The organism is Bradyrhizobium sp. S3.12.5, assembly GCF_040548225.1.
Taxonomy (GTDB): Bacteria; Pseudomonadota; Alphaproteobacteria; order Rhizobiales; family Xanthobacteraceae; genus Bradyrhizobium; species Bradyrhizobium cytisi.
On the sequence record NZ_JBEPRF010000001.1, the window covers coordinates 336,080 to 392,665 of the forward strand.

Here is a 56,586-nt window from a genome sequence, read left to right on the forward strand (position 1 = left end):
GAGCATCTCACTGAGCTGCGCCACCAGGGTTTCCGTATCACAGAGAAGGTGGCGGGCATTCCGACTGCTGTGATGGGCGAATGGGGCGAGGGCGGTCCGGTCATCGCCTTCATGGGCGAATATGACGCGCTGCCGGGCCTCAGCCAGGAGGCCGGCGTTGCCGAGCACCGTCCGGTCGAGACCGGCGGTCACGGCCATGGCTGCGGTCACAATCTGCTCGGTTCCGCGGCGCTGCTCGCCGCCACGGCCGTCAAGGACTGGCTCGCCGAGAACAAGGTGCCCGGCCGCGTGCGCTATTACGGCTGCCCGGCGGAAGAGGGCGGCGCGGCCAAGGCCTTCATGGTGCGCTCCGGCGCGTTCGAGGATGCCGACATCGCCATCACCTGGCATCCGCATAGTTTCTGGGAAGTCGCGGTGACGCCGTCGCTTGCCAACACCCGCGCCGACTTCATCTTCACCGGCCGCACATCGCATGCCGCGGCTTCGCCCCATCTCGGCCGCTCCGCGCTCGACGCGGTGGAGCTGATGAATGTCGGCGTGAACTACATGCGCGAGCACATGCCCAGCGATGCACGCGTGCATTACGCGCTGCTCGACACTGGCGGCATTGCGCCCAACGTGGTGCAGGCGCATGCCCGCGTGCGCTATTCCATTCGCGCCCGTGATCTCCCCGGCATGAACGAGCTGGTCGGGCGCGTGAACAAGATTGCCCAGGGTGCGGCTCTTATGACCGAGACCAAGATGGAGATGAAGATCATCTCCGCGGTCTCCAACATCCTGCCGAATACGCCGCTGGAGCACGCGCTGCACCGTGTCATGGAAGAGCTCGGACCGCCGCATTTCGACGATGCGGACAAGAGTTTCGCGAGCCAGATCCGCGCGACGCTGACCGACAAGGACATTGCGTCCATCTATTACGCGATCGGCATGGAGCCGACCGATCGGCCGCTGGCGGACTTCCTGGTGCCGCTCGACGCCAAGCGCAACCCGCTGGTCGGCTCGACGGATGTCGGCGATGTGAGCTGGGTAGTGCCGACCGTGCAGGTTCACGCACCAACGGTTGCAATCGGCACGCCGTTCCACACCTGGCAGGTGGTCGCGCAGGGCAAGAGCCCGCATGCCCACAAGGCCATGGTGCAGGCGGCCAAGGCCATGGCTGGCCTCGGCATCAAGGCGTTGACAGAACCGGAACTGATCAAGGCTGCGAAGGCCGATCTCACGAAGCGGACGACCAAGACGCCTTATGTCTGCCCGCTACCGGACCACGTCGCGCCGCCGCTCGATATGTCCGTGGCGTAGAATTCCGTCTCGATACTTCGTCTGATCTCGCGAACAAACTTTTCGCAGTGCAACTTGGTTTCCGGCGGATTTTGACGCGGGAATGCCGAACCCTTGGGCTGCGGAAGGAAGTTTTGCTCAACAGACAGCCAGAAGACCGTTTGCACACACACGGTCGCAGTTGACGCGCGGCCTATTCAGTGTGCCATCTACCGCCAGCCAAAACCCGGCGGCCGCCCCGCGGCCGCCTGCATCCATACGGGAACCAGACGGGGGACAACCATGCTGGATAAAGAACTGCGTTCGATGATCGGTGACGTGAAGGACGGGCGGATGGATCGCCGTGCCTTCATCCAGCGCCTCGCTGCCGTCGGCCTCACCGCGCCCCTGGCAAACCAGATCCTCGCCATCGGCGGCGTCGCCATGGCCCAGAGCCCGTCTCCCTATCCTCCAACCAAGCGCGGCGGCGGTGGCCCGCTCAAGCTGCTGTGGTGGCAGGGACCGACGCTGCTCAATCCGCATTTCGCCACCGGCACCAAGGATCAGGACGGTTCGCGTCTCTTCTATGAGCCGCTCGCAAGCTGGGACGTCGACGGCCACCTCAATCCGATCCTTGCCGCCGAAATCCCGTCGATCAAGAATGGCGGCCTGTCCGCCGATGCGAAGACCGTGATCTGGAAGCTCAAGCCCGGCGTGAAATGGCACGACGGCAAGCCCGTCACGGCCGACGACCTCGTGTTCAATTGGGAATATGCCAGCGACCCCGCCACTGCGGCGGTTTCGAGCGGTCCCTATAGCGACCTCACTGTCGAGAAGATCGACGACCTCACCATCCGCATCACGTTCAAGAATCCGACGCCGTTCTGGGCCAACGCCTTCGTCGGTGCCTATGGCTGCATCATCCCGAAACATCTGTTCGCCGAATACAAGGGCGGCAAGTCGCGCGAGGCCCCGAACAATCTGAAGCCGGTCGGCACCGGTCCCTACAAGTTCGTCGAGTTCAAGCCGGGCGATCTGGTGCGCGGCGAGATCAATCCGGACTACCACATGGCCAACCGGCCGTTCTTCGACAGCATCGAAATGAAGGGCGGCGGTGATGCGGTCTCTGCGGCGCGTGCCGTGATTCAGACCGGCGAATATGATTTCGCCTGGAACATGCAGGTGGAGGACGAGGTCCTGCTGCGCCTGGAGAAGGGCGGCAAGGGCAAGACGCTCTACGCCGTCGGCGGCGACATCGAGTTCATCGCCATCAACTTCACCGATCCCAACACCGAGGTCGACGGCGAGCGTTCGTCGTTGAAGACCAAGCATCCGACCCTGTCGGACCCCGCGGTGCGCCAGGCGCTCGCGCTGCTGGTCGATCGCGACTCGATCAAGAAGGCGATCTACGGCCGCGCAGGCCGCGCCACCGCGAACTATCTCAACGGTCCCGACGACTTCGTGTCCAAGAACACCAAATGGGAGTTCAGCGTCGAGAAGGCAATCTCGCTGCTCGAGAAGGCCGGATGGAAGGCCGGCGCCGACGGCATCCGCGAGAAGGACGGCAAGAAGCTGAAGTTCGTCTACCAGACCTCGATCAACGGCCCGCGCCAGAAGACCCAGGCGATCGTCAAGCAAGCCTGCCAGAAGGCCGGCATCGACGTCGAGCTGAAATCGGTCGTGGCCTCGGTGTTCTTCTCCTCCGACGTCGCCAACCCCGACACCTATTCCAAGTTCTACGCCGATATCGAGATGTTCCAGATCCCGATGACGCAGCCCGATCCGGGCCTCCATATGCGCCGCTACCATTCGCGCAACCTGGCCACAAAGGAGAACAAGTGGCAGGGGCAGAACTTCCCGCGCTGGGTCAACAAGGATTTCGATGCCGCGGTCGACGCCGCCGACACCGAGACCGATCCGGTCAAGCGAGCTGCGCTCTACATCAAGTGCAATGATCTGATGTGGCAGGACACCGTCGTCATTCCCGTGATGCACCGTCTCGCGGTGGAGGCTGCGAGCAACACGCTTCGTCCGGCGCTGTCAGGCTGGGCCAACCAAACCGACAATCTCCAGGACTGGTACCGAGAGGGCTGAGGACGGACGTTGAGGCGGATTATTCGCGCATGAGTCAATACGTCCTGCGTCGTCTGATGATCGCGATTCCGAGCCTGCTCGGAATCTCGCTCGTGCTGTTCGTCGTCCTGGCGCTCGCGCCAGGCGACCCCTTCAGCGAGCTTGCGACCAATCCGAACGTGCCGCCCGAAGTGCAACAGGCGCTTCGGGCCAGGTTCGGCCTCGACGATCCGATCTATCTCCGCTATTTGCACTGGCTCAACGCCATGCTGCACGGCGACTGGGGCTTCTCCTTTGTCAGCCGGATGAACGTGGACACGCTCATCCTCCAGCGCCTGCCGGCCACGCTCTATGTGATCGGCTCGGCGCAGATCCTGGCGCTGCTGATTGCGATTCCCGTCGGCGTTTATGCGGCGACGAAGCCCTATTCGCTGTTCGACCAGATCGCGAACACGCTCGCTTTCGTCGGCTTCTCGCTGCCGACCTTCTTCACCGGCATCCTGTTCATCCTGATCTTCTCGGTCACGCTGGATTGGCTGCCCTTCGTCTACACCACCGACATCAAGGCCACGGGCATCCATTATGTGCTCGAAATGATCCGGCAGGCGATCATGCCGGTGGCGGTGCTGGGGCTGTTTCAGGCAGCGTCGATGACGCGCTTCGTGCGCTCGGCGATGCTCGACGTGATCCGGCTCGACTACGTCACCACGGCGCGCGCCAAGGGCCTCGGGCAGGCCAATGTCATCGTCAAGCATGTGATGCGCAACGCCATGATTCCGGTGGTCACGCTGATCGCGCTGCAGATGCCTGCGGTGTTTGGCGGCGCCATCGTCACCGAGCAGATATTCCGCATTCCCGGCATCGGCTCGCTGCTGATCTCCTCCATTCTCTCCAATGACACCCCGGTCGTGATGGCCGTGACCTTCGTGTTCGCCTGTCTGGTGGTGCTCTTCAATCTCATCGCGGATGTGCTGTATGGCTGGCTTGACCCTCGCATCTCCCTCCGCTGAGCGGGGCGTCTACTCGCCCTGGCGCGAGACGTGGCGGCGCTTCAGCCGGCACAAGCTCGCCGTCGTCAGCGCGTTTCTGCTTCTCATCCTGATTCTTGCGGTGGTGATCGGTCCCTTCATCTGGCGTGTTTCGATCAACGACATCGATATCGTGGCGGGCATGCAAGGCCCGTCGCTGGCTCATCCGTTCGGCACCGACGATCTCGGTCAGGATATTCTGGCGCGCATGATTTATGGCGGCCGCATCTCGCTCGCGGTTGGGCTCGCCGCGATGCTGGTGTCGGTGTTCATCGGCACGCTGGTCGGCGCGCTCGCCGGCATGTCGCGCGGCGCGCTCGGGCACGGATTGATGTGGCTCACCGACCTCTTTCTGTCGCTGCCGCAGCTGCCGCTGCTCCTGCTGCTGATTTATCTGTTCCGCGACGGGTTGAAGCAGGTGTTCGGCCCCGAGGGCGGCATCTTCATCCTGATCGTCCTCGTGATCGGCGGTTTGCGCTGGATGCCGGTGGCGCGCCTGGTGCGTGCGCAGTTCCTGTCGATCCGCGAGAAGGAGTTCGTCGAGGCCGCGCGTGCACTCGGTGCGAGCCCGGTGCGGCAGGTGGTGAAGCACATCCTGCCCAATGCGCTTGGTCCGGTGATCATCGCCGGCACCATCGACGTTGCCGCCGCGATCATCGCGGAATCGACGCTGTCCTTCCTCGGCCTCGGCTTTCCGCCGGATACCCCGACCTGGGGCCGGCTGCTGTACGATGCCAAGGACTTCCTCGACATCGGCCCGCACTGGGCCTTGTTTCCGGGCGGCGCGATCTTCATCGCGGTGGTCGCCATCAACTTCATCGGCGACGGTCTGCGTGACGCGCTCGATGCGCGACGGGTGATCTGATGGCGCCGCTGCTCGAGATCAAAGGTCTCAAGACCCACTTCTCCACCGACGACGGCATCCTGCAGGCCGTCGATGGCGTCGACATCACCATCAACAGGGGCGAGACGCTCTGCGTCGTCGGCGAGTCCGGTTGCGGCAAGACCGTCACCGCGATGTCGATCCTGAAGCTGATCGCGATGCCGCCGGGCCGCATCGCGGCCGGCGAGATCATCTTCGAGGGCCGCGATCTGGTGCCGCTGACGAGCAACCAGCTCGACGAGATCCGGGCCAAGGAGATCGGCTTCATCTTCCAGGAGCCGATGACCTCGCTCAATCCGGTGTTGACGGTCGGCGAGCAGATCGCCGAGAGCCTGCGCCGCCACGAGAACGTCACCAGGAAACAGGCACTCGAGCGCACCATCGAGATGCTGAAGCTGGTCCAGATCCCCAACGCCGAAGGCCGCGTGCACAACTATCCGCACCAGTTCTCAGGCGGCATGCGCCAGCGCGTGATGATCGCGATGGCGCTGGCCTGCAAGCCCAAGCTGATCATCGCCGACGAGCCGACCACCGCGCTCGACGTCACCATCCAAGCGCAGATCCTCGACCTGCTCCAGGACATGAAGGAGCGCTTCGGCATGGCGGTGATGCTGATCACCCACGCCATGGGTGTCGTCGCCGAGACGGCGCAGCGTGTCGTCGTGATGTATGCCGGCAAGGTGGTGGAGGAGGCGGATGTCGACGCTCTCTTCGCCGATCCGCGCCATCCCTACACGCAGGGCCTGATCCGCTCGATCCCGCGCATCGATCTCGACAGCGAGCACAAGACGCGGCTCGAGGCGATCGGCGGCTCGGTGCCGATCCTGATCAATCCGCCGGTCGGCTGCCGCTTCGCGCCGCGCTGCAAGTTTGCCATGGACGTCTGCACCGAGAAGGAGCCGCTGCTGCGCCAGATCGCGCCCGGCCATCGCATGGCTTGCCATCTGGGAGATGTGCAGTTGGAAGACGCGGCAGGAGCACTGGCATGAGCGAACCCCTGCTCCGCGTCAGCGGCCTGAAGAAATATTTCCCCGTGCTTGGCGGGCTGTTGTCGCGCCAGGTCGGCACCGTCTATGCGGTCGACGGCGTGTCGTTCTCGGTCAATCGCGGCGAGACGCTCGGTCTCGTCGGCGAATCCGGTTGCGGCAAGTCGACGACCGGGCGTTGCGTGCTGCGCCTGATCGAGCCGACCGATGGTGAGGTCGTGTTCGACGGCCAGGACGTCGGCAAGCTAGGCGGCAACGACCTGCGCGCGATGCGGCGGAACATGCAGCTCGTGTTCCAGGATCCGTTCGCCTCGCTCAATCCGCGCATGACGGTCGGCGCCATTCTCGGCGAAGCCCTCGTTATTCATAAGCTCGGGTCGTCGGCCAAGGAGCGTGAGGATCGCGTCGCAAGCCTGCTCGTGAAGGTCGGCCTCAAGGCCGAGCACATGCGCCGCTACCCGCACGAATTCTCCGGCGGACAGCGCCAGCGCATCGTGATCGCGCGTGCGCTCGCGGTCGAACCGAAGCTGATCGTCTGCGACGAGCCGGTGTCCGCGCTCGACGTCTCGATCCAGGCGCAGGTCATCAACCTCCTGGAAGATCTCCAGGCCGAGCTGAACCTCACCTATCTCTTCGTCGCGCACGACCTTTCGGTGGTCGAGCACATTTCGGACCGCGTCGCGGTGATGTATCTCGGCCGCATCGTCGAGCTGGCGAAGGCGAGCGACCTCTATCGCAATCCGCAGCATCCCTACACCAAGGCGCTGCTCTCCGCCGTTCCGGTGCCCGATCCCAAGCTCAAGCGCAACCGCATCCGTCTCAAGGGCGACGTGCCGAGCCCGATGAAGCCGCCGGCAGGCTGTCACTTCCACACCCGTTGCCCGATTGCCCAGCCACGCTGCGCGGAAAGCGCGCCGGAACTGAAGGAAGGCGCAGGCGGGCACTTCGTGGCGTGCCATCTGGCCTGAGGTGCGCGGTGCATAGGTCGTCGGAGGCCTTGATCCCAAGGGATCGGCCGGCGTAGGGGAGCGCATGAGCCAGGTACAGGATGTAACTCTCGGCGCGGTTGATACGGACCGTGCGACGGATGCGGAAGCGCGCAGGGCGCTGTGGGGATCGGCGCTCGGCTATGCCATGGATGGGTTCGACCTCCTCATCCTCGGCTTCATGCTGACGGCGATTTCGAAAGACCTTCATTTCACCCAGCCGCAGGCGGCCTCGCTGGTGACGGGAACGCTGGTCGGCGCGGTCGTTGGCGGCTTGGTCTTTGGCATGTTGTCGGACCGGGTCGGCCGCGTGCGGGTTCTGACCTGGAGCATCGTCCTGTTCGCGGTTTTCACCGGCCTGTGTGCGCTGGCCCAGGGCTATTGGGACCTGCTGACCTACCGGGCCATCGCCGGCATCGGCCTCGGCGGCGAATTCGGCATTGGCATGGCCCTGGTGGCCGAGGCCTGGCCCGCGAGCAAGCGGGCGCGGGCAACGTCCTATGTCGGGCTTGGCTGGCAGTTTGGCGTGCTGACGGCGGCGCTGGTGACGCCGGTGCTGTTGCCGATCATTGGCTGGCGCGGGATGTTTGCACTCGGCGTGTTTCCGGCGGTGGTCGCTTACGTCATCCGGCGCAAGCTGCACGAACCGGACGTCTTCATCGCGCACAAGGCGAATGCGGCGAATACCGGCTCGTCACTTCGCGCGCTCGTCGCCGATGCGGAGACGATCCGGATCGGCATCGGCATGATCATTCTCTGCTCGGTGCAGAATTTCGGCTATTACGGCATCATGATCTGGCTGCCGAACTATCTCTCGACGCGATTCGGCTACGGCCTGACACAATCGGCGCTCTGGACATCAGTCACCATCGCCGGCATGGCGCTCGGCATCTTCCTGTTCGGTCATGCGGCTGATCGCTTCGGCCGCCGTGCGGCGTTTCTGACCTACATGCTGGGCGCGGCCGTCATGGTGGTGGTCTATTCGCAGCTGACGAGTGCTGGCGCGCTGCTGATCGGCGGAGCCGTGATGGGCTTCTTCGTCAACGGCATGCTCGGCGGCTACGGCGCGCTGATGAGCGAGCTTTATCCGACCGCGGCGCGCGCCACTGCGCAGAACGTTTTCTTCAACATCGGTCGGGCCGTTGCCGGCTTCGGTCCGCTGGTCGTCGGCATCGTCAGTGTCGCTTACGGCTTCCCGACCGCAATCGCAGGCCCTGCACTGCTCTACCTCATCGACATCGTGGCGTTGCTCGCGCTCATCCCGGAGCGGCGCGGCGTCGATCTCGCCTGACGGCGCAGCCCGTTCGCCCGCGTTGGCCATGCCCGGAGCGCGGTGGATCCCGTCATGCGCTCTTGGCGCGCCAGGGGACGACCTGCCCCGCCATCACGAGCCGGTCACGACCGCTGTCCTTGGCGGCGTAGAGCGCGCGGTCGGCAGCTGCGATCAGCGTGCTGCAGTCCGTCGCGATCTGGGACGGGAAACTCGTCGCGGCGCCGACGCTGGCCGTCACCAGCCGGGAAGCCGGATTTTGCGCATGCGGCATGGCGAGATCGTGCAGCGCCTGGCGGACTCCTTCGCCGACCTCGGCGCAGCCGTCCGGGCCGGTGTTCGGTAGCAGAACGACGAATTCCTCGCCGCCATAGCGCGCTGCGAGGTCGGCCGGGCGCCTGGCCTGTGTGGATAGGATCCGGCCCAGCGCGCGCAGACACCCGTCGCCGGCCAAATGTCCGTAATGGTCGTTGAACTTCTTGAAATGATCGAGGTCGATCAGCAGAAGTGATAGCTGCGTGCCATCGCGCCGGGCGCGCGCCCATTCGTCGGCCAGGCGTTCATCGAATGCGCGCCGGTTGGCAAGCCCGGTGAGGCCGTCGGTCGTCGCAAGCGCGGCGAGCTTGTCCTGAAGGTCTTTCTGCTCGGTCATATCGCGCACGACAGCGACGACGCCGTCGATCTCGCCAGTGTCCGACGCCAGCGTCACGTGCAGTGCCGCCTCGGCCCAGATCTCGCCCTTGTCGCGATGGCGCTGGCGATAGACGAACCGCGCTTCCTCGGCTTCGCCGTTCTTCAGCGCGGCGATGGCCTGCTCGACCCGTTCCATGTCATCCGGGTGGATGCCGGCCAGAGCCGACGTGCCCAGCAGTTCCTCGGCGGGCCAGCCGGTGATGCGCACGCATGCGGGAGAGACGTAGAGCAGCCGGTTATCCAGCCCGATCCGGGTCACCATGTCGCTGGATTGCTCGGCCAGCAAGCGGAAATTTGCTTCCTTGGCGACGAGGACCTGTGCCATGCGCTGCCGCTGCGACAACTGACGGACCAGATAGAAGCCGATCGCCGCGATCAGCAGGACGAGGCAGAGGACAACGGTCATGCGTACGCCCGCCGCGCGGCGCCAGGGGGCCAGCACGTCATCCTGCGACTTGCTCGCCAGCACCATCAGGGGATAGCGGCTGCTGCGCTGGTAGTAGCTCAGCCGCTGCACGTTATCCAGCGGCGACTTGAAATAGTAGACCGCCGCAGCCGGACGGCTTTTCCATTGCTTGAACAACGGAGCATTGGACAGGTCGCGTCCGACGAAGGCGCTGCTCTCGTCGCGGCTGCGCGCCAACATGATGCCGTCGTTGTTCAGCAGCGACGCCGAGCTGTGCGGACCGAGGTCGAAGCGTTCGTAGAACTTGACGAAATAGCTGACGTCAATCGTCAGCAGGGCGACGCCGCCGAAGCTTCCGTCGGGATGGTTGATCCGGCGCGACGCAGTGATGATCCACTGGCCGCCGGCGCGGCTCCTGACGGGGCGCCCGATCAGCGTGTCGCGATCCCGCGAATCGCGATGACGCTGAAAATATTCGCGGTCGCTGTTGTTGAGTCCGGAGAAATCGACATGCTCAGTGGTGGCAAGCCAGCGGCCGGTCTCGTCATAGACGAAGATGCCGCGAATGCGCTCCGACGATTTGCGGGTCGGCAAATACGCCTGGAGCCTTGTGATCGTATCGGGGCCGGTCCCGTCGAGCTCGAGCCGGTGGACTAGTCCGACCAGGATCGTATCGGTGAGCTCGAACGTGTCGTCCGCGTGCTGGATCAGCGAATGCGCCAGATTGGTAACGTCGATCTCGGCGCTTCTGAGCTCCGCATCGCGCGTTTCCCATTCGCGCCAGACGCTCAAGCCCAAAATCGTCACGCAGATCAGTGCAACGAATCCCGCCGCCCAGAGCGGAAGGTGGGTCTTGCCGAGTTCGCGGCTCGTGACCATCGGGTTTGCTCCAATTCGGTGCAAACCTCTCACTTTGGCCTTAACGGCCCATTGCAACAACTGTGATGATTGCGCGGGGCCGTACTCAACCGGAGGGAGTTGTCGGCATTTCGATCCAGTTTCGTCGGCGGATGTTAACCACGGTTCCGCGGCGTGATGTTTTCACCTCGCGCTTGCCGCTTCACCCATCCAGCGTAAATCCGACGCGCAGCGTTACCTGGTAGTGGCGCACCGCGCCGTTCTCGATGTGGCCGCGTGTCTGCACCACCTCGAACCATTTCATCTCGCGCACGGTCTTGGACGCGCGGCCGATCGCGTTCTTGACCGCGTCCTCGATCGAAGTCTCGGACGATCCGACCAGTTCCAGGATCTTGTAGACATGATCCTTCTCGGCTGCCGGCATGGTGGGCCTCCATCGGTTGCGCTGCGGCGTCAGCCGTCGCGGGGTCTTTGGTCTGAACGGGCGCGGGCCTTTCCGGTTCCGTCGCCCGCGATGGCCCGCATGCGCCAATCGCGGTGGAGCAGGCCGGGCTCGCCTGCCAAGCGCCAACGGATGTAATCGCTTCAGTGCGCGGAGCTATGCGGGCTCGCCATGCAGGCGGATGGCGGCAGGCTTGACGTCGCGCAGCAGGCACCGCAGCAATATCGCGAGCACCGCCATGAGGGCGAAGCCGCCAACGGCCGGAGCCACGTGATTTTGCAGGTCGCTCGCGGTGACGTTCTCTGCGGACAGCCGGGCCGATTGCAGCAGCCCATAGGCGTTAGCCAGCAGGAGCAGGGCGTAGACCGCGCTGCGTTCGCGCGAGCTCGCCATGCCGGCAAAGTCCGGAAGCAGCAGGGCAAGCCCGATCCCCACGATCGGCAGGTCATAGTCGTAGGCGTAGGGGCTGATCATCACGGAGACGACCGCGACGATGCCGAGCGCGAAGCGGGGAGACGGTCCGCGAGCAACCGCAAGTGCGACGGTGGCCAGCGCAAGACCTGCCATTGCCATCTGCCCCCAGAACGCTCCAGTGGCGGGGAGGCCGGCGTTGTACAGGGCCGCATAGGCCGAGATCATCCGAAACAGCTGGTAGCGGCCTTCCTCCAGAAAGCCTGCGGCTTCCCGGATGCTGCCGAGCCACGCGAGCCAGATTTGCGGACCGAAGGCGAGCGTGCAGAGGAGCGAGCTCGCGACCACCACGATCGCGGCGGTCAGCACCGCCGGCCAGCGGCGCGTCAACAGCATGTAGATGCCGGCCGCAACGGCCAGATGAGGCTTGATGACCATCAGGCCGAGCGTGATGCCGGCGAGCACCGGGCGCCGTTCCGCGTTAATGCAGATCAGCCCGATGAGCGCGCCGGTCAACAGGCCGTTCTGGCCGATAGCGATCGTGATCGCGATAGCCGGGAAAAACACGACGAGCACGAGCGCGAAGTTGTTTCCGGCGATGGCGCGGAGCGTCATCAGATAGGCCGCCAGCGTGACCGCCGTGAAGAGAAAATAGGCGACCCAGCCCGGAAGAAACGCGAGGGGCGCAAGCACCAGGTCGAATTGCGGCGGGTAGGTCCAGGGCATGACGTCGGCCGGGCCGCCGGCAGCCGCGAGCTGCATCTTCGTGAATGACGCGAATTGGTAGGTCAGGTCGAGATCCTCGAGCCAGATTCGTTGCGCCACGATGTGGAAGGCGGTGAAGTCGGGTGTCTGGTTGCCGTACCAGAGGCCGCCTTCGAAGAACCGGAAGGCCTTGAAGATCAGTATGGCTGCGAGGAGCGAGAGAATGACGCAGACATAGATCGTCCGCTTCCGTGGCGAGGCTTGAATCTGCTCCAGGGTTGCGGTGAGCATATATGACGACCTTACGGCGAGACTGCGCTTTGCAGCTCAGATTGCCGAGCGGGCCTTAAGGGACGGTAACGAACCTGAAAGGATTCCGGCTTTGGATCGCAATTTGCGGTCCGAAGCCGCCACCGGCCATCGTTAACGACAGGCTGAACGGACGGTTGGATCCGATAGCCCTGGAAATTACCGATTAAAGTCTTTTGCGTATCAGGTGAGGCGAGCGGAGGACCGGTCCTCGCTCGGACTGCAACCCCTATCGCGAGGTCGTTTTGTGACGCGTCAACGGTTTCGACCGTTCGAACGGATCGAGTCCTAGCATAGCGCGACGAGCGAGCGCTACGGATCCAGCTCCGTATCCCAGTAGAGATAGTCCAGCCAGCTGTCGTGCAGGTAGTTCGGCGGAAACAGGCGGCCGTTGCGGTGGAGCTGGTGCACGGTCGGCGCGAAGGCGTGCTGGCGCGGAAACATCTTGGCCTGCGCCGGCGTGAGATTGCCCTTGCGCAGGTTACAGGGCGAGCACGCCGCGACCACGTTTTCCCAGGTGGTCTGGCCGCCTTTGCTGCGCGGGACGATGTGATCGAAGGTGAGGTCTTCGGGCGAGCCACAATACTGGCAGGCGAAACGATCGCGCAGGAAGACGTTGAACCGGGTGAAGGCGGGATGCGTGGTCGGCTTGACGAAGGATTTGAGCGAAACCACGCTCGGCAGCTGCATTTGCAGCGTGGGGCTGTGAACCGCCTGATCGTAATGCGCTACGATATTGACGCGATCGAGGAACACCGCCTTGATCGCGTCCTGCCACGACCACAGAGACAGTGGATAGTAACTCAGCGGCCGGAAGTCCGCGTTGAGGACCAGCACCGGCCAACTGCCTTGCGAGACATGTGCGTTCAAGTAACGCTCCCGGCCTCCAATATACGCTGCGAAGCAGCATGTATTGACATACTACATGCAGCGTGACGGGATTGTGAAGCCCGTTGAGCGACTTATTCAGGCGCAAGCAATACGGCGGCGGGGTGGCAGACGCTCAAAAACGCCGCGATTTGGGGAGGCCGTGCCCCGGAATGATGGGCTGGGCTACTCCTGCACCCGCTCCAGCTTCTGCAAGCACCGCGTCGCGCGGACCGCGGCCGGCATCTCCTCGTCCGGAAAGCTCGTCTTCCAGTCGGTGACGCCGACTTCGCCGACATAGATATCGCCCTTCGAATCCAGCGCGATGCCATGTGGTGCCAGAAACTTTCCGCTGGCGACACCCGGGCCTTGCTCGCCGCCGAGCCGCGCGATGCGCTTTCCCGTGGCGTCCACGATCGACAGCCGCGGGCCGAGATTGGGCACCTTGCGATTGACGGCCATGCCGGGGCCGAGCTCGCCGATGACGAAGGTCGGGCTCTTGCCCCCGCCGCAGCAGCACAGCGCGCAGGGGCGGTGCAGATTGTTCCACTGCGTCTCGTACTTGCCCTCGCCGTTGAACACCTGCACGCGATGGTTCTCGCGATCGGCGACATAGACCCAGCCATCGGCATCGGTGGCGATGTTGTGCACGATGTTGAACTGGCCGGGATCCGTGCCCGGCTCGCCCCAGCTTTTGATAAGCTTGCCGTCGGGCGTGTATTTGTGCACGCGGGCATTGCCATAGCCGTCGGAGACGTAGATCTCGCCCTTCGGCGACAGCGCGGTGTGGGTGCATCGATGGAACGGCTCGCCGCTCATGAATGGCGCAGGCTTTGCGGGAAAGCCGATCGTCAGCAGCACCTTGCCGTCGGTGGTGCATTTGCGCACGGTGTGGTCGCCGTCATCGGTGCAGTAGAGATTGTCGTCGGCATCGATGTGCAGCCCGTGCGCGCGCGAGAACAGGCCTTCGCCAAAGCTGCACAGGAAATTGCCCTCGCGGTCGAGCACCACCATCGGATGGGCGCCGCGGTTGAAGACATAGACGCGGTCCTTGCTGTCGACCGCCACCGAGGCGACGTCGGTGAGCTGCCAGCCGTCGGGAAGCTTCGCGAAATTTTCGACGACGCGGTAGCGGTGTTCGCCGGTGCCGAGAATCGCTGGCATGTGTTGTCCCCTCTTCAGTTGCCTCTGTCGTGCTCGTTTGCAGCCGCGGCCCGTCCCAAAATCCCCTCCTCGATCGCCTTGATCTGCAGCGCGAGAAATTTCGAGTTGATCCGGCACTGCGCGAGGCTGCCGGCGATGAACCACAGGCCGGGCTGCCCGGTGCGCGCATACATGTTGCGCAGCTCGAAACCATCGCCAAAGCCCCAGACCGGGCCGATACGGTCGGCGACGCCGTCGCCGAACAGCTTTCGCACGAGGTATTCCTGCGGCTTGTAGCCGGTCGAGAGCACGATGAGATCGGCTGCGATGGTCGTGCCATCCTTCAGCTGCGCGCCATCGGCCGTGAAGCCGTCGATGTCCTCGAATTGCTTCAGCTCGATCGCGCCTTCGACGATCAGGTTGGAGCAGCCGACGTTGAAGTAATAGCCGCCGCCGCGGGTGAGGTATTTGAACTGCCAGCCGGTGCCGGCCTCGCCGAAGTCGAGCTTGAAGCCGACGCGGCGCAGTCCGTCGAGCAGCTCCTTGTCGAGTTCCTTCGACTGTTCCGTCAGCATCACATGGGTCTTCTTCGCCAGCGGCGTCGGCATCGAGGTCGCGATCAGATCGTTGTCCTCGAGCGTGCCCTCATTGTAGATCGCATAGGCCAGCTGTGCCGACGGCTCGATATTGGTGACCAGCGTCGGCGAACGCTGCACCAGCGTCACCTTGGCGCCACTGGAATGAAGATCCTGCGCGATGTCGTGACCGCTGTTGCCGGTGCCGATGACGATGGCGCGCTTGCCGTGCCAGTTCTCGCCGTCCTCGTAGCGGCTGGAATGCAGCAGCGTGCCCTTGAAACGATCGAGAGTCGGAATATCAGGCACGTTAGCGATGCCGCTGACTCCGGTTGCCATGATCACATGACGCGGATGCATGGTGCGCTTGCTGCCGTCGGTGCGGCGCAGCGTCACCGTCCAGCGTCCCTTGGCCTCGTCATAGGCGCCGCCTTCGAATTCGGTGCCGGTCCAGAAGTTCAGCTCCATCGCGTCGACGTAAGCTTCGAACCAGTTCGCGAGCTTGTCCTTGGGGATGTAGGTCGGCCAGCTCGGCGGGAACGGCATGTAGGGCAGGTGATTGACCTGCACCTGGTTGTGCAGGGTGAGCGCGTGATAGCGCTTGCGCCAATTATCGCCGACCCGCGTCTCGCGATCGACGATCAGCGTGTCGATCTGCAACTGCTCCAGCCGCGCCGCGATCGCGAGCCCGGCCTGGCCGCCGCCAACCACCAGCACGGCCGGATCACGATCGGAATAGTCGCGCGAGGCCTTGCGCAAGTCGAGCCAGTTCGGCCCGCGGAAATTGCGCGAATAGGCCTGGCCGCGCGGTCGCGACGTGCCGAGCTGTTCCTCAAAACCTTTGAGCTCGTCCAGCGCGGTGAGTAGCGTCCACGCCGTCAAACGATCGCCGTCGGCGGCATCGGGCACGAGCCGCAAGATGCCGCTGCCGCGGCCCTGCGCGGTTTCGAAATTGAAGATCGCCTCGATATTGTTTGTGCCGGCACGTGTCACCCAGCGCGGCGCTGCGCGGTTCGTGGCGATCCTGAGATTGCTCGGTGCCGCATTGGGTGCGAGGCCGGTCAATGCTCGAGCGACGTTATCGCGTCCGGCGATGGTTTGTAGATTCCAGCTTAGTGCCAGCACATCGCGCCAGAAACATTCGGCGACGAACAGGCGGTCGAGAGCAGCGCGATCGGATCGAGCAAGCGTGCGCTCGAATTCGTCCAGCCAGGCTTGCGCGGAGACGGAAATATCCTTCGTCTTGTCCAGCATACGCGACCTCGTGCCGTCTTCGCGGCGTTTCCTCTGAGGTCGGACGCTATACTGGTTCAGTCGATGTCGAAAGCGCGTTACCCGAGCAGCGAGGGCATGTGGCTCTGCTCGGGCGGAATGCGCCTCATGTTGTTGGCGGCGAAATCCCGGCTTGTGACTGTGCCGGCATCTCGTTGACCACGCACGCGTCGTTGCAACAGCAACATAGCTTTAAACGCTGTTCGGCGGCCTCACGCCGAAAGCACGCCCTCGCGCTTTTTCACCGCGCGGTAATAGCTCCACCACAGATGCGCGGCAGCACCACGGAACGGACGCCAGGGCTCGGCGAGCGGCGCCATCTGCTTTTCCGTCGGCCGTGCCTGAAGGCCGAGGCCAATCTTGATGCCCTCCTGCACGGCGAGGTCGCCGGCCGGCCAGGCATCGCCATGGCCGAGGCAAAACAGGAGATAGACGTCCGCCGTCCAGGGCCCGATGCCGGGCAGCGAGATCAGCGTGTGATGCGCGGCATCCGCATCTTCTTCGGCGAGCACGTCGAGATTCACCCGCTCCGCGATGATCTCGCGCGCGAGATGTTTCAGTGTCTTGATCTTGGCGGCCGACAGGCCGAGCCGCCCCAGCCGGTCGGTGCGGGCACGGCGCACGGCCTCGTGGTCGAACGGATCGAAGGCGGCGGACAGGCGTCCCCAGATCGCCGCGGCGCTCGCGGTCGAGAGCTGCTGTCCACAGACGATATGGGCAAGTCCCGCAAAACCCGGCTCGCGCCGCCGTAACGCCGGCATGCCCGCGATCTCGAGCACCGGCTTCAGACGCGGATCGCGCTTGACCAGCGTATGGACGGCCTCTTCGAGATCGGACTGGGCTTCGAGGTGGATGGTCATGGTTGCCTAACTCGTGATGCGCGGGCTTGACCCGTGCATCCATCTCATATCGTAACAGGGTCTTGGAAGATCGATGGCCGGGTTATGGGCGAGCGGAAGCGACGCCGTCCTTGACGGCTATGCACGGCCATGACGAGATCTTTGCCTATGCCGCCACCCGTTTTCCGATTTGCCCCCAGCCCGAACGGCCTCTTGCATCTCGGCCACGCCTATTCGGCGCTGCTCAATTTCGATCGCGCGCAGCAAACCGGCGGGCGGCCGCTGCTGCGGATCGAGGACATCGACGCGACGCGCTGCCGGCCGGAGTTCGAGACGGCGATTGATGAGGACCTCGCCTGGCTGGGGATCACCTGGGAGACGCCGGTGCGGCGGCAGTCGGAGCATCTCGCCGATTATCGCGCTGCGTTGGAAAAACTCGCCGCGCTCGGCCTCGTCTATCCCGCCTTCGAAAGCCGCACCGAGATCGCCAGGCTCGTGGCTGCGCGCGAGGCCCATGGACCATGGCCGCGCGATCCCGACGGTGCACCGCTCTATCCCGGTGACGCGAAATCGCTGGCGGCCGGCGAGAGGTCGCGTTTGATCGATACAGGCGCGGCTTACGCGTTGCGGCTCGACATGGCGGCCGCCTGCCGGCGCGTTGCCGGCCTGACCTGGAATGAGTTGGGTGAGGGCCCCGATGGCGAGCGCGGCACGGTCGCCGCACTGCCCGAGGCGTGGGGCGACGTGATCCTGGCCCGCAAGGAGACGCCGACCAGCTACCATCTGTCCGTCGTGGTCGACGACGCGCTCCAGGGTGTGAGCGAGATCGTGCGCGGCCAGGACCTGTTCCACGCCACCTCGGTCCACCGCCTGCTCCAGGCTCTGCTCGGCCTGCCTGAGCCCGCCTACCGCCACCACCCCCTGATTCGCGACGCCCACGGGCGGAAGCTGTCGAAATCGGACCGCTCGACCGGTCTGCGGGAGTTACGCGCTGCGGGCATCTCGCCCGCCGGTATCCGCACGTTCGTGGGATTAGGCTAAGTTTCTCTGGGGGTTAGCAAAACGCCGCCGTGACTCCAGGGGTTCCGCCGTGCCATGCTTAGCCGATAGCCAGGGGTTCGAAGGGGATATACTTCGAAGGGGATTTATGGCGGCGAAAACGCGCACTACGCGGGCGTCCAGGCGACCGCCGCGGAAGCGACCCGCGGCGGCCGGTAAGGTACGCAAGCGCGGCGCCAAGCCGGCCGCACCGGACATGGTTCAGGTGGCGCTGGCCGCCTTTGCCCACGAGGTCCGCACCCCCCTGACCGGGATTCTGGCGATCAGCGACCTGCTCTCGACCTCCGATCTCGGCGAGCGGGAACGGCGCTGGGCCGATACCATCAAGGCCGGTGCCGAGCATCTGGCGAACCTTGCCACGCTATTCGTCGATGCCGCCAAGACCGGCAAGGGCGCGGGCGGCAGCACGCTGCGGCAGGATTTGTTCGATCTGCGGGCGCTCGCCCGCAGCACCGGCGATTCGCTCGCCGGCCGCGCCGCCGCCAAGGGTCTTCAGGCCGAGGTCGATATCTCCGACAAGCTTGCGGGCCTCGTGGTCGGCGATCCCGTCCGCCTCCGCGCCGCGCTCGAGAATCTGATCGACAATGCCGTGAAGTTCACTGACCAGGGCGGCGTGGCGATATCGGCGACGCCCTGGCGCCCCGCCAAGGACAGCGGAAGAGGCAAGACCAAGGACAAGGTGAAAGGCAAGCGCAAAGTCGGCGTCGCCTTTGCGGTGTCGGACAGCGGCATCGGCCTGACCATGGCCGAGATCAAGCGGCTGTTCCGCCCGTTCACCCAGGCCAATGTCACCATCGCGTCGCGCTTCGGCGGCGCCGGGCTCGGTCTGTCCTCGGTGAAGCAGCTGGCGCGCGCGATGGGCGGCGACATCACGGTCGCGCCACGGCGCGGCGGTGGTGCCACCTTCACGCTGACGGTGTCGCTGGATGCGGCGGGTCCCGCGAAGTCCCGCAAATCGGGCGGTGAGGAGCCGAATGCGCTGGCGGCGTTGCGCGTGCTCAGCGTGGAGGACAATCCGTTCGGCCGCGTCGTGCTCAACACAATTTTGACCGAGCTCGGTCATCATGCCGAGTTCATCGGCCGCGGCGAGGACGCGGTGAACCGGCTCGCGCAGGGCGGTTTCGATGCGGTGCTGATGGATATGGTGTTGCCGGGCATCGACGGCGTTGAGGCGATCCGCCGGATCCGCACGATGCAGGCGCCGCTGGCTCAGATCCCGATCATAGGCGTGTCCGGTCGCGGCGAGGACGAGGCGGCGTCGCGCGAGGCCGGCGCCAACGCCTTCCTGGTCAAGCCTGTGTCCCCGCGGGCTTTAGCGACTGCGCTGCTTGAAGCGAGACGCCGTGAGGAAGCCGCGACTTGATGATCGCGGCGTTGAGCTCGCCGCCGAAGACGAAGATCGCGGCGATGAAATACAGAAACACCAGCGCGATGATCACCGAGGCGAGCCCCGCATACATCGTGACGTAATTGTTGGCGAAGCGCGCCAGGTACTGGCCGAACACGACGCCCGAGATCAGCGACGCCACGATGGTGAAGACGATGCCGGGCAGGATCTGGAGGAAGCCGCGCCGTCCGGCCGGCAGCCAAGTATGCAGGATGATCAGCGCCACCACCAGCGCGCTGATGGTGATGCCGTAGCGCAGCCAAGTCAGGATGCTCTCGTTGGATTCGACGAACAGCGGAATGTGGCGCCGCGCTGCCTCGATGAAGAGCGGGCCGAGCACGATCAGGAATGCCATGGCAAGCGCGGTGATGGCCGCGACCAGCGTGTAGCCGATCGATTCCAGCCGCAGCCAGTACCAGCGCCGCATCTCCACCACCGCATAGGCGCGGTTCAGCGCAACGCGAAGCGCCTCGACGCCGTTCGAGGCGAAATAGACCGACAGCACCGCGCCGATCGTCAGCACGCCGGTGCGGGTGGTGGTCAGCACGTCGTGGATCTCGCCGGAGAGCGCATCCGCCACTTGCGTGGGCCACACCTGAAGCATCAGACCAGCCGCCTGGTCGGCGAGCTCCTTGGAGCCGAAGAAGCCGGCCAGCGACGTCAGCACGATCAGGAACGGGAACAGCGCCATCAGCGTCGACAGCGCGATGTGGCTCGCGATCGCCCAGCCGTCGTCGGCCAGGAAGGTATAAAACGCGTCCATCGCGACGACGTAGATGTAGCGGATCGCTCTCAAGATCATTGGGCTAACATCTGATATAATTGGCCTAAAAGCCAGATCGCGAAAACGCTACCCGTTTCCCCCGTTGTCATTCCGGGGCGATGCGTAGGACCGCGCGGAGCGCAAGCCCGAGCATCGAGCCCGGAATGACGGCGTGCGCCATAGCGGACCGGCGCACACGGTGTTATCTAGCCCTGATGGCATCTCTCCTGAGTACTTTCATCCTGCCGGTGGCAGCCGGCGCCGTGGCGATTGTGCTGCTGCTCGGTCTCGTCAACATGATGCGCGGCGGCTCGCCCAACACCTCGCAGAAGCTGATGCGCTTGCGCGTGCTGCTTCAGTTCGTGGCGATCGTGGTTGCCATGCTCGCCGTCTGGGCCATGGGGCGCTAACATGGTCGTGCTCAACCGCATCTACACCAAGACTGGTGACGACGGCACGACAGCGCTCGGAACCGGCGAGCGCCGTCCGAAATATGATTTGCGCATCGCGGCCTATGGCACGGTCGACGAGACCAATGCCGCGATCGGCGTTGTTCGCCTGTACACAAAGGATGCGCCCGAGCTCGATGCGATGCTCGGCCGGATCCAGAACGATCTATTCGACCTTGGCGCTGACCTCGCGGTGCCCGAGCGGGAAGGCAAAGCGGAACGGTTGCGAGTGGTGGCGAGCCAGGTCGAGCGGCTCGAGCACGATATCGACGCGCTCAACGACAAGCTCGCACCGCTCACGTCTTTCGTGCTGCCGGGCGGCACGCCGGCCGCCGCCTACCTTCATGTCGCCCGCACGATTTGCCGCAGGGCGGAACGTATGATGGTGGAACTGGCGGCCCGGCCCGGAGAGCCGGTCGGTGCAGCTGGCATCCAATATATGAACCGCCTGTCGGACTTCCTGTTCGTGGCCAGCCGTGCGGCCAACCATAATGGCGCCGGCGACGTGCTCTGGATTCCGGGCCAGAACCGCTGACCCATTGAGCAGCGCATTTCCAGGGTCTAAAATTTGGCCCTGTCGCGCGTTGACCGGGCCGGATCAGGCCTTTAGGTTCCGCGCCAGTTGAATAGCCCCCCTCCCAAATTGAGTGAAAGAGGATCGATGAAGGTCTTAGTGCCGGTAAAGCGGGTGGTCGATTACAACGTCAAGGTCCGCGTCAAGAGCGATGGATCGGGCGTTGAACTCGCCAACGTCAAGATGTCGATGAATCCCTTCGATGAAATCGCGGTCGAGGAAGCGCTGCGCCTGAAGGAAGCCGGCAAGGCTACCGAGGTCGTGGTGGTCTCCATCGGACCGGCGCAGGCATCGGAGACGATCCGCACTGGGCTCGCCATGGGTGCCGACCGCGGCATCCTGGTGAAGGCCGACGGCACCGTCGAACCGCTCGCCGTCGCCAAGATCCTGAAGAAGGTCGCGGAAGAAGAGCAGCCCGGCCTGATCATTCTCGGCAAGCAGGCGATCGACGACGACAGCAATCAGACCGGCCAGATGCTGGCCGCGCTGCTCGGCTGGTCGCAGGCGACCTTCGCCTCGAAGCTCGAAGTTGAAGGAAGCGACTTCAAGGTCACGCGTGAAGTCGACGGCGGTCTGCAGACCGTGAAGCTGAAGGGGCCGGCGATCGTCACCACCGATCTTCGTCTTAACGAGCCGCGCTATGCCTCACTGCCCAACATCATGAAGGCCAAGAAGAAGCCGATCGCGGACAAGACCGTCGCCGATTACGGCGTCGACATCACCGCGCGCCTCGAAGTTCTGAAAACGGCTGAGCCCGCGGGCCGCAAGGCCGGAGTCAAGGTGAAGGACGTCGCCGAGCTGGTGTCGAAGCTCAAGAACGAAGCCGGGGTGCTCTGATGACGACGTTGCTGATTGCCGAACACGAACAGGAAGTCCTCAAGGACTCCACCAACAAGGCGCTGACCGCGGCGTCCCAGCTCGGCGGCGACGTCCATGTGCTGGTCGCCGGTGGCGGGCAGGGCACCAAGGCTGCGGCCGAGGCTGCCTCGAAGCTCACGGGCGTTGCCAAGGTGCTGGTCGCCGAAGGCGAGCCCTACGCGCACGATCTGGCCGAGCCGCTGGCCGCCCTGATCGTCTCGCTGGCGCCCTCCTATGACGCGATCGTCGCGCCCGCGACCTCGCGCTTCAAGAACGTGATGCCGCGCGTCGCAGCTCTGCTCGATGTCATGCAGGTCTCGGAGATCACCAAGGTGGTCGCGCCCGATACCTATGAGCGTCCGATCTATGCCGGCAACGCCATCCAGACGGTGAAGTCGAAGGACGCAAAGAAGGTGATCACGGTCCGTACCTCGACCTTCGCGGCGGCAGCTGCCGGCGGCAGCGCGCCGGTCGAGAGCGTTCAGGCTGCGTCCGATCCGGGCCTGTCGTCCTTTGTCGGCGAGGAAGTCGCCAAGAGCGACCGTCCCGAGCTGACCTCGGCCAAGATCATCGTCTCCGGTGGCCGCGCCATGCAGAGCCGCGAGAACTTCGCCAAGTACATCGAGCCGCTCGCCGACAAGCTCGGTGCCGGTGTCGGTGCCTCGCGCGCGGCGGTCGACGCCGGCTATGCGCCGAACGACTGGCAGGTCGGCCAGACCGGCAAGGTCGTGGCCCCCGAGCTCTATGTCGCGGTGGGTATTTCCGGCGCGATCCAGCATCTGGCCGGCATGAAGGACTCCAAGGTGATCGTCGCGATCAACAAGGACGAGGACGCGCCGATCTTCCAGGTCGCCGACTACGGCCTGGTTGCCGACCTCTACCAGGCGGTTCCGGAGCTGACGGCCGAACTCGGCAAACTCGGCAAGTAAAACGCGTTAAAAACACCGGCCGGAGGCATAAACTCCGGCCGGTGTTGCTTTTTCGAGGCGTTTTCTTTGGCGTGGGGCACGCCTTCGAAGCGATCCAATCTAGGTTTCGAGCCAGGATTCTGATCTAATCGAGCTTCTGATAAATCAGACTTCCCGGCTCAGGGGATAGGCAGGGCGCGATCTGCGCGCCGTTCCGGTGGATGATATTATGGCGGCAGTAATCAAGAAGGTCGGCGTGATCGGCGCGGGTCAGATGGGCAATGGCATCGCGCATGTCGCGGCCTTGGCCGGCTTCGACGTGGTGCTCAACGACATCTCGGCCGACCGCCTCAAGTCAGGCATGGCGACCATCAACGGCAATCTGGCCCGCCAGGTCTCCAAGAAGGGCGTGACCGAGGACGACAAGGCCAAGGCGATGGCGCGCATCAAGCTCGCCGAGAAGCTCGACGACCTCGCCGACTGCGATCTCGTGATCGAGACCGCGGTCGAGAAGGAAGAGGTCAAGCGCAAGATCTTCCACGAGCTCTGCGCGGTGTTGAAGCCGGAGGCGATCGTCGCCTCCGATACGTCCTCGATCTCGATTACGCGGCTCGCCGCCGCCACCGACCGGCCCGAGCGCTTCATCGGCATTCACTTCATGAATCCGGTGCCGCTGATGGAGCTGGTGGAGCTGATCCGCGGCATCGCCACCGACGATTCGACCTTTGAGGCGTCCAAGGAATTCGTCGCCAAGCTTGGCAAGCAGGTCGCGGTCTCCGAGGATTTTCCGGCCTTCATCGTCAACCGCATCCTGCTGCCGATGATCAACGAGGCGATCTACACGCTGTACGAAGGTGTCGGCAACGTCGAGGCGATCGACGCGGCGATGAAGCTCGGCGCCCACCATCCGATGGGCCCGCTCGAGCTCGCCGATTTCATCGGTCTCGATACCTGCCTCTCGATCATGCAGGTGCTGCATGAGGGCCTGGCCGACTCCAAGTACCGCCCGTGCCCGCTGCTGGTGAAGTACGTCGAGGCCGGCTGGCTCGGCCGCAAGACCCAGCGCGGCTTCTACGACTACCGCGGCGCCAAGCCGGTTCCGACGCGCTGATCCATCTTGTGACAATTCATGTCGCGTTAACCGCTCGCCCCTAGGCTGCCGCCGGTACGAGGATTTGCGTAATGGACACGATGGCGATGGTCAGCACCATGCTGGCCTCTCAGCAAGGCGCGCTGCAGTCGAACATCTCGGCGACGCTGATGAAGCAGAACGCGGATGCGGAGAAATCCGCCGTCCTGACGCTGCTGGGCGCTGGTCAGCCCTCGCTCGCCAATGTCGGCGCAGGCGTTGGCGGCAACCTCAATATCACAGCTTAAAGCGACGCAGCGGTCGGCCCCAGCGCGGCCCGGATCAGCCTGAGCGCGTCGTCGCTCGCCCATTCGGCCGGTCCCGCAATCGTCGCGATTTCGCAGCCCTGCGGGTCGACGAGCACCGAGGTCGGCATGCCCAGGGCTCGGCCTATCGACTTAAGATCCTGAAAAACCTTAGCTTTCTGATCGGTAAAGTAGCCAAGCCGAGTCAGGCTGGCGTCTTTCAGGAAATTCTTCGGCTTCTCGGGATCGCGGGTGTCGATATTGATCGCGATCACCTCGAAATTCGGGCCGGAAAGCTTGGCCTGGAGCTGGTCCAGCGCCGGCATCTCTTTCCGACACGGCACGCACCAGGTCGCCCAGAGGTTGACCAGCAGCGTCTTGCCTCGGAAATCGGACAGCTTCTTCGGCCTGCCATCGGCATCCTCGAAGGCCAGGTCCGGCAGCTTCAGGGGGGCGCTCGCCATGGTCAGTGCCGCCACCTCGCCATGGGCGAGCGGAGCGATCTTTTGGGCGGTGGCCACCGCAGCCCGGCAGGCCGGATCGCCTGATGGCGTCCGGCTCAGGCCCAGCCCGTACAGCGCGGCGAAGCCGGCCAGCCCGCCGACCACCACGGTGGCGATGACGATGGGGATCCGGCGCGTGGCGGAGGGCTTCTGGTCGAGCATATCGTTTGTCATCCGGTCGCAGATATGGCTATCAGGGGCCTCTTAATACGGCTGGCCTCCGCCAGCAAACGTGCGGCAAAGCAAGGCGTGAGCAGGGGATCATGAGCAACAAGATGTGGGGCGGCCGGTTCTCGGAACGTCCCGATGAGATCATGGAAGAGATCAACGTCTCCATCGACGTCGATCGTCACCTCTTCGCCCAGGACATTGCCGCGTCCAAGGCCCACGCCGCGATGCTTGCCAGCCAAGGCATCATCACGGCCTCTGATGCGAAAAATATCGGCAAGGGTCTAGACACGATTTTGTCAGAGATCGGGAAGGGCGGCTTCGAGTTCAAGCGCGCGCTCGAGGATATTCATATGAATGTCGAGAGCCGCCTGTCGGAGCTGATCGGGCCGGCCGCCGGCCGCCTGCACACAGCGCGCTCGCGCAACGACCAGGTCGCGACCGACTTCCGTCTCTATGTCCGCGAGATCGTCGACGAGACCGATGCCGCGCTCGCCGCGTTCCAGCAGGCGCTGGTGGAGCGCGCGCTGGAGCATGCGGGAACGGTGATGCCCGGCTTCACGCATCTGCAGACCGCGCAGCCCGTGACGTTCGGTCACCATCTGCTCGCCTATGTCGAGATGGCTGCGCGCGATCGCGGCCGTTTCCAGGATGCGCGCAAGCGGCTCAATGAATCCCCGCTCGGCGCGGCCGCGCTCGCCGGCACCTCGTTCCCGATCGACCGTCATGCCACCGCCAAGGCGCTGGCCTTCGACCGTCCGATGGCGAACTCGCTTGATGCGGTCTCCGACCGCGACTTCGTGCTGGAGACGCTGTCGGCGGCCTCGATCTGCGCCGTGCACATGTCGCGCTTCGCCGAGGAGATCGTGATCTGGACCTCGCCGCTGGTTGGCCTCATCCGCCTCAGCGACAAGTTCACCACCGGATCCTCGATCATGCCGCAGAAGCGCAATCCTGATGCGGCCGAGCTGGTGCGCGCCAAGACCGGCCGCGTCATCGGTGCGCTCAACGGTCTCCTGATCGTGATGAAGGGCCTGCCGCTCGCCTATCAAAAGGACATGCAGGAGGACAAGCAGGGCGCGATGGAAGGCTTTGCCGCGCTGTCGCTCGCGATCCGCGCCATGACCGGCATGGTCCGCGATCTCGTGCCGGACGAGGCCAAGATGAAGGCGGCTGCCGGCGAGGGCTATGCCACCGCGACCGATCTCGCCGACTGGCTGGTGCGGACGCTGAAGATGCCGTTCCGCGAGGCCCATCACGTCACCGGCCGCATAGTCGCCAAGGCCGCCGAGGGCGGCGTGGCGCTGCACGAGCTGCCGCTGAAGGAGATGCAGGCGATCGAGCCCAGGATCACCAAGGACGTGCTTGGCGTGCTCTCGGTCGAATCGTCGGTGAAGAGCCGCACCAGCTTCGGCGGCACCGCGCCGAAGAACGTGACATCGCAGGCCAAGGCCTGGGCGAAGCGGCTGGAAAAAGAGCGAAAATTGGGCTGAAGGCAAAATTTCGCTTATGTTTCATGGTCATCCGGCTCTCGCCAGAGCGCGCCAATCTCTGTATGGTGCGCCCCGCGTAGTGGGGATTTCGTCGTGACGTCAAAGTTTCGCCCGGCCGGCTCGGGGTGGGCCATCATTGTCTTGAGCCTGAGCGCGCTTGCGCTCGCCGGCTGTGGCCGGAAGGGCCCGCTCGATCTGCCGCCGACCGCCTCCAACGCGTCCACGGCCAATATCGCCGCGCCGACCGACACCGAGACCGAAGCCCAGAAAACGCCGAGCGTGTTCAATCCGACCTATGGCGCGGATGCCCCACCGGCGGCAACCAAGGGCAAGAAGAAACCGTTTATCCTCGACCCGCTCCTGGACGAAAAACCCAGCCGATAGGCTGGGGCAACTGAGCCATCGCCATGAACCATTTCGACTACCGCAACGGCGTGCTGCACGCCGAGGCGGTGAACCTGTCCGAGCTAGCCGCAACCGTCGGCACACCGTTCTATTGCTATTCGACCGCCACGCTTGAGCGGCACTATCGCGTCTTCGCCGATGCCTTTGCCGGCGAGAAGGTGCTGGTCTGCTATGCCATGAAGGCGAACTCCAACCAGTCGGTGCTGCGCACGCTGGCGAAGCTTGGTGCCGGCGCTGACGTCGTCTCCGGCGGCGAGCTGAAGCGCGCGCTGGCCGCCGGTATCCCTGCCAGCAAGATCCTGTTCTCCGGCGTCGGCAAGACCGAAGATGAGCTGCGCGCCGCGCTCGCCGCCGACATCCTCTGTCTCAACGTCGAATCCGAGCCCGAGCTCGAATTGCTCTCGCGGCTTGCGACCGAGACGGGCAAGACCGCGCGGATCTCCATCCGCGTCAATCCGGACGTCGATGCCGGCACGCATGCCAAGATCTCCACCGGCAAGTCCGAGAACAAGTTCGGCATCCCGATCGCGCATGCTCGCGAGGTCTACGCGCGGGCCGCGAAGCTGCCGGGCATCCAAGTGACCGGCACCGACGTGCATATCGGCAGCCAGATCACCGACCTGTCCAAGATGGAGACCGCGTTCCGCATCCTGTCCGAATTCGTGCAGACGCTGCGTTCCGACGGCCACAACATCAGCCACGTCGATTTCGGCGGCGGGCTCGGCATTCCCTATTACATGGACCGCGAGGCGCCGCCGGCGCCGGATGCCTATGCCGCGATGGTCAGGCGCGTCAGCCACAATCTCGGCTGCACCCTGATGTTCGAGCCGGGCCGCATGATCGTCGGCAATGCCGGCATCCTCGTCGCCAAGGTGATCTATGTGAAGCACGGCGACGGCAAGAACTTCGTCATCATCGACGCCGCGATGAACGACCTCATCCGCCCGACGCTGTACGAGGCGCATCACGACATCCTTCCGGTGACGCAGCCGGCAAAGGGCGCGGCGACCGTCGTGGCCGACGTCGTCGGCCCCGTCTGCGAGACCGGCGACTACCTCGCTCTCGACCGCACGCTGCCGACGCCGAAGGTGGGCGATCTCATCGCCATCATGACCGCGGGCGCCTACGGCGCCGTGCAGGCCGGCACCTACAACACGCGGCCGCTGGTGCCGGAGGTGCTGGTGAAGGGCGATCAATACGCGGTCGTGCGTCCGCGCATCGAGGTCGAGCAGCTGATCGCGATGGATACGCCGGCGCCGTGGCTGTGAGGACGCCGGCGACCATGCGCTCGCCGGCGCCGCGTGTTTGTCACGGCCCGTATTTCGGAGCCGGCTTCTGGTTGAAATCGTTCTCGTCGGTGACGCAGGTGAAGCTCGCTGCGTTGTTGGTGTCGCCACTGCCGTTGTATTTCGCGACCTTGGGGAAGACGCAGAGCGGCCGGGTCATCTGAACCGCGGGCGGCGTATCGGCCACGAACTTCGTGGCGAGGATCGTCTCCGGCGCGACGCCGGCCTCGACCCATTTGACCAGCGATGTGAGCGCATCGAACGTGTTGGGACCGGGGCCGCCGGAGCAGTGGTACAGTCCGGGCACCATGAACAGACGCGCGTAGCTCTGGGTCCGTCGCAGCGCCGGATTGCCGTTGCCGTGATCGAAGAAGCCGACCGGCTGGAGGCCTTGCTGGAATCCCGGGCCTTCATTCCCCACCAGGGCCAGGAAATAGTTGATGCTGCTCTGGGACGGAATCAGCGGGTCGGCCCAGCCGTGGTACATCAGCAGCTTGCCGCCATGTCCCCTGAATTCGCCGAGATCGGTGCTGGTCGCGTTCAGCACCGCGGCGAGCTGGTCGTCGACCTTGTCGATGTCGCGGTGGAAATCGAAATTGGCAAAATTGGTCGGGCTTGCCGGATAGCCGAAGCTCGGGCCGAACACCCAGTAGAACAGGCCGTCGAAGGCCGGCTCGGGCAGTCGCTCCTGAAACGCCAGGCCGAGGGCGAGGATGTCGTCGGTCTCGTTGCCGCGCTCGGACCCCGGATTGACGAGCTGTCCGTTCACCGGGTCGATCGTGCCGGCGTAATAGCGCTGCATGGTCGTGACCTGGTCGGAGGTCAGGCAGGCCGGCGGTGCGTTGCCGCCGGTGCAGAGCAGGACCTTCGGATCGAAATGGCAGTCGCGCGGATCGGTCAGGAACTGATCGGTTTTGGCGCCGCCGTCCTGGCCGACGCATTGCTTCAGCACGGCCTGGTTGATCAGCGTCATCTGGCCGGCCTGGATGAACCGGCCGGGGCTCGCATGCGTGTTCTGCCAGCCATAGAGTCCCGCCATGTGCAAATGGGTGCGGTTGAATGCGGCGGCGCCGGCGAGGATGCCGTCATAATCGTTGGGGAAGCGCTGTGCCTCCATCAGGGCGTTCTGGCCGCCGGTGGAGCAACCGGCGAAATAGGCCCGTTGCGATCGATGGCCGTAAAACGCGCTGACGATCTCCTTGCCCCGCTCGGTCATCAGATGGATGGCGCGGTAGCCGAAATCCTTGATCCGCTCGGGATGCCCGAACAGGCCGGTCGACGGCGCCGTCGGATCGCCGAACTCGATCGCGAGCGGATTGCCCATGTTGCCGGCCGAGCCGCAGAACAGCGGATTGCATCCCGATGATCCGGTGCCGAGGTCGCTGTTGGTCGCGGCAAAGCCGCCCTGGATGCCGATGGCGAGCTCGTTGTAGGTGATCGTGCCCTGGAAGCCGCCGCCGCCGGTGCCGAGGAACCTGCCGTTCCACGTGGTCTCGGGCAGCCAGACCTCGATCTTGATGCTGGAATCCGAGCTCGGGATCACGGTTGCGGTGACGCGGCAGAAGGCGGGAAGGCCGGTGATCGGGCTCGCGCCAGGCGGCACGAAGGTGCCGGTCGTGTTGTCGTCCGCCGAATTGATCACTGTGTGCTGCAGTTGCAAGGATCGAAGATTGGTGCACGCCGTCGCCATGGCGGGCGACGTACCGAGTGCGACACAGCCAAACAGGGCCGTGGTCGCACCGACAAGTAATTGTCGATGACGCTTCATTCCGTCCTCCCTGATTTTTTTGCAGTCGTGTAGGGCCCGCAGGATACCCCACAACGAATACAACTCAAGGATGAAGCGCCGCCTCGCGAAGCAGCCCGCAGCTTCGCGCCTCGGTTGTGAGGATCAGGGCACGATGGGCGTCTCGACAACTCGGGCTGCGCGGTTATCTCCCCGCCAATCCGCCGGTCTTGCCGCCGACCACCACACCTGCCTTCTTCTCGATCGGCTTGATCGCTGCGGTAAAATCGGACTCGGCGCCTTCGGCGCTGATCACCGTCTCCCACAGCCGCCCGACGGCATCCGCGACCTCCATCGACAGGCCGAGCTGCTTCATCTCCTCCAGCGCCAGCCGCACGTCCTTCACCATCAGCCCCGTGGCGAAACCGAAGTCGAAGGTCCGCGGCAGCACCGAGCGCGGAAACTTGTCGCGGCTCGCCGTGTTCATGCCCGAACCTGAATTGATGACGTCGATCATCACGGCGGGATCGAGCCCGGCCTTGACGCCCATCACCACGGCTTCCGACGTCGCCACGATCGCGGTGGCCGAGAGGAAATTGTTGGCGAGCTTCATGGTCTGTGCAGCACCCGGCTTCTCGCCGATGAAGAACACCTTTCCGATCACGTCGAGCGCGGGCTTCAACAGCTCGAACTCGGCCTTCGGCCCCGACACCATCACCGCCAGCGTGCCCTTCTCGGCGCCGCCGACGCCGCCGGACACCGGGCAGTCGATCTGCACGATGTTGCGCTTGGCGAGCAGGCCGTGAATCTTCGCCGCCATCGCCGAGCCGACTGTGGAGAGATCAATGAAACGTTTGGCGCGGCTGCCCTCGATCACGCCGTTCGCGCCCGTTGCGACCTCCAGCGAGGCCTGCAGCGACGGCAGGCTCGCCATCACAGCCTCGACCTTGTCGGCAACATCCTTCGGCGATGCCGCAGCGGTCGCGCCGCGCGCGACAAGCTTGTCAACGACCTCCTTGCGGGTGTCGAACACGACGAGCTTGTGTCCTGCCTCGACCAGCCGCCGCGCCATCGGGAAACCCATGTTTCCAAGGCCGATGAATCCGATATCCATGGTGTTATTTCCTTCCCGTCGTCATTGCGAGGAGCGAAGCGACGAAGCAATCCAGACTGTTGCCGCAGAGGCTTTCTGGATTGCTTCGCTTCGCTCGCAATGACGGAGCAATACGTTGAATGCTGTTTGTCGGCCTCACGCCTTCCCATCAATCTCCGCGAACACCTCGCGCGCGATGCGAAAACTGTCGACCGCCGCCGGCATGCCGCCATAGATCGCGACCTGCATCAGGATCTCGCGGATCTCGTCGCGGGTGACGCCGTTGGTGAGCGCGCCCTTCAGATGCGCACGGAATTCATGCTGGCGGTTGAGGATCGCGATCATCGCGATGTTGAGCATGCTGCGGGTCTTGCGCGGCAGCTCCTCGCGGCCCCACACCGTGCCCCAGCAATATTCGTTGAGCATCTCCTGGAACGGACGGTTGAAGTCGTCGACGTTCTTCAGCGCGTTGTTGACATAGGCCTCGCCCAGTACCGCTTTGCGGACTTCCAGGCCCTTGTCGTGCATCTTCTTGTCCATGACGTTTCCTTGTTTTCCTTGGATGGCGGCGCGGAAACTACGGGGTTGAGCCGGAGCAGTCACGTCCTCGTGTTATGCGGGAAAAGGGGGATGTCCCGTACAGGAACGGATGCCTCAGTGCTGCCGTTGTGGTACGCTTCACTCCACCGGGTAACCTGGAGAGTTGATTGAACGGCGTCACCCCCGAGCCGTCAGACCCGATCCGCGATGGCGACGCTCTGTCGCGGTTGAAGCTGGCGCAGGCCCTCAAGCGGTCCACTTATGCCATCGCGTGGGAACGTGCCTGGCCCGGGCTGGCGCGTATTCTCACCGTCGTCGGCCTATTCCTGGTGGTGTCCTGGGCCGGCCTCTGGCTGGCACTGCCCCTGGTCACCCGTGCCATCGGTCTCGTCATTTTCGCAGGCCTTGCGGCTGCCGCCCTGTTCCCCCTGATTCGGTTTCGCTGGCCGAGCCGCGAGGAGGCGCTCGCCCGGCTCGACCGCGGTTCGGGCATCCGTCATCGCCCGGCCACGACGCTCACCGACACGCTAACCTCGCAGGATCCGATTGCGCAGGCGCTCTGGCAGGCACAGCGCGAGCGCACGCTGGCCTCGCTCAAGCGCATCCGCGCCGGTTTGCCGCACCCGCACCTCGCCATCCATGACCCCTGGGCGCTGCGTGCGCTGGTCATGGTGATGCTGGTCGCGACCTTCTTCGCCGCTGGCGACGAGCGCGGATTGCGGCTCGGCGCTGCCTTCGACTGGAACGGCGTGCTGACGCCGACCAATGTCCGTGTCGACGCCTGGGTCACGCCGCCGCTCTACACCGGCAAGCCGCCCGTGATTCTGTCGGCCGCCAACAAGGAAGCGGCCGCGCTTCCGGCCTCCGGCCCGCTCAGTGTTCCCGCCGGCTCGACGCTGATCGTGCGCTCCTCCGGCGGCAGCCTGGATGTCGTGGTGTCCGGCGGCCTCAAGGAAGTCGCGCCGGCTGAGGCCACGCCCAAGGGCACCAACGAGAAGCATTTCACCATCACCGGCGACGGCACTGCGCATGTCCGCGCCCCCTCGGGCCAGCCGCAATGGGCTTTTGCGGCAACGCCGGACCGCCCGCCGACCATTGCGCTGGCCAAGGATCCGGAGCGCCAGGCGCGCGGCGCGCTCCAGCTCGTCTACAAGATCGAGGACGATTACGGCGTCACCGGCGCCGAGGCGCAAGTCGCTCCGCGTTCCGCCGATGCGGGCAAGGACGGCGATGGCAAGACTGATAACAAGACCGCGGCGCGGCCGCTGTTCCAGCCGCCGAAATTTCCGCTGGTGCTGCCGAATGCGCGCACCCGTAACGGCGTCGGTCAGACGGTGAAGGATCTCAGCGAGGATCCTTATGCCGGCGCCGATGTCACGCTGACGCTCACCGCCAAGGACGAGGCCGGTAACGAGGCGAAGAGCGAGCCGTTCAACATGCGCCTGCCCGAGCGGCTGTTCACCAAGCCACTCGCACGCGCGCTGATCGAGCAGCGCCGCATCCTCGCGCTCGACGCCAACAAGAATTCCGACGTCTACACCGCGCTCGACGCGCTGATGATCGCGCCCGAGCTGTTCACGCAGGAGGCCGGACAATATCTCGGCCTGTACAGTGTCGCGCACCAGCTCGAGGCCGCGCGCACGGATGATTCATTGCGCGAGGTGGTGGCGAGCCTGTGGGCGCTCGCGGTGACGATCGAGGACGGCAACATCTCCGACGTCGAGAAGGCGTTGCGCGCGGCGCAGGACGCGCTGAAGCAGGCGCTGGAGCGCGGCGCCAGCGACGAGGAGATCAAGAAGCTCACGCAGGATCTGCGGGCGGCGCTCGACAATTTCATGCGCCAGCTCGCCGAGCAGTTCCGCAACAACAAGGATGCCCAGCAGCTCGCGCGTCCGCTTGATCCCAACACCAAGATCCTGCGCCAGCAGGACCTCCAGAACATGATCGACCGCATGGAGCGCCTGTCGCGCTCCGGCGACAAGGACGCGGCCAAGCAGCTGCTCGATCAGCTCCAGCAGATGCTGGAAGGCCTGCAGATGGCGCAGCCGGGGCAGTCCGGCGAGAGCGACATGGAGCAGGCGCTCAACGAGCTCGGCGACATGATCCGCAAGCAGCAGCAATTGCGCGACAAGACCTACAAGCAGGGCCAGGACTCCCGGCGCGATCGCATGCGCGGCAAGCAGCAACAGGGCGACCAGTCGATGTCGGACCTGCAGCAGGACCAGCAGTCGCTGCGCGACCGCTTGAAGAAGCTCCAGGACGAGATGGCCAAGCGCGGCCTCTCGCAGAAGGGCCAGAAAGGCCAGCAGGGACAGAAGGGCCAGCAGGGACAGCAAGGCGACCAGGGCCAGCCCGGCCAGGATGGCGATCAGGACGCTGACCAGGGTGATGATGACGGCGGACTCGATTCCGCCGACAACGCCATGGGCGATGCGGGCTCGAAACTCGGCGACGGCAATGCTGACGGCGCGGTGGATTCCCAAGGCAAGGCACTGGATGCGATGCGCAAGGGTGCGCAGAAGATGGCCGAGGCGATGCAGCAGGGCGACGGCGACGGCCAGGGCGACGGTCCCGGCAATCGCACCGGGCGCCAGCAGAGCGGCGGCAACCAGACCGACCCGCTCGGCCGTCCGCTGCACGGCCGCGAGTTCGGCGACGACTACACGGTCAAGATCCCCGGCGAGATCGACGTCCAGCGCGTTCGCCGCATCCTCGAGGAGCTCCGCCGCCGCCTCGGCGACCCCGCGCGTCCGCAGATCGAGCTCGACTATCTCGAGCGGCTGCTGAAGGATTTCTGAGACGGGGGCGCCACAAGCTCACTGTCATCGCCCGCGAAGGCGGGCGATCCAGTATTCCAGAGACGACGGTGATTGAATCGAGAGGCCGCGGAGTACTGGATGCCCCGCCTTCGCGGGGCATGACAGTGGAGTATGTGGCCGCCCCCGCCCGCTACCCCTTCTTCGCCGCCAGCGCATCCGCCACCGCCGTGCGGATATCCGCGACCGAGAATGGTTTTGTGACCACGTCATGCACCAGCGCATTGAGGTTCGAGGCACGCTCGCGCTGATCGGCAAAGCCGGTCATCAGCAAAATGGTCAGTTGGGGAAAGTCACGCGCAGCGGAGAGTGCGAGTGCGATGCCGTCCATGACGGGCATCTGGATGTCGGTGAGCAACAGATCGAACGCGCCGTCCTCGCGGGTCAGGATCTCCAGCGCCTCGGCGCCGTCCTGTGCGGTGACGGTCTCGTGGCCGTCCATGGCGATAGCGCGCGCCACCAGCTGGCGCATCGAATCCTCGTCATCGGCGATCAACACTCTTGGCATGACACCAACCTTTGGACCAACCTCCCGTGCGGCACGCGACGGCGCCTGATTACACGCTGCCGCCGGCAATGTCGCGCCGGTTGAAGAAGCGAACGTCGATATTGCGGCCTTCCGGCGGCGGCGAGGCCAGGCGCGAGCGGAAGAAGGCGCGCTCGCCCGGTTGCAGCACGGTCTGCTCCAGCACCGAATTCCAGGCGTAGATCTCGGCGCCTTGCGCGTCGCGCACGGCAAAGCGCAGGCGCGGAATATCGAGCGGCCTCTTGCCCTGGCCCACGATTGCGCCCTCGATCACCAGCACCTGCTTACCGTCCACGGTCTCGGTCGAGAGCTTGACGTCCTTGAAGGCGAGGCCGCGCAGGTTCACCTCAAAGCCGACCATCTTGTAGAAGGCCGCGGTCTGCGGCAGCAGGCGGACCATGTCGCCGCGCCAGATCACCAGCGCCAGCACCAGCGCGCCCATGGCGGCGCAGGCGGTCGGCAGGCCGAAATGGGATTTTCGCCGGGCCACGGCCGGGGCCGGGCGGCTCACCTTTGCCCCGCGGCGGCTGAAAAGGCCGCTGAACCAGGACTGGTGCTGCGCGCCGACGACTTCCTCCTCGGCGGCGCGGGCCGCCGCCGACCACTCGTCCTCGGACTCGGCGGCGTCCTCTGTCGGCCAGTCGCTGGCGATCGAGGGGCTTTCGACCATCGGGGTTTCGGCGGTTGAATCGTCCTTGGCGTAGGAGTTCCACTGCTCGGCGAGGTCGGACTGGTCGTCAGTCTGGCTGGCTTCGGCCAAGGCCGGCACGGCGGCCTCCCCGACGGCATCCGCGGGATGCGCCATCCACGTCTCCTTGCAGCGGGAGCAGCGGACTGTCCGCCCATTGGCCCCAAGGCTCGCAAGCTTGATCGCGTAGGATGTCGTACAATGGGGGCAGACAATATGCATGGACGGCCTCGACGATGACCTTGTCGCGCGGAGCCGGGCGCCAAGGGACTTCTAAGGAAGGATAGTTCTAAGATGCCGCCTCGGATGCTACAGGGCGACCGTTAACGAACCGGAAACCATAACGGTCGCACAACCCCTTGATTGCATGCGGCGAAACCTTGCTGGCGTGCGACCTGCGTCCCCTCTCGAACGGAGCTGAGCTTGGTTCGGTTCGAAAATGTCGGATTGCGCTACGGTCTGGGGCCGGAGGTCCTGCGCGACCTCAGTTTCCAGATCCCGGCGCATTCCTTCCAGTTCCTCACCGGCCCGTCCGGCGCCGGCAAGACGTCATTGTTGCGCTTGTTGTTCCTGTCGCATCGGCCGACCCGTGGCCTCGTCAATCTGTTCGGCCACGACATCTCCCGGCTTGGCAAGGACGAGATCGCGGATCTGCGCAAGCGCATCGGCATCGTGCTCCAGGATTTTCGCCTGCTCGACCACATGACGACCTACGAGAACGTGGCGCTGCCGTTCCGCGTCATGGGCCGCAGCGAATCGAGCTATCGCAAGGAAGTCATCGACCTGCTGCGCTGGGTCGGGCTCGGCGAGCGCATGGATGCGCTGCCGCCGATCCTGTCCGGCGGTGAGAAGCAGCGCGCGGCAATCGCGCGCGCGGTGATCTCGCGGCCGCAGCTGTTGCTTGCGGACGAGCCGACCGGCAGCGTCGATCCGACGCTCGGGCGGCGACTGCTGCGGCTGTTCATCGAGCTCAACAAATCCGGTACCGCCGTCATTATCGCAACCCACGACATCGCGCTGATGGACCAGTACGAAGCGCGCCGCTTCGTGCTGCATCAGGGCCGGCTGCACGTCTATGAGTAGGACCGACGAGCGCGGCGTATTGGTCGATCTCGGACAGGAACGTCCGCAGCTGCCGGCCAGGGCGCGCAACATGTCGCCGATCGTGCCGCGCGCCTCGATCCACGGCCGCGCGCTGGTCGCCGTTGTCGCCATCATGACTTTCCTCGCCTCGATGACGACGGGCACCGTGCTGCTGGTCAGCGCCTCGGCCGCGGAATGGCAGTCCGATGTCGCGAGCGAGATCACCATCCAGGTCCGCCCGCAATCCGGACGCGACATCGAGCGCGATACCGCTGCCGTCACCGAGGCGATGCGCGCGCAGGCCGGTATCGTCGAGGTCAAGCCGTTCACCAAGGAGGAGAGCGGCAAGCTACTCGAGCCCTGGCTCGGCACCGGGCTGTCGATGGACGATCTGCCGGTGCCGCGCATGATCATCGCGCGCGTGCAGCCGGGCACGGCGCTCGATCTCGGCGCCTTGCGCGCCCGCTTGACGCAAGTGGCGCCAAGCGCCAGCGTCGACGATCACCGCGCCTGGATCGAACGGATGCGCTCGATGACCAATGCCACCGTGCTCGCCGGCATCGGCATCCTCGCGCTCGTCATCGTCGCAACCATCATCTCGGTCTCGTTCGCGACCCGCGGCGCGATGGCGGCGAACCGCCCGATCGTCGAGGTTCTGCATTTCGTCGGCGCCGGCGACCGCTACATCGCCAATCACTTCCTGCGGCATTTCCTCCGGCTCGGCCTTGAAGGCGGCGTCATCGGCGGCGGCGTCGCCATGCTGCTGTTCGGCTTCTCCGAGTCGATCGCGGGCTGGTTCTCCGGCACCCCGGTCGGCGACCAGTTCGCGGCCCTGCTCGGCACCTTCTCGCTGCGCCCGTCCGGCTATGTGGTGCTCGCGGTGCAGGCCGTCCTGATCGGCGCCATCACAGCGGTCGCCTCGCGCCAGACGCTGTTCTCGACACTGAACGACGTGGATTGAGCCCGACAAACCGGACTCCACTTCGCCTCAAAACGTCTTAAAATAATCCGGGGAAGGGATCACCGACATCATATGACCTCGCCGATCGACGACACATCGCCGAAACTGCCGCGCGGCTGGCTGCGCGCGACCGTCGTGTCGACGATCGCGTTCGTTTTCGTCGGCGCAGCGGCGGGCTTCGTCGCGTTCCTGTCGCAATTGCGCGGCGCCGAGATTGCCCCGGACCGCAAGGCTGACGGCATCGTGGTGTTGACCGGCGGATCCTCGAGGGTCTCGGATGCAATGGAGCTGCTGGCGGCCGGCTACGGCAAAAGGCTCCTGATCTCGGGCGTGCATCCGACCTCGACCGCGAGCGACATCTCCCGGACGCTGCCGGAGAACCAATCCTTCATGGCCTGCTGCGTCGATCTCGACCGCACCGCGCTCTCGACCCGCGGCAACGCGGCGGAGGCGCGGCGCTGGGCCGAGGGGCGCGGCTTCAAATCGCTGATCGTGGTCACCTCGAACTATCACATGCCGCGCGCGCTGGTGGAATTCTCGCATGCCATGCCGGGGACCACGCTGGTTCCGTTCGCCGTGGTCGGCGACAAATGGCGCGAGGAGCCGTGGTGGACCTCGGCCTCGACGCTGCGGCTGCTGTTGTCCGAATATGTCAAGTACGTCGCCGCCGAGCTCAGGGTGCGGCTGGAAGATTTCGGGATTGACCTTTCCCCCGAACTGTCGGAGCAGCCTGCGGGCCTGCAATCCAGGCGGCCCGCCACCGCACAGGCCAATTGATCGGATTCTTGATGTTCCTGATTTTCTTGCGCTCGCTGCTGTTCAACGTGCTGTTCTACGCGGTGCTGGTGTGCCTCGCGATCGTGGCGCTGCCGACCTTCGCCTTGCCGCCGCGTGCCATGCTGACGGTCGCGAGATGGTGGGCGAAGGCGACACTGGTCCTGATGCGCGTGGTCTGCAACATCAGGGTGGAATTCCGCGGCGTCGAGAAGATCCCGCAGGGACCGCTGGTGATCGTGGCGAAGCACCAGTCGTTCTGGGAGACCTTCGTGTTGCTGGGTTTCTTCAATCGCCCGATCTTCATCCTCAAGCGCCAGCTCATGCAGATTCCGGTGTTCGGCCAGTTCCTGGTCAAGACCGGGATGATCGCGATCGACCGCAATGCCGGCGTCAAGGCGCTGCTGGACATGACACGTCGCGCGCGCGAGACGGTGCGTGCAGGCGGCCAGCTCGTCATCTTTCCGGAAGGCACGCGCCGTGCGCCGGGAGCACCGCCGGACTACAAGACCGGCTTTGCACAGATCTACTCGTCCTGTGGCGTGCAGTGCCTGCCGATCGCGCTCAATTCCGGCCTGTTCTGGCCGCGCCGCACCTTCATGCGCTATCCCGGCACGCTGGTGGTGGAGTTCCTCGATCCGTTGCCTCCGGGCCTGCCCAAGGGTGAGTTTCTCGCGCGCGTGCAGACGGCGATCGAGGATGCGACCGCTCGCATCGTCGAAGCGGGCCGCAACGAGCAGGAGCAATTGATCGGCAGCGCGCCGAGCTACGCTCCCTCGGAGAGCTAGCGACTGTCTCTGTTGTCGTCGGGAGCGGGCGCGTGCAGCGAATGCGCGTCGCCATGCAGCATCGCCGCGAGCTGATGCAATTGCGCGTCGCGAAAGCCTTCGGCCTCGATCGCCTTCACGGTCGCCGTCACGTAGTCGCGGTTGGCGCCGGACTGGCCGTGACCCTGCAGCACATGGCGGTGCTGGTCGGCGAGCGACAGCCGGCCGGCGTACTGCACATGGCCGCGGTCGACGACATAGGCGAGTGCCGAGACGCGCTCGCGCGCTTCGTTCTCCAGCCACACCGAGCGCATCACCTCGCGATAGACGGAGGTCACCTGCTCGCGCGCCCGCAAATAGGCGACCACGTCGGCACGGTTCTTTTCAGCGATGCGGAAGGCGATGCCGCGGCAGGCGCCGCCGCGGTCGAGGCCCAGCACCAGGCCCGGCTGCTCCGGCGTGCCGCGATGCACGAAGGAATAGACGCAGAGCGCACGGTGCTCGCCGACCAGCCGCGCCGGGACGCGCTCCTCGAATTCGAAGCCCGGCCGCCACATCAGCGAGCCGTAGCCGAACACCCAGAGGTCGCCCTTGGCGCTGGTGACGGAGGGGAGGGTGATTTCCGACATTTCGGGCACGGCTAGCAGAACCGTGCCCCCAAGCGAAGCGAATTCTCCGCCTTTCGTCGGGGGCGGGCCTCGCTTACATTTGACAAAATCTGGGGTCAAAGGGTCGCCGCATGTCCAATATGACTATTGCCGCAGGCCGGCGCTCCCGTTGGGGGCTCTTCATTGCTCCCGTCCTCCTCCTGATCCTCGCCATCGCCTGGAGCGGCTTCTGGTTCTATGCGGCCTCGCAGGCCGAGGTCGCGGCCGATGCCTGGCGCGCGCAGGAGGCCAAATCCGGCCGCATCTATGATTGCGCCAAGCGCTCGATTGCCGGCTTCCCGTTCCGCTTCGAGGTCCAGTGCTCCGGCGCCAGCGTCGCCCTGGTCTCGCAGAATGCGAGCAAGACGCCGTTCACGGCCAAGCTCGACAACATTCTGGTTCTGGCGCAGGTCTACGATCCCAAGCACGTCATCGCCGAATTTTCCGCGCCGGCAACGCTGACCGATGGCGTCACGCAAAACACCTTCGTGGTGAACTGGAGCAACGGCCGCAGCAGCGTGGTCGGCTTGCCGGCCATCCCGGAACGCGCCTCGATCGTGTTCGATGATCCCAGCATCGTCAGGCTCGATGGTTCGGTGCAGGTGCCGCTCGCGCGCGCCAAGCAGATTGAGCTGCATGGGCGCATCGCGGACGGATCGCCGGCCGATCATCCTGTCATCGAGACCGTGCTCCAGATCGCGCAGGGCAGCATCCAGGGCGTTCATCCCTTGCTCGCCGAGCCGTTCGAAGCCGACACGCGCGCGAAGATCACCGGGCTCTCTGATCTCACCCCAAAACCCTGGCCGCAGCGCTTCCGCGAGATCCAGGCCGCCGGCGGTCACATCGAGATCGTGCAGTCGCGGATCCAGCAGGGCGAGATGATCGCGGTCGCGGCCGGCACGCTGGGCCTCTCGGCCAATGGCCGACTGGATGGCGAATTGCAGATGACCGTGGCCGGTCTTGAACGCGTCATCCCGGCGCTCGGCATCGAGAAGATTCTGGAAGAGGGCGTGCCGCAGGCAACGCTCGATCGCGTCGCGCCCGGCGTGAAGTCCAAGGACCTCAACAATCTCTTTGGCGCGCTCGACCGTGCCGTTCCCGGCCTCGGCAAGGTCATCAAGCAGAACGCCAATGCCGGCGTGGCCGCCGGCATCAACTCGATCGGCACCGAGAGCACGCTCGAGGGCAAGAAGGCCCGCAGCTTCCCGCTGAAATTCGTCGACGGCGCCGTGCTGCTCGGCCCGGTCCAGGTCGGCCAGATTCCGCCGCTGTACTAGCTGTCGTCACTCTCACTGGCTACGTCACAGCCGCTTCGCCGAATCGTGATGGTCCCGGTCGGGCCCAATGCACGCTGCATCACAGTCGCGGCAATCGCGCGCGTGCGGATCGGGCGAGCGGCGAAAATATTCCGGACGTGATCGTCAGGAAAACGTGATGCAGAAGATGCGCAGGCCTGCGAATAACAGCTCGCCCATTCGCATCACTCCACACCAGGGAAGCATGCACGCGCCGGAGGCGCAACCAATAGCACCTGCTTCCCAAGTGGAGGGAGGCTTACGTGCGGATCATCAACTGCGGACTGATGCTGGGACTACTCGCTGCCTGTTCGGGACAGGCGCGTGCCGACGACAATGTCACAACCGAAATCCAGGCGCTGAAGACCAAGCTGAAGGAGCTGCAGCAGAAGGTGGATTCGGAGGCGCGTAAGACGCGTCAGGTCGAAGTGCAGGCCAAAGCCATGCCGATGCCGGGGATCTACAAGGCGCTGCCCGTCGAGGCATGTGCGGGCGGCAAGATCTGCTACAAGGGCGTCACGCTGACATTCGGCGGCTGGGTCGATCTCACCGGCATCTACCGTTCCCGCAACATCGCCTCCGACACCGGCTCGGTCTACAATTTCATTCCCTATCAGCAGAGCCACAATTTCTACTTCCCGGAGACGCGGTTCTCCGCGCGCCAGAGCCGGTTCTCGGTGCTGGCCGAAGGCAATGCCGATGCCGATACGCATCTCGCGGGCTACGGCGAAATCGACTTCGAGGGCGCGGCGCAGACGGCGAGCTCGGTTGCCACCAACTCCTTCAATCCGCGGATGCGGCAGCTCAGTCTCGAGCTCGACCGGACCGATCTCGGCCTGCACTTCCTCGCCGGCCAATCCTGGTCGCTGAACGCGCCGACCAAGACGGGCATCGATCCTCGCGGCGTCGACGCGCCAGGCGTGATCGACTTCGAATCCGTTCCGGGATTTCTGGCGGCACGCCAGCCAGGTCTGCGCGTCTGGAAGGATCTCGGGCCCGAGTTCAAGCTCGCCGCGTCGGTCGAGAATCCGCAGACCGCTTTCTTCGGCGGCAATACGCCGACGGTCGGTACTCCCGCGGCCGGTCCGCAGGGTGTGCTCAATCCGAACCTCCAGGTCAATCTGACCGGGCCGGGCGGCAGCTTCTTCAACAACCTCAACAATGTCAGCTTGAACCAGGTGCCTGACGTCACCGTCAAGGCGGTGTGGGACCCGCGGCTCGGGCCCTACAAGCTGCATGTCGAGGCCTGGGCGCTCTATCGCCAGCTGTTCGATCGCTTCAATGGCGCCAACCACGGCTACGACACCGGCAGCTTCGGCGGCCACGTCTTCGCCGAGCTGATTCCGAAGACCCTCGACCTCCAGCTCTACGGCGCGCATGGCGTGCTCGGCCGCTTCACGGCGACGCCGTTCCCCGATGCGGCGGTGGCGCAGGACGGCACGGTGCTGCCGCTGACGATCACGGCGGCCGCGGTCGGCCTGATCTGGCACGCGACGCCGAGCCTCGATGTCTACAGCTACGCCGGTCTGGAAAAGGCCAAGGCCAATTTCGCCAATGTCGGAACCACTCCGTTCGGTTACGGCAATCCGCTCTACAACAACACCGGCTGCTTCACCGAGAACACGCCGGCCGCGACCTGTAACGGCAACACCAGGGAAGTCCGGCAGATCACCGCCGGCATCTACGACACCATCTACCAGGGCAACTACGGCACGCTGAAAGCGGGCGTGCAGTATTCCTACACGCAGCGGTTCGCCTTCGCCGGTGTCGGCGGCGCGCCCAAGACCGACGACAACATCGTCATGACGCAGATCCGGTACTATCCGTTCTAGGCAGGGAGCCGCGCTTGCGCTCCATCCGGGTTACTTCAGCTACGGCTTCTTCAGTGCCGCATGCGGCCGGCCGAAGTCCGGCGCCGCCGAATCCTGGCCGATCTCGACGATGCCGCGGCGGATGGCGCGGGTGCGGGTGAAGTGATCGAACAGCGCCTCGCCGTCGCCGCGACGGATCGCGCGGGTGAGCTTTGCGAGATCCTCGGTGAAGGTGCCGAGCATCTCCAGCACCGCGTCCTTGTTGGCGAGGAAGACGTCGCGCCACATCGTCGGATCGGAGGCCGCGATGCGGGTGAAGTCGCGGAACCCGCCGGCCGAGAACTTGATGACCTCCGATTCCGTCACCTGCTGCAGCTCGTCAGCGGTGCCGACGATGGTGTAGGCGATCAGATGCGGCAGATGGCTGGTGATCGCGAGCACGAGATCATGATGATCCGGCGTCATCACCTCGACCTTGGCACCCATTGCCGCCCAGAAGGCGCGTAAGTGCGCGGTGGCCGCGGCGTCGGTGCCTTCCGGCGGCGTCAAAATGCACCAGCGGTTAATGAAGAGCTCGGCGAAGCCGGAATCCGGTCCCGAATGCTCGGTACCAGCGACCGGATGCGCCGGCACGAAATGAACATCCTTCGGCAGGTGCGGCGCCATGTCCCTGACGATCGCGCCCTTGACCGAGCCGACGTCGGAAATAACAGCGCCGGGCTTGAGATGCGCAGCAATCTCCTGCGCCACCGGCCCGCAGGCGCCGACGGGAATGCAGAGGATGACGAGATCGGCATCCTTCACCGCTTCCGCATTGGTCGCGACGACCTGGTCGACGATGCCGAGCTCGAGCACTCGCGCGCGGGTCTTCTCCGAGCGCGCGGTGGTGACGATCTCGGAAGCCAGGCCCTGGAGCTTCGCTGCGCGCGCGATCGAGCCGCCGATCAGGCCGAAGCCGATCAGCGCGACGCGCTGGAAGTGCGGGTTCACGCTCATTTGCCGGCCATGAAGTCGCGCAAGGCCTCGGCGACGAGGCGGTTGGCCTCCTCGGTGCCGATGGTCATGCGCAGCGAATGCGGCAGGCCGTAGTTTTTCAACGCGCGCAGCACCAGGCCCCGCTTGGTCAGATACGCGTCGGCGTCGTCAGAGGTCTTGCCCTTGTCGGTCGGGAAGTGGATCAGCACGAAATTGGCGACGCCCGGCGTCACCTTGAGCCCGGTCTTGGTGATCTCCTCGGACAGCCAGTTGCGCCAGGTCTCGGTGAACTGCTTCGACATCGCCTGGTGCGCGGTGTCCTCGATCGCGGCGACCGCGGCGTACATCGCCGGGGTCGACACGTTGAACGGACCGCGGATGCGGTTGACCGCGTCGATGATGTGCTCGGGGCCGAACATCCAGCCGATGCGCAGCGCGGCGAGGCCGTGGATCTTGGAGAAGGTGTGCGTCACCACCGTATTCTCTGTGGTGGCGACGAGCTCGATCCCCATCTCGTAGTCGTTGCGCGAGACGTAGTCGCAATAGGCGGCGTCCAGCACCAGCAGCACGTGCGACGGCAGGCCGGCGCGCAGGCGCTTGACCTCGTCGAACGGGATATAGGTGCCGGTCGGGTTGTTGGGATTGGCGAGCCAGACCAGCTTCGTCTTCGGCGTCACCGCCTTGAGGATGGCGTCGACGTCGCAGGTCAGGTTCTTCTCCGCCGCGACCACATTCCTGGCACCGACCGCCATGGTCGCGATCGGGTAGACCAGGAAGCCGTGCGTGGTCGAGATCGCCTCGTCGCCGTGGCTGAGATAGGTGTGGGCGAGCAGGTTGAGGATCTCGTCCGAGCCGGCACCGCAGATGATGCGGTTCGGATCGAGCCCGAAAGAGCGGCCGATCGCCTCGCGCAGCACGCGCGAGGTGCCTTCCGGATAGTCTTCCAGATGATCCGCGACGCGCTTGAAGGCCTCGATTGCCTTGGGCGAAGGTCCGAACGGCGTCTCGTTGGCCGAGAGCTTGAATACCTTGCGGCCCGGCTCCGCGACCGGGCTCTTGCCGGGCGTGTAGGGCGCAATATCGAGAATGCCGGGATTCGGCACGGGGCGGGACATCTTCAACTCCGGATAGGCCAAGTCTGCTCGCGACGTCTGTTCGCGATTTACGATTTCGACCCGGTCGGGGGCACCGTATAGCGCGTTGCGTGGCTGCCGACGAGGGCCGTGGAGCGCACCGAGGCCCCTGCCTCGATCAGGGCAGCCTTGATCTTGTCGATGCTGGTGGCGCTCGTGACCGAGACCAGCAGCGCCGCGCCGTCGAAGGCGGTATCGGGCACCGCCACGATCTCGGCGAGCGGCGACAGGGCGCGTGCCACCTCGGCGTTCCATCCTGATACCCGCACGCTGAAGGTCTCGACCTCCGTCACCACGGCGCTGTCGGCGACGCGAGAGACCGCGAAAACGGGCAGCGCGGCCGGATGGTCGGCACGCTCGACGAAGGGCAGCCGCGCGATGATCTTTGGCGCGCCGTCCGCTTCCAGCTCCAGCCACCACGGCGTGCGGCTCGAGGTCGCCGAGACCAGCGCCAGATCGCCCTTGGACTTCGCCACCGCTTCGACCGCGGCCTGCGCGCTGAAATGCGCGACGTAAGGAACCGTGAAGCCGAAATGGAAGCGCACGGAATCGCGCATCGCCGGCTCGCTCACCGAGACGTCGGCATGCACCGAGAACGGCGCCTGGACATAGGTGAAAGTGGAGATGATGACGCGCCAGATGCTCTCGACCGTGTCGAGCGGCAGGATGCCGCGATGGCGTTGCACGATGTCACGCATCATGGAGGCTTCGCGCGCCGGGCGGAACGCCGAGCCGACCTCCTGGGTCTGCTTCACCTGGATCAGGCGGTCGATGATGTCGCCGCGCTGCATCAGCAGGCGATGCATGCCCTCGTCGATTGCGTCGATCTCCTTGCGCAATTCCTGAAGTGATGGTGGCGCGGGCGGACGTTGGGACATATCTGCGACGTGCTGTTGAGAGGCTGTGGTCGAGGTTCTGATTAGGCAGGATGGGCGGCGAAAGCAAAGAGAAATGCGAAGAGAAGTCAGGCCCGCGTCGGCTGGCAGCACGGGAGCGAATTTGGCTCATCCGAACCGCGACTTGACGAAAAGCGCCCAAGCCGGTAGGTTTTTGCCTGTTCCGTGGTCATTTGAGCCGGCCGGCTTGCAGCCACGTTAAAAAACTCGCTAAACAGGCCGGGGACACTTCCGATCCCGGCCGAACCTATCGTTCAGGCCGGGTTTTTCATGGCCTGATGTCAGTCGCGATCTGAAGTCCGATCGCAAACGAGGTCGATGGTCAGAGATGGTTGGCGTCAAGTCTGTCCCCAGTCCCGCGATCAGTGCCGACGATCGGTCGCATGAGGTCGATCATCCGAGTTCGGAGGTCGCGCAGTTCGGCGCCGACCAGCCGCTGCGGCTCGATTGCGGCATCGATCTCACCCCGTTCCAGATCGCCTACAAGACCTATGGCGAGCTCAACGCCGATCGGTCCAACGCCGTGCTGATCTGCCATGCGCTGACCGGCGATCAGCACGTCGCCAATGTGCACCCCGTCACCGGCAAGTCCGGCTGGTGGGAGACGCTGGTCGGCCCCGGCCGTCCGCTCGATCCCAGCCGCTACTTCATCATCTGCTCCAACGTGATCGGCGGCTGCATGGGCTCGACCGGGCCCGCCTCGATCAATCCCGCCACCGGCAAGGTGTGGGGCCTGGATTTCCCCGTCATCACCATCCCCGACATGGTGCGGGCGCAGGCGATGCTGATCGACCGGCTCGGCATCGACACGCTGTTCGCGGTCGTCGGCGGCTCGATGGGTGGCATGCAGGTGCTGCAATGGACTGCGGCCTATCCCAAGCGCGTCTACTCGGCGCTGGCGATTGCCTGTTCGACGCGGCACTCGGCACAGAACATCGCCTTCCACGAGCTCGGTCGTCAGGCCGTGATGGCCGATCCCGATTGGCACAATGGCGCCTACGCCGATCAGGGCATCCATCCGCATCGCGGCCTCGCGGTCGCGCGCATGGCTGCACACATCACCTATCTCTCGGACGCCGCGCTGCATCGCAAGTTTGGCCGCCGCATGCAGGACCGCGAGCTGCCGACCTTCTCGTTCGATGCCGATTTCCAGGTCGAGTCCTATCTGCGCTACCAGGGGTCGTCCTTTGTCGAGCGCTTCGATGCCAACTCCTATCTCTATCTCACGCGCGCGATGGATTATTTCGACATTGCCGGCGATCACGGCGGCGTGCTGGCAAAGGCGTTCGCCGGAATCGAGACGCGCTTCTGCGTGGTCTCCTTCACCAGCGACTGGCTGTTCCCGACCTCGGAATCGCGTGCGCTGGTGCATGCGCTGAATGCGTCGAGTGCGCGGGTGTCGTTCGCCGAGATAGAGACCGATCGCGGCCACGACGCCTTCCTGCTCGACGTGCCTGAATTCTTCGACATCTCACGCGCCTTCCTGCAATCGGCAGGCAAGGCGCGCGGGCTCACCGGCAAGAATGACTGACCAGGAATGACTGACAAGGACGGCTAGCGATGTCTGTACAGGAAGTGCTGCCGCTCAACGGCCTCGCTGCGGAGCAGTCCGGCCCGTTTCGCGCCGACCATCTGCTGGTCGCCGAGATGGTCAAGCCGGGCTCGAAAGTGCTCGATGTCGGCTGCGGCGAGGGCGATCTGCTTCAGCTGCTGGAGACCCGCGGCATCGACGGCCGCGGCATCGAGCTGTCGCGCGCGGGCGTCAACCGCTGCGTGGCAAAAGGCCTCGCGGTGGTGCAGGGCGACGCCGACACCGACCTCGTCAACTATCCCGACGACGCCTTCGACTACGTGATCCTGTCGCAGACGCTGCAGGCGACGCGCCAGCCCAAGGTCGTGCTGGAGAATCTTCTGCGCATCGGCCGCCGCGCCATCGTGTCGTTCCCCAATTTCGGCTTCTGGCGGATGCGCCTGCAGCTCCTGGTCGGCGGCCACATGCCGCGCACGGAGAATCTGCCGGCGAGCTGGTACGACACCGCCAACATCCATTTCTGCACCATCAAGGATTTCGTCGAGCTCTGCGACACCATCGGCGTCAAGATGGAGCGTGCCGAAGCGCTCGACCTCTACGGCCGTCCGCTGCGGCTGCGATTGCCATGGTGGGTCTGGAATCTGTTCGGCGAGCAGGGCGTGTTTTTGCTGAGCCGCGGGCAGGGGAAGTAATTTATCGTCATTGCGAGCGGAGCGAAGCAATCCAGAATCCCACCGCGGAAAGATTCTGGATTGCTTCGCTGCGCTCGCAATGACGGAGTGCGAGCCAACGCCTTCGCCCTAATGCGCCGCCGCCGACCTTGGGTCGCGCACCGGCCACCGTCCCGCTTCCACCAGCGTCACGAACCGCTCCACGCTCGCGTTGAACAGCGCGGGCTCTTCGAGATTGAGCACGTGACCGGACTTCGGAAACATCGCGAGCCCCGCTGCCGACAGATGCTTCTTCAGGAACAGGCTAGCCCCCACACACGGATCATCCTCGTCGCCGCAGATGATCAATGCCGGCGTTGCCACGCCTCTGATCGCATCCGTCATGGTGTAGATCGAGGGACGGCCGCCCTGGAAGCCGCGCATGGTGTTGGCCGAACCCTTGGAATCGTGCCGCGCCAGCGCGGCGTAGAAATCGGCGTGGCCGCGCGGGTCCTTCACCAGGAATGGAATCCGGCTCGGCGCCTCGCGGGTGACTTTTGCGACCTCGGCGGAGCCGAGCGCCTCGAATTGCTCGGCATTGGCACGGCACTGCTTGCGCCAATTGTCGAGATTCTCGATCTCCGAGCCGGAGCCGACGCCGGCAAGCGTCATCGACAGTGCGCGCTGCGGCGCGTTCAATCCGATCTGGAGCGATGAATAGGCGCCCATCGAAAGACCGACGAGATGCGCGCGCTCGATCCTGAGATGATCGAGCACCGCGAGCGCGTCGGTGTAGAAATGTTCGTAGCTGTAGACCTCGCCCGCCGGCACATCGGATGGCGTGTAGCCGCGCGCGGAATAGGTGATGCAGCGGTGGCCGCGCGAGAAGTAGCGCATCTGCGGCTCCCAATTGGTGTAGTCGGCCGCGAACTCGTGCAGAAAAAGTATCGGCGTTCCTTGACCCGATTCTTCAAAATAGATGCGGACGTTGTCCCTGGTCGTGGCATGGGGCATTAACCGTTTCCCTCTCTTCAAGTCGTGAGTTCAGAATCGCAGTTAATGCTGTTGTCCGCAATGAGGCAGCCTCGAGCCAGCACTGACGCAAGATCATCGCAGCTATTCGCGGCCGCGGCGTCTTTTTCTCGCCACATCGGGCGGCTTAACGGCCAGACGGATGTCGGCCACCGCAGGGGCCGATTGGAAGTGGGGGTGTCAACGAAGGATGAAGAATGTTCGAGTTGTTTGCGTCTCGCCTGTCGCGTTGTGTTGTCGCGCTGGCGCTTTTCTTCGCGGCGGTCGCCGCAGTGTCGTCTCCGGCCTCAGCGCGGCCGCATCATCGTCATAGCGCAGAGCGGCACGCCTACGTGCATCACGCCAGACATCATCACTATCGCCACGATGTACGCAGCTCGCGCTTCGAGCGCAGCGCGGCGCAGTTGCAGGCGAGCGGCTTTGCCGACACGCAGGCTAGCTACCATCCCAACGCCAATAGCGGCGGCATGGCCAATAACGGCATGGCTGCAAGCAGTGGCTTCGGTGGCGGGTCGGGTCTCGTCTCCGAGGCGCGCCGCTACATCGGCGGCAATCCGACCGGTCGCGGCAGCTTGTGGTGCGCGCGCTTCATGAACATGGTGCTGCAGCACACCGGCCATCAGGGCACCGGCTCCGACATGGCGAATTCGTTCGCGCATTACGGCACGCGTGTCTCCGGTCCGCAGGTCGGCGCCATCGCGGTGATGGGGCGGCGCGGCGGCGGTCATGTCGGCATCATCACCGGCGTCGACGCGCAGGGGAATCCGATCATGATCTCCGGCAACAACGGCAACCGCGTCCGCGAGGCGCCGATCTCGCGCGGCCGGATCTATGCGTATGTGATGCCGAATTGAGGCGACGGTGCGTAGGGTGGGCAAAGGCGCGCAAGCGCCGTGCCCACCAGCGATGTCTCAAAGTCTGAGAACCGGAATGGTGGGCACGCTTTCGCTTTGCCCACCCTACGGCAGCGGTGCTAGCTCACACCAGCTTCGGCTCTTCCACGACAACCTTATCACCCACGCCGATCTCGCCGTCAGCGATCACCTCGGCATAGATGCCGCAATCCATGTGGCCGAGATTGCGCGAGAGCGTGGGCGGAATTTCGAGATCGCGCTGTGCGGTCTCGGGGTCGACATCGGTGGCGGCGCAGCGCTTGATGCGCTTGACCACCTTTAGCCGGGCCTGCCCGATCGCAAGCGTCTCTCCGACCAGGTCGAGCTCGGACCACGCCGGCCAGCCCTTCACGTAAAGATTGGCGCGGAAGCGCAGGGGATTGACGGCAGTACCGCCGAGCATGGTCTCGATGGCGCGAACGCTGTTGAGATTGATGATGGAGACGACCTTGCGGGCGACGTCGGAAAAGCTGTGGCCGTGGCCGGACAGCACCTTGGGCGGACCCTTCAGCTCCGGCTGGAAATTCTCCGTGAAGTAGTCCTCGATGGCGGCGCGCCCCGCCGCGCTCTCGAGATCGCCGCTGGCGACGATCCGGCCGTCCTTGCGGATGGTAAGGCTGTTGGTCGCGTCCTCGAAACGGCTGTCGAGGGACGCCAGCCGCTCATTGCGGGCCAGCATCAGAAACTGGATTTTCGGCTTCCACTCCGGAGCCTTCGGGTCGAACCCGCTCGGGCCGTTCTCGATGGCGTAGCGGCGGTCGGCGGGGAGGGTCTGGCCGGTCCGCAACGGGACCCGGGCCAGGGATTCCGGCGTCAGGCCCTTGATCGGGTAGCGATAGAGGCCGGTGATTTCGGCAGTCTGGCTGGTTGTCATAGGCCTACTTAGGGGATTCGCTCCGTGCCCGCCAAGCCGGCCGATCAGCGCACGAAATTGTGAACGTTCCTCTTCCGATCCGAGGGCACGCTTCCCACATCTGGGTCAGGCCGGCGCCAGCGTCGGCTGATAACGACCGCTGATGCGTTGAGGAACGTCAACGTATCAAGCGGAAACCCAATGAAGATGCCGTTTGGGGTGCCTTAGAGGGCCCCAGGGGCAGGCCGAGGGAAAGAAAAGACCATGAATATCGAGAAGTATACTGAACGCTCCAGGGGCTTCGTCCAGTCCGCGCAGTCGCTTGCGGTGCGCGAAGGCCACCAGCAGTTTTCAACCCTGCACGTCCTGAAGGTGCTGCTGGACGACAATGAAGGGCTGGCTGCCGGTCTGATCGACCGCGCCGGCGGCAATTCCCGCGCGATTCTGAAGGCGACCGAGGACGCCCTCAACAAGGTGCCGAAGGTCAGTGGCGGCGGTGCCGGCCAGATCTATCTGGCGCCCGAGCTCGCTCGCACTTTCGATGCGGCCGAAAAGGCCGGCGAGAAGGCCGGCGACAGCTTCGTCACCGTCGAGCGGCTCTTGCTCGGTCTCGCACTGGAGAAGACCAGTGAGGCCGGCACAATCCTCGCCAAGGGCGGCGTCACTCCGCAAAATCTCAATGCCGCGATCGAGGCGCTGCGCAAGGGCCGCACGGCCGACAGCGCGACCGCCGAGAACGCCTATGACGCGCTGAAGAAATATGCCCGCGACCTGACCCAGGCTGCGCGCGACGGCAAGCTCGACCCGGTCATCGGCCGCGACGAGGAGATCCGCCGCACCATCCAGGTGCTGTCGCGCCGGACCAAGAACAATCCCGTCCTGATCGGCGAGCCCGGCGTCGGCAAGACCGCCATCGCCGAGGGCCTCGCGCTGCGCATCGTCAATGGCGACGTGCCCGAGAGCCTCAAGGACAAGAGGCTGCTGTCGCTCGATTTGGGCGCGCTGATTGCGGGTGCGAAATACCGCGGCGAGTTCGAGGAGCGGCTGAAGGCCGTGCTCCAGGAGGTCACTGGGAGCGACGGCAATTTCGTCCTGTTCATCGACGAGATGCACACGCTGATCGGCGCAGGCAAGGGCGATGGCGCGATGGACGCCTCCAACCTGCTCAAGCCTGCGCTTGCGCGCGGCGAGCTGCACTGCATCGGCGCGACCACGCTCGACGAGTACCGCAAGCATGTCGAGAAGGATGCGGCGCTGGCGCGGCGTTTCCAGCCGATCTTCGTCAGCGAGCCCTCGGTCGAGGACACGATCTCGATCCTGCGCGGCCTGAAGGACAAGTACGAGCAGCACCACGGCGTGCGGATCACCGATTCCGCACTCGTGGCCGCGACGACGCTGTCCAACCGCTACATCACCGACCGCTTCCTGCCGGACAAGGCGATCGACCTCGTGGACGAGGCGGCCGCGCGGCTGAAGATGCAGATTGATTCCAAGCCGGAAGAGCTGGATTCGCTGGACCGCGAGATCATCCGGCTCAAGATCGAGCAGGAGGCGCTCAAGAAGGAAACCGACCTCGGCTCCAAGTCGCGTCTCGAAACGCTCCAGAAGGAGCTCGCCGACCTTGAGGAGAAATCTGCGTCGCTGACCGCGCGTTGGAGCGCCGAAAAGAGCAAGCTCTCCGACGCCCAGAAGCTCAAGTCCGAGCTGGACGCGCTGCGCGTGGATCTCGCCGACGCGCAGCGGCGCGGCGAATTCCAGAAGGCTGGCGAGCTGGCCTATGGCCGGATCCCGCAGCTCGAGAAGCAGCTCGCCGAGATCGAGGCGCGTGAAGGCTCCGGCGAAATGATGGAGGAGGCTGTTACCGCCAACCACATCGCGCAGGTGGTCTCGCGCTGGACCGGCGTGCCCGTCGACAAGATGCTGGAGGGCGAGAAGGAGAAGCTCCTGAGGATGGAGGAGCAGCTCGGACAGCGTGTCGTCGGCCAAGCCGAGGCCGTGCGTGCGGTCGCGACCGCCGTGCGACGTTCGCGCGCAGGCCTGCAGGATCCGAACCGGCCGACCGGCTCGTTCATGTTCTTAGGTCCCACCGGCGTCGGCAAGACTGAGCTGACCAAGGCGCTCGCCGAGTATCTCTTCAACGACGAGACCGCGATGGTCCGCCTCGACATGTCCGAATACATGGAGAAGCACTCGGTCTCGCGGCTGATCGGCGCGCCTCCGGGCTATGTCGGTTACGACGAGGGCGGCGCGCTCACCGAAGCGGTGCGGCGCCGGCCTTATCAGGTCGTGCTGTTCGACGAGATCGAGAAAGCGCATCCGGACGTCTTCAACGTCCTGTTGCAGGTGCTCGATGACGGCCGCCTGACCGATGGCCAGGGCCGTACCGTCGATTTCCGCAACACGCTGATCATCATGACCTCGAACCTCGGTTCGGAATTTTTGGTGAATCAACCCGAGGGCGAAGACACCTCTGCCGTGCGTGAGCAGGTGATGGGGATGGTCCGGGCACATTTCCGCCCCGAGTTCCTGAACCGCGTCGACGAGATCATCCTGTTCCACCGCCTGCAGAGGAGCGAGATGGGCCGGATCGTCGAGATCCAGTTCGCGCGGCTGCAGAAGCTGCTGACCGATCGCAAGATCGTGCTGACGCTCGACGCTTCGGGGCGCGACTGGCTCGCGGCCAAGGGCTGGGATCCCGCCTACGGGGCTCGCCCGCTGAAGCGGGTGGTGCAGCGCTATCTCCAGGATCCGCTCGCCGAGATGATCCTGGCCGGCGACGTCCGGGATGGCGATACGGTCGCGATCTCGTCCGAAGGCAACGTGCTGACCTTCAACGGCAAGGCGTCGCAAACCGCCGAGATCGCCCGGTTCGAGGCGCCGGTACCGAAGCGCAAGCTGAACTGATCGTCGCGATCACGGCAGAACGGAAAGCGCCCTGGAGAGGCCATGCTTCTCCGGGGCGAATTGTTTTGGTCAGCCCGGCCGGCTTGCTAACTGACTGCGGACGCAGAGCCGGGATCGGCCGGACCTTCCTCGTCGCCTTCCTGCTCGAGCTCCGAAAGGATATCCACGAGCTCGCGCACCCGGCCCTGTGCCAACGGACGGAGGTCGTTGATCATGGGCTCGTCGTTGGCGAGCCAAGCCTGGGCCTCGGCAAGCTCCTCGACTGTCGCGCCGGTTCCGATGATCTGTGCAATCGTGACGTCATCAGCTCTGCTGACGGCCTTGACCACGTCGTCACGTGAGAGGCGCTGCATGGATTGTCCTCCTCTTGGTGATATTTAATGAAACTGCTGCGACCGGCGCAGGTTGCCCCACATGGATTCGCCGTTGGACGCACCAATCCGGCGTCGGAGTTGACCGACGTCGCGTCCGATTGTTCCTGTCGGCTGCAAAGGCATTTGCCATGGGTTCCCGGCGAATCCCGCGAGCGTGGGGTATCGCCATGAACAAGGATCTTGTCTCCCGTAACCGACCTGCCTTCGACGAGCTTCATCCAAAGATCTATGGTGCCGCCGTCGGCCTTGTCGCCTGGTTCGCGCTGATGGCTTGGGTACTGTTCGATCGCAGCAGCGATGTCAGCCTGTTGCTCGCGTTTGTCAGCCTGTTGTTCCTGGTCGCGGCGGGGATTCCGTGGATATTGTCGCGGGTCTGGAGGCGCCAGGTGTCCGATGAGCTGCATCTCCAGCAGCCCTCGTTGCATGATTGGGAAGCCGGCGACTTCAAGGTTTGGGGTGCAACGCTTCACGGCACCGATGCCGCGATCGACGTCCTGCTGCCGCTCATGGCCGTCTCGTTTGGTCTTACGGCGATCGGAATCGTCTTCGTGATCGTGCGCGCAGCTGCGTTGTCGTAGCGCCGCTCCGATCGTGGCCCCGCCAGCACGTGGGGCGCCGGCGGGGCGCAGTTTGCTAGCGGCTTGCGGTCAGCCGCGGCGGGTTCTGTGACATGATCCAGAGCTCGATGGCGGCAAGCACGGCGACTGCGATGCCGACCACGATGTGGATGGTCATTGCCGTCTTGGCCCCCTGGAAGCCGAGCACCCAAGGCGCAACAAGCGTCCAAAGGCCGACGATCAGATTCAGCCACTCTTCCCACACAGCAAAGGCCGCCAGCGCCGCGATCGCCAGGATCGCAATCACGATGCCCGCGATGTATGCGTTCTGTGAGGCCGCTCCGGCGCCAAAACCGAACATCCAAGGCGAGAAGAACAGGAACGCGCCGAGGATCAGGTTTGCGACGTCGCACAGCTTTGCGTTCGTCCAATTGTCCATGACATCCTCCATTCAGCCCCTGCCTGTCGTGGGAAACCAACCAGTCCGGGCCCCGGCGGGTTCCAACCAGATCGAATGCAGAACGGAAGGTTTTGAAGCCGACGCCTGGGGCTTCGGTCGGTTCCCTGACGATCGGGCGGGCTACCGGTTGGTAACCTGGAGCGGCCCACCCGTCGCATCCGACATGCGGGCGATCGCGCCGCCCCGGCCACTCATCATGCCGTCGAGCCGGTCGCGCTCCTTCTCGAAACCTGACAGCATCGGGCCTTCGAGCGAACGGCCGCGCGGCAGCTTCACGCGCATCGGGTCGACGAAGCGGCTGTTGACGAGAATTTCGTAGTGGACGTGGGGGCCGGTCGACTGGCCCGTCGAGCCGACGAAGCCGATGACCTGGCCCTGCCGCACCTTCTTGCCGGGCTCCATGCCCTTGGCGAAGGCCGACATGTGGCCGTAGGCGGTCTCGTAGCCGTTGTTGTGCTTGATGCGGACGTATTTGCCGTAACCGCCCTCGAGCTGGGCCTTTTCGATCACGCCGTTGCCGGCGGCGAAAATCGGCGTGCCGTAGGCGGTGGCCCAGTCGACGCCGGTGTGCATCTTCACATAGCCGAGGATCGGATGGCGGCGACCGCCGAAGCCGGAGCGCATGATGGCGGTGTTGACGGGCTTGCGAACCAGGAATTTCTTCGCGCTCTTGCCGGTCTCGTCATAGTAGTCGACGACGCCGTCGTCGGGGCTCTGATAGCGGTAGTATTTCTTGGTTTCGCCGCCGACCGTGAGCGAGGCGAACAACACCTCGCTCTTGTCGGTCGCCGTCACGCCCTCGTCCTCGCCGGCGTAGAACACGTCGAACGAGTCGCCCGGCTGCACCTTGCGCTGGAAATCGACGTCGTAGGAGTAGATCTTGATCATGTCGTCGATGACAGGCATCGGAACTTTATTGCGCATCGCGGTCTCGTAAATGCTCTGGTAGAGCCGCACGCCGCTGCCGTCATCTTCGTCATCGTCGTCGCTGTTGGCGTTGGCCGCAGCGTCCGCGACGGTGTTCATGCTGGAGACGTCGACCGCGACGTATTTGCCGAGATCGGACAGCGCCGCGATCGCCTCGACCATGGTGTCGTTGGCGACGACGACGCGATAGGGCTGCAGCCGGGCGCCGGGGCTTGCGGGCGCCATCAGGATGCGAAGTTTCTCGCCCTCCTTCAGGCCGCCGTCGCGGCCGCGGGGGCCGAGCGTCGCAGTAATTGATTTGATCTCGTCAGCCGTGGCGCCGAGGTCGCGCAGGACGGACGCGACTGTGTCGCCCTTCTTGACCAAATGGACGCGCTCGCCGTTGGGATTGCCGCCGGTGATCTGCTCCTTGGTCTTCGGCAGCAGCGTGACGTTTTCCGGCAC

The 56,586-nt window shown here is 64.8% G+C and carries 53 protein-coding genes and 1 riboswitch (2 of these 54 only partly in view); of the genes, 30 read left to right on the forward strand and 23 right to left on the reverse strand.

The features are described 5' to 3' along the window. The 7 genes from ABIC09_RS01585 to ABIC09_RS01615 form a co-directional block, all read left to right on the forward strand. Positions 1-1,299 carry the 3' portion of a M20 family metallopeptidase gene (locus ABIC09_RS01585; protein ID WP_354108193.1) on the forward strand. Its footprint begins 120 nt before the window's first position, so only the last 1,299 of its 1,419 coding nucleotides appear in the window; the start codon falls outside the window, past its left edge; it ends in the stop codon at positions 1,297-1,299. 261 nt (positions 1,300-1,560) lie between these two features. Next, on the forward strand, positions 1,561-3,351 hold the full coding sequence (locus ABIC09_RS01590; RefSeq protein WP_354108194.1) for a peptide ABC transporter substrate-binding protein: 1,791 nt from the start codon (positions 1,561-1,563) through the stop codon (positions 3,349-3,351). 29 nt (positions 3,352-3,380) lie between these two features. Next, the gene (locus ABIC09_RS01595; protein WP_148751661.1) at positions 3,381-4,340 is read left to right on the forward strand and encodes an ABC transporter permease; all 960 of its coding nucleotides are present in this window, start codon (positions 3,381-3,383) and stop codon (positions 4,338-4,340) included. Next, the gene (locus ABIC09_RS01600) at positions 4,306-5,223 is read left to right on the forward strand and encodes an ABC transporter permease (RefSeq protein WP_354036920.1); all 918 of its coding nucleotides are present in this window, start codon (positions 4,306-4,308) and stop codon (positions 5,221-5,223) included. Before ABIC09_RS01595 ends, ABIC09_RS01600 begins: the two co-directional genes overlap by 35 nt. Next, on the forward strand, positions 5,223-6,230 hold the full coding sequence (locus ABIC09_RS01605; RefSeq protein ID WP_354108195.1) for an ABC transporter ATP-binding protein: 1,008 nt from the start codon (positions 5,223-5,225) through the stop codon (positions 6,228-6,230). The genes ABIC09_RS01600 and ABIC09_RS01605 overlap by 1 nt, the downstream gene beginning before the upstream one ends. Beyond that, entirely contained in the window at positions 6,227-7,195 is a 969-nt protein-coding gene (locus ABIC09_RS01610) for an ABC transporter ATP-binding protein (RefSeq protein ID WP_354086083.1), read from the forward strand. The genes ABIC09_RS01605 and ABIC09_RS01610 overlap by 4 nt, the downstream gene beginning before the upstream one ends. A 64-nt stretch (positions 7,196-7,259) precedes the next feature. After that, the gene (locus ABIC09_RS01615; RefSeq protein ID WP_354108196.1) at positions 7,260-8,504 is read left to right on the forward strand and encodes an MFS transporter; all 1,245 of its coding nucleotides are present in this window, start codon (positions 7,260-7,262) and stop codon (positions 8,502-8,504) included. Positions 8,505-8,556: 52 nt separating this feature from the next. Here the strand turns inward: ABIC09_RS01615 and ABIC09_RS01620 are convergent, their stop codons facing one another. The 7 genes from ABIC09_RS01620 to ABIC09_RS01650 all read right to left on the reverse strand — a co-directional run bounded on the left by ABIC09_RS01620 (position 8,557) and on the right by ABIC09_RS01650 (position 17,024). After that, positions 8,557-10,461: a sensor domain-containing diguanylate cyclase gene (locus ABIC09_RS01620; protein ID WP_354108197.1), complete on the reverse strand. Its 1,905-nt coding sequence runs from the start codon at positions 10,459-10,461 to the stop codon at positions 8,557-8,559. 181 nt (positions 10,462-10,642) lie between these two features. Continuing rightward, entirely contained in the window at positions 10,643-10,864 is a 222-nt protein-coding gene (locus tag ABIC09_RS01625; RefSeq protein WP_354036929.1) for a dodecin, read from the reverse strand. 174 nt (positions 10,865-11,038) lie between these two features. Continuing rightward, positions 11,039-12,289: a glycosyltransferase family 87 protein gene (locus ABIC09_RS01630; RefSeq protein WP_354108198.1), complete on the reverse strand. Its 1,251-nt coding sequence runs from the start codon at positions 12,287-12,289 to the stop codon at positions 11,039-11,041. Positions 12,290-12,619: 330 nt separating this feature from the next. Further along, positions 12,620-13,177 (reverse strand): HNH endonuclease, encoded by a 558-nt coding sequence (locus ABIC09_RS01635; RefSeq protein WP_148751668.1) that lies wholly within the window; start codon positions 13,175-13,177, stop codon positions 12,620-12,622. A 183-nt stretch (positions 13,178-13,360) separates the two neighbouring features. Further along, on the reverse strand, positions 13,361-14,338 hold the full coding sequence (locus tag ABIC09_RS01640) for a peptidyl-alpha-hydroxyglycine alpha-amidating lyase family protein (RefSeq protein ID WP_354108199.1): 978 nt from the start codon (positions 14,336-14,338) through the stop codon (positions 13,361-13,363). 14 nt (positions 14,339-14,352) lie between these two features. Beyond that, positions 14,353-16,146 carry a flavin-containing monooxygenase gene (locus tag ABIC09_RS01645; RefSeq protein ID WP_354108200.1) on the reverse strand — a complete coding sequence of 598 codons (1,794 nt, stop codon included), beginning with the start codon at positions 16,144-16,146 and terminating at the stop codon, positions 14,353-14,355. A gap of 230 nt (positions 16,147-16,376) precedes the next feature. Then, entirely contained in the window at positions 16,377-17,024 is a 648-nt protein-coding gene (locus ABIC09_RS01650) for a DNA-3-methyladenine glycosylase family protein (protein WP_148751672.1), read from the reverse strand. A gap of 147 nt (positions 17,025-17,171) precedes the next feature. Here ABIC09_RS01650 and gluQRS point away from each other — a divergent pair, with 147 nt between their 5' ends. Beyond that, the gene (gene gluQRS / locus ABIC09_RS01655; RefSeq protein WP_354108201.1) at positions 17,172-18,044 is read left to right on the forward strand and encodes a tRNA glutamyl-Q(34) synthetase GluQRS; all 873 of its coding nucleotides are present in this window, start codon (positions 17,172-17,174) and stop codon (positions 18,042-18,044) included. A 106-nt stretch (positions 18,045-18,150) separates the two neighbouring features. Then, positions 18,151-19,425: an ATP-binding protein gene (locus ABIC09_RS01660; protein WP_354086090.1), complete on the forward strand. Its 1,275-nt coding sequence runs from the start codon at positions 18,151-18,153 to the stop codon at positions 19,423-19,425. On the opposite strand, the gene ABIC09_RS01665 is transcribed toward ABIC09_RS01660, so the two are convergent. Then, the gene (locus ABIC09_RS01665) at positions 19,352-20,245 is read right to left on the reverse strand and encodes a YihY/virulence factor BrkB family protein (RefSeq protein ID WP_148751816.1); all 894 of its coding nucleotides are present in this window, start codon (positions 20,243-20,245) and stop codon (positions 19,352-19,354) included. The genes ABIC09_RS01660 and ABIC09_RS01665 overlap by 74 nt on opposite strands. Before the next feature lie 182 nt (positions 20,246-20,427). Between ABIC09_RS01665 and ABIC09_RS01670 the strand changes: the two genes are divergently transcribed. From ABIC09_RS01670 to ABIC09_RS01695, 6 genes are all read left to right on the forward strand, one after another. Beyond that, complete coding sequence (locus ABIC09_RS01670; protein ID WP_148751678.1) at positions 20,428-20,622, forward strand: twin transmembrane helix small protein; 195 nt, start codon at positions 20,428-20,430, stop codon at positions 20,620-20,622. 1 nt (position 20,623) lies between these two features. Further along, complete coding sequence (locus ABIC09_RS01675; protein ID WP_148751680.1) at positions 20,624-21,196, forward strand: cob(I)yrinic acid a,c-diamide adenosyltransferase; 573 nt, start codon at positions 20,624-20,626, stop codon at positions 21,194-21,196. 126 nt (positions 21,197-21,322) lie between these two features. Then, positions 21,323-22,072, forward strand: coding sequence for an electron transfer flavoprotein subunit beta/FixA family protein (locus ABIC09_RS01680; protein ID WP_148751682.1), 750 nt, complete (start codon positions 21,323-21,325; stop codon positions 22,070-22,072). Further along, the gene (locus ABIC09_RS01685) at positions 22,072-23,022 is read left to right on the forward strand and encodes an electron transfer flavoprotein subunit alpha/FixB family protein (protein ID WP_148751683.1); all 951 of its coding nucleotides are present in this window, start codon (positions 22,072-22,074) and stop codon (positions 23,020-23,022) included. The genes ABIC09_RS01680 and ABIC09_RS01685 overlap by 1 nt, the downstream gene beginning before the upstream one ends. A 208-nt stretch (positions 23,023-23,230) precedes the next feature. Beyond that, positions 23,231-24,112 (forward strand): 3-hydroxybutyryl-CoA dehydrogenase, encoded by an 882-nt coding sequence (locus tag ABIC09_RS01690; protein ID WP_148751684.1) that lies wholly within the window; start codon positions 23,231-23,233, stop codon positions 24,110-24,112. Positions 24,113-24,183: 71 nt separating this feature from the next. Continuing rightward, complete coding sequence (locus ABIC09_RS01695; protein ID WP_148751685.1) at positions 24,184-24,378, forward strand: hypothetical protein; 195 nt, start codon at positions 24,184-24,186, stop codon at positions 24,376-24,378. Here the strand turns inward: ABIC09_RS01695 and tlpA are convergent. Continuing rightward, complete coding sequence (gene tlpA / locus ABIC09_RS01700; RefSeq protein ID WP_354108202.1) at positions 24,375-25,040, reverse strand: thiol:disulfide interchange protein TlpA; 666 nt, start codon at positions 25,038-25,040, stop codon at positions 24,375-24,377. The genes ABIC09_RS01695 and tlpA overlap by 4 nt on opposite strands. A gap of 101 nt (positions 25,041-25,141) precedes the next feature. Here tlpA and argH point away from each other — a divergent pair, with 101 nt between their 5' ends. The 3 genes from argH (at position 25,142) to lysA (ending at position 28,212) form a co-directional block, all read left to right on the forward strand. Beyond that, the gene (gene argH / locus ABIC09_RS01705; RefSeq protein ID WP_354108203.1) at positions 25,142-26,539 is read left to right on the forward strand and encodes an argininosuccinate lyase; all 1,398 of its coding nucleotides are present in this window, start codon (positions 25,142-25,144) and stop codon (positions 26,537-26,539) included. 93 nt (positions 26,540-26,632) lie between these two features. Next, positions 26,633-26,923, forward strand: a complete 291-nt coding sequence (lptM, locus tag ABIC09_RS01710) for an LPS translocon maturation chaperone LptM (protein ID WP_254134669.1) — start codon at positions 26,633-26,635, stop codon at positions 26,921-26,923. 23 nt (positions 26,924-26,946) lie between these two features. Continuing rightward, positions 26,947-28,212 (forward strand): diaminopimelate decarboxylase, encoded by a 1,266-nt coding sequence (gene lysA / locus ABIC09_RS01715; RefSeq protein ID WP_148751690.1) that lies wholly within the window; start codon positions 26,947-26,949, stop codon positions 28,210-28,212. Positions 28,213-28,252: 40 nt separating this feature from the next. On the opposite strand, the gene ABIC09_RS01720 is transcribed toward lysA, so the two are convergent. From ABIC09_RS01720 to ABIC09_RS01730, 3 genes are all read right to left on the reverse strand, one after another. Continuing rightward, complete coding sequence (locus ABIC09_RS01720; RefSeq protein WP_354108204.1) at positions 28,253-29,998, reverse strand: tannase/feruloyl esterase family alpha/beta hydrolase; 1,746 nt, start codon at positions 29,996-29,998, stop codon at positions 28,253-28,255. 163 nt (positions 29,999-30,161) lie between these two features. Continuing rightward, positions 30,162-31,070, reverse strand: coding sequence for an NAD(P)-dependent oxidoreductase (locus tag ABIC09_RS01725; protein ID WP_148751693.1), 909 nt, complete (start codon positions 31,068-31,070; stop codon positions 30,162-30,164). A gap of 135 nt (positions 31,071-31,205) precedes the next feature. Further along, positions 31,206-31,589 (reverse strand): carboxymuconolactone decarboxylase family protein, encoded by a 384-nt coding sequence (locus ABIC09_RS01730; RefSeq protein WP_008567285.1) that lies wholly within the window; start codon positions 31,587-31,589, stop codon positions 31,206-31,208. A gap of 167 nt (positions 31,590-31,756) precedes the next feature. On the opposite strand from ABIC09_RS01730, the gene ABIC09_RS01735 reads away from it, so the two are divergent. Further along, a complete protein-coding gene (locus ABIC09_RS01735; RefSeq protein WP_354108205.1) occupies positions 31,757-34,387 on the forward strand; it encodes a TIGR02302 family protein in 2,631 nt (876 codons plus the stop codon). A 151-nt stretch (positions 34,388-34,538) separates the two neighbouring features. On the opposite strand, the gene ABIC09_RS01740 is transcribed toward ABIC09_RS01735, so the two are convergent. Then, positions 34,539-34,913: a response regulator gene (locus ABIC09_RS01740; RefSeq protein ID WP_148751696.1), complete on the reverse strand. Its 375-nt coding sequence runs from the start codon at positions 34,911-34,913 to the stop codon at positions 34,539-34,541. A gap of 49 nt (positions 34,914-34,962) precedes the next feature. Beyond that, positions 34,963-35,841, reverse strand: a complete 879-nt coding sequence (locus ABIC09_RS01745) for an MJ0042-type zinc finger domain-containing protein (RefSeq protein ID WP_354108206.1) — start codon at positions 35,839-35,841, stop codon at positions 34,963-34,965. A gap of 201 nt (positions 35,842-36,042) precedes the next feature. On the opposite strand from ABIC09_RS01745, the gene ftsE reads away from it, so the two are divergent. From ftsE to ABIC09_RS01765, 4 genes are all read left to right on the forward strand, one after another. Then, positions 36,043-36,702 carry a cell division ATP-binding protein FtsE gene (gene ftsE, locus ABIC09_RS01750; RefSeq protein ID WP_148751700.1) on the forward strand — a complete coding sequence of 220 codons (660 nt, stop codon included), beginning with the start codon at positions 36,043-36,045 and terminating at the stop codon, positions 36,700-36,702. Next, positions 36,695-37,663 carry a cell division protein FtsX gene (locus ABIC09_RS01755; RefSeq protein WP_148751702.1) on the forward strand — a complete coding sequence of 323 codons (969 nt, stop codon included), beginning with the start codon at positions 36,695-36,697 and terminating at the stop codon, positions 37,661-37,663. Before ftsE ends, ABIC09_RS01755 begins: the two co-directional genes overlap by 8 nt. A gap of 72 nt (positions 37,664-37,735) precedes the next feature. Next, positions 37,736-38,440 (forward strand): YdcF family protein, encoded by a 705-nt coding sequence (locus tag ABIC09_RS01760; RefSeq protein ID WP_354086096.1) that lies wholly within the window; start codon positions 37,736-37,738, stop codon positions 38,438-38,440. Between the two features lie 11 nt (positions 38,441-38,451). Then, positions 38,452-39,225, forward strand: a complete 774-nt coding sequence (locus ABIC09_RS01765) for a lysophospholipid acyltransferase family protein (RefSeq protein WP_148751705.1) — start codon at positions 38,452-38,454, stop codon at positions 39,223-39,225. On the opposite strand, the gene ABIC09_RS01770 is transcribed toward ABIC09_RS01765, so the two are convergent. Continuing rightward, positions 39,222-39,833: a gamma-glutamylcyclotransferase gene (locus tag ABIC09_RS01770; RefSeq protein ID WP_354108207.1), complete on the reverse strand. Its 612-nt coding sequence runs from the start codon at positions 39,831-39,833 to the stop codon at positions 39,222-39,224. The genes ABIC09_RS01765 and ABIC09_RS01770 overlap by 4 nt on opposite strands. Positions 39,834-39,943: 110 nt before the next feature. On the opposite strand from ABIC09_RS01770, the gene ABIC09_RS01775 reads away from it, so the two are divergent. Both ABIC09_RS01775 and ABIC09_RS01780 read left to right on the forward strand, forming a co-directional pair. Next, entirely contained in the window at positions 39,944-41,128 is a 1,185-nt protein-coding gene (locus ABIC09_RS01775; RefSeq protein WP_354108208.1) for a DUF2125 domain-containing protein, read from the forward strand. 281 nt (positions 41,129-41,409) lie between these two features. Then, positions 41,410-42,978, forward strand: coding sequence for a hypothetical protein (locus ABIC09_RS01780; RefSeq protein ID WP_354108209.1), 1,569 nt, complete (start codon positions 41,410-41,412; stop codon positions 42,976-42,978). 39 nt (positions 42,979-43,017) lie between these two features. Here ABIC09_RS01780 and ABIC09_RS01785 read toward each other — a convergent pair whose 3' ends face one another. From ABIC09_RS01785 to ABIC09_RS01795, 3 genes are read right to left on the reverse strand one after another with little or no spacing between them, the layout of a single operon-like run. Continuing rightward, on the reverse strand, positions 43,018-43,953 hold the full coding sequence (locus ABIC09_RS01785) for a prephenate/arogenate dehydrogenase family protein (RefSeq protein ID WP_354108210.1): 936 nt from the start codon (positions 43,951-43,953) through the stop codon (positions 43,018-43,020). Continuing rightward, positions 43,950-45,047 (reverse strand): pyridoxal phosphate-dependent aminotransferase, encoded by a 1,098-nt coding sequence (locus tag ABIC09_RS01790; RefSeq protein WP_148751709.1) that lies wholly within the window; start codon positions 45,045-45,047, stop codon positions 43,950-43,952. The genes ABIC09_RS01785 and ABIC09_RS01790 overlap by 4 nt, the downstream gene beginning before the upstream one ends. A 47-nt stretch (positions 45,048-45,094) precedes the next feature. Further along, a complete protein-coding gene (locus ABIC09_RS01795) occupies positions 45,095-45,943 on the reverse strand; it encodes a chorismate mutase (RefSeq protein ID WP_354108211.1) in 849 nt (282 codons plus the stop codon). A gap of 173 nt (positions 45,944-46,116) precedes the next feature. Next, a riboswitch (SAM riboswitch) is annotated at positions 46,117-46,196 on the forward strand. A 93-nt stretch (positions 46,197-46,289) separates the two neighbouring features. Here ABIC09_RS01795 and metX point away from each other — a divergent pair. Beyond that, the gene (gene metX / locus ABIC09_RS01800; protein ID WP_148751711.1) at positions 46,290-47,492 is read left to right on the forward strand and encodes a homoserine O-acetyltransferase MetX; all 1,203 of its coding nucleotides are present in this window, start codon (positions 46,290-46,292) and stop codon (positions 47,490-47,492) included. Between the two features lie 29 nt (positions 47,493-47,521). Then, complete coding sequence (metW, locus tag ABIC09_RS01805; protein ID WP_148751712.1) at positions 47,522-48,184, forward strand: methionine biosynthesis protein MetW; 663 nt, start codon at positions 47,522-47,524, stop codon at positions 48,182-48,184. 108 nt (positions 48,185-48,292) lie between these two features. Here metW and ABIC09_RS01810 read toward each other — a convergent pair whose 3' ends face one another. Continuing rightward, positions 48,293-49,156 (reverse strand): alpha/beta fold hydrolase, encoded by an 864-nt coding sequence (locus tag ABIC09_RS01810; protein WP_354108212.1) that lies wholly within the window; start codon positions 49,154-49,156, stop codon positions 48,293-48,295. A 215-nt stretch (positions 49,157-49,371) separates the two neighbouring features. Between ABIC09_RS01810 and ABIC09_RS01815 the strand changes: the two genes are divergently transcribed. Then, entirely contained in the window at positions 49,372-50,028 is a 657-nt protein-coding gene (locus ABIC09_RS01815; RefSeq protein ID WP_354108213.1) for an NlpC/P60 family protein, read from the forward strand. A gap of 124 nt (positions 50,029-50,152) precedes the next feature. Here ABIC09_RS01815 and ABIC09_RS01820 read toward each other — a convergent pair whose 3' ends face one another. Further along, complete coding sequence (locus ABIC09_RS01820; protein ID WP_354108214.1) at positions 50,153-50,941, reverse strand: MOSC domain-containing protein; 789 nt, start codon at positions 50,939-50,941, stop codon at positions 50,153-50,155. Between the two features lie 243 nt (positions 50,942-51,184). On the opposite strand from ABIC09_RS01820, the gene clpB reads away from it, so the two are divergent. Continuing rightward, entirely contained in the window at positions 51,185-53,824 is a 2,640-nt protein-coding gene (clpB, locus tag ABIC09_RS01825) for an ATP-dependent chaperone ClpB (protein ID WP_354108215.1), read from the forward strand. Between the two features lie 86 nt (positions 53,825-53,910). On the opposite strand, the gene ABIC09_RS01830 is transcribed toward clpB, so the two are convergent. Next, entirely contained in the window at positions 53,911-54,177 is a 267-nt protein-coding gene (locus tag ABIC09_RS01830) for a hypothetical protein (protein ID WP_148751717.1), read from the reverse strand. Positions 54,178-54,365: 188 nt separating this feature from the next. Between ABIC09_RS01830 and ABIC09_RS01835 the strand changes: the two genes are divergently transcribed. Next, positions 54,366-54,776, forward strand: coding sequence for a hypothetical protein (locus tag ABIC09_RS01835; protein ID WP_354036960.1), 411 nt, complete (start codon positions 54,366-54,368; stop codon positions 54,774-54,776). A gap of 55 nt (positions 54,777-54,831) precedes the next feature. On the opposite strand, the gene ABIC09_RS01840 is transcribed toward ABIC09_RS01835, so the two are convergent. Beyond that, the gene (locus ABIC09_RS01840; RefSeq protein ID WP_148751719.1) at positions 54,832-55,194 is read right to left on the reverse strand and encodes an SPW repeat protein; all 363 of its coding nucleotides are present in this window, start codon (positions 55,192-55,194) and stop codon (positions 54,832-54,834) included. A gap of 141 nt (positions 55,195-55,335) precedes the next feature. Continuing rightward, a protein-coding gene (locus ABIC09_RS01845; RefSeq protein ID WP_148751720.1) for a M23 family metallopeptidase crosses the window boundary here: on the reverse strand, positions 55,336-56,586 show its 3' portion. Its footprint extends 813 nt past the window's final position; only the last 1,251 of its 2,064 coding nucleotides appear in the window; its start codon lies beyond the right edge, outside the window; its stop codon occupies positions 55,336-55,338.

Coding starts and splice junctions, on each gene's coding strand:
- ABIC09_RS01595 (WP_148751661.1), top strand. CDS start 3,381: ATGAGTCAATACGTCCTGCGTCGTCTGATGATCGCGATTCCGAGCCTG.
- ABIC09_RS01770 (WP_354108207.1), bottom strand. CDS start 39,833: ATGTCGGAAATCACCCTCCCCTCCGTCACCAGCGCCAAGGGCGACCTC.
- ABIC09_RS01630 (WP_354108198.1), bottom strand. CDS start 12,289: ATGCTCACCGCAACCCTGGAGCAGATTCAAGCCTCGCCACGGAAGCGG.
- ABIC09_RS01600 (WP_354036920.1), top strand. CDS start 4,306: ATGGCTGGCTTGACCCTCGCATCTCCCTCCGCTGAGCGGGGCGTCTAC.
- tlpA (WP_354108202.1), bottom strand. CDS start 25,040: ATGCTCGACCAGAAGCCCTCCGCCACGCGCCGGATCCCCATCGTCATC.
- lysA (WP_148751690.1), top strand. CDS start 26,947: ATGAACCATTTCGACTACCGCAACGGCGTGCTGCACGCCGAGGCGGTG.
- metW (WP_148751712.1), top strand. CDS start 47,522: ATGTCTGTACAGGAAGTGCTGCCGCTCAACGGCCTCGCTGCGGAGCAG.
- ABIC09_RS01785 (WP_354108210.1), bottom strand. CDS start 43,953: ATGAGCGTGAACCCGCACTTCCAGCGCGTCGCGCTGATCGGCTTCGGC.
- ABIC09_RS01840 (WP_148751719.1), bottom strand. CDS start 55,194: ATGGACAATTGGACGAACGCAAAGCTGTGCGACGTCGCAAACCTGATC.
- ABIC09_RS01835 (WP_354036960.1), top strand. CDS start 54,366: ATGAACAAGGATCTTGTCTCCCGTAACCGACCTGCCTTCGACGAGCTT.
- ABIC09_RS01745 (WP_354108206.1), bottom strand. CDS start 35,841: ATGCATATTGTCTGCCCCCATTGTACGACATCCTACGCGATCAAGCTT.
- ABIC09_RS01775 (WP_354108208.1), top strand. CDS start 39,944: ATGTCCAATATGACTATTGCCGCAGGCCGGCGCTCCCGTTGGGGGCTC.
- ABIC09_RS01725 (WP_148751693.1), bottom strand. CDS start 31,070: ATGGATATCGGATTCATCGGCCTTGGAAACATGGGTTTCCCGATGGCG.
- ABIC09_RS01685 (WP_148751683.1), top strand. CDS start 22,072: ATGACGACGTTGCTGATTGCCGAACACGAACAGGAAGTCCTCAAGGAC.
- ABIC09_RS01690 (WP_148751684.1), top strand. CDS start 23,231: ATGGCGGCAGTAATCAAGAAGGTCGGCGTGATCGGCGCGGGTCAGATG.
- ABIC09_RS01720 (WP_354108204.1), bottom strand. CDS start 29,998: ATGAAGCGTCATCGACAATTACTTGTCGGTGCGACCACGGCCCTGTTT.
- ABIC09_RS01615 (WP_354108196.1), top strand. CDS start 7,260: ATGAGCCAGGTACAGGATGTAACTCTCGGCGCGGTTGATACGGACCGT.
- ABIC09_RS01660 (WP_354086090.1), top strand. CDS start 18,151: ATGGCGGCGAAAACGCGCACTACGCGGGCGTCCAGGCGACCGCCGCGG.
- ABIC09_RS01650 (WP_148751672.1), bottom strand. CDS start 17,024: ATGACCATCCACCTCGAAGCCCAGTCCGATCTCGAAGAGGCCGTCCAT.
- ABIC09_RS01795 (WP_354108211.1), bottom strand. CDS start 45,943: ATGTCCCAACGTCCGCCCGCGCCACCATCACTTCAGGAATTGCGCAAG.
- ABIC09_RS01790 (WP_148751709.1), bottom strand. CDS start 45,047: ATGTCCCGCCCCGTGCCGAATCCCGGCATTCTCGATATTGCGCCCTAC.
- ABIC09_RS01760 (WP_354086096.1), top strand. CDS start 37,736: ATGACCTCGCCGATCGACGACACATCGCCGAAACTGCCGCGCGGCTGG.
- argH (WP_354108203.1), top strand. CDS start 25,142: ATGAGCAACAAGATGTGGGGCGGCCGGTTCTCGGAACGTCCCGATGAG.
- ABIC09_RS01675 (WP_148751680.1), top strand. CDS start 20,624: ATGGTCGTGCTCAACCGCATCTACACCAAGACTGGTGACGACGGCACG.
- ABIC09_RS01815 (WP_354108213.1), top strand. CDS start 49,372: ATGTTCGAGTTGTTTGCGTCTCGCCTGTCGCGTTGTGTTGTCGCGCTG.
- ABIC09_RS01810 (WP_354108212.1), bottom strand. CDS start 49,156: ATGCCCCATGCCACGACCAGGGACAACGTCCGCATCTATTTTGAAGAA.
- ABIC09_RS01610 (WP_354086083.1), top strand. CDS start 6,227: ATGAGCGAACCCCTGCTCCGCGTCAGCGGCCTGAAGAAATATTTCCCC.
- ABIC09_RS01605 (WP_354108195.1), top strand. CDS start 5,223: ATGGCGCCGCTGCTCGAGATCAAAGGTCTCAAGACCCACTTCTCCACC.
- clpB (WP_354108215.1), top strand. CDS start 51,185: ATGAATATCGAGAAGTATACTGAACGCTCCAGGGGCTTCGTCCAGTCC.
- ABIC09_RS01620 (WP_354108197.1), bottom strand. CDS start 10,461: ATGGTCACGAGCCGCGAACTCGGCAAGACCCACCTTCCGCTCTGGGCG.
- ABIC09_RS01680 (WP_148751682.1), top strand. CDS start 21,323: ATGAAGGTCTTAGTGCCGGTAAAGCGGGTGGTCGATTACAACGTCAAG.
- ABIC09_RS01830 (WP_148751717.1), bottom strand. CDS start 54,177: ATGCAGCGCCTCTCACGTGACGACGTGGTCAAGGCCGTCAGCAGAGCT.
- ABIC09_RS01625 (WP_354036929.1), bottom strand. CDS start 10,864: ATGCCGGCAGCCGAGAAGGATCATGTCTACAAGATCCTGGAACTGGTC.
- ABIC09_RS01820 (WP_354108214.1), bottom strand. CDS start 50,941: ATGACAACCAGCCAGACTGCCGAAATCACCGGCCTCTATCGCTACCCG.
- metX (WP_148751711.1), top strand. CDS start 46,290: ATGGTTGGCGTCAAGTCTGTCCCCAGTCCCGCGATCAGTGCCGACGAT.
- gluQRS (WP_354108201.1), top strand. CDS start 17,172: ATGCCGCCACCCGTTTTCCGATTTGCCCCCAGCCCGAACGGCCTCTTG.
- ABIC09_RS01730 (WP_008567285.1), bottom strand. CDS start 31,589: ATGGACAAGAAGATGCACGACAAGGGCCTGGAAGTCCGCAAAGCGGTA.
- ABIC09_RS01755 (WP_148751702.1), top strand. CDS start 36,695: ATGAGTAGGACCGACGAGCGCGGCGTATTGGTCGATCTCGGACAGGAA.
- ABIC09_RS01640 (WP_354108199.1), bottom strand. CDS start 14,338: ATGCCAGCGATTCTCGGCACCGGCGAACACCGCTACCGCGTCGTCGAA.
- ABIC09_RS01645 (WP_354108200.1), bottom strand. CDS start 16,146: ATGCTGGACAAGACGAAGGATATTTCCGTCTCCGCGCAAGCCTGGCTG.
- ABIC09_RS01590 (WP_354108194.1), top strand. CDS start 1,561: ATGCTGGATAAAGAACTGCGTTCGATGATCGGTGACGTGAAGGACGGG.
- ABIC09_RS01740 (WP_148751696.1), bottom strand. CDS start 34,913: ATGCCAAGAGTGTTGATCGCCGATGACGAGGATTCGATGCGCCAGCTG.
- ABIC09_RS01695 (WP_148751685.1), top strand. CDS start 24,184: ATGGACACGATGGCGATGGTCAGCACCATGCTGGCCTCTCAGCAAGGC.
- ABIC09_RS01765 (WP_148751705.1), top strand. CDS start 38,452: ATGTTCCTGATTTTCTTGCGCTCGCTGCTGTTCAACGTGCTGTTCTAC.
- ABIC09_RS01670 (WP_148751678.1), top strand. CDS start 20,428: ATGGCATCTCTCCTGAGTACTTTCATCCTGCCGGTGGCAGCCGGCGCC.